Origin of the sequence: Nocardioides houyundeii (assembly GCF_002865585.1) — a bacterium.
In the GTDB taxonomy this organism is placed as follows: Bacteria; Actinomycetota; Actinomycetes; order Propionibacteriales; family Nocardioidaceae; genus Nocardioides; species Nocardioides houyundeii.
In genome coordinates, this window is the sequence record NZ_CP025581.1 from 55448 (window position 1) to 113118 (window position 57671).

Consider the following 57671-nt stretch of genomic DNA (forward strand, 5'->3'; position numbering starts at 1 on the left):
CGGCGGTGTCGGAGGCGGTCTTGGACAGCACCGGCACCACCGAGTACGCCGCGGTGCCGTCGTCGGCGACCATCAGCGGGCCCTGGGAGCCGCCCATCCCCTCCGGCGGGCCCTGCTCGCCACCGGAGTCGGGACCGGGCCTGCCGCCTGAGGGGGGACCTGACTCACCACCGGGCTGTCCGCCCTCGGCGTACTCGGCGAGCAGCTCGCCGGCCTGCTTGCCGATCGCGCCCAGCTGCGCCTCGGTGAGCTTCCCCTCCTCGGCGGTCCAGAGCACGATCGCCACGGAGGAGTCCTCCTCCGGCAGCTGCGACTGCAGGGCCACGGCGCTGGTGCTGTCGAAGTCGTCGGGCAGCGAGTCGGTCGAGGAGGCGTTGCGCTCGCCCTCAGGCACGAAGCCGAGCAGCATGCCGGCCAGGAGGATCGGTACGAGTGCCACCAGCCAGGCCGTACGGCGGGCGCTGATGAACTGGGCCACGCGGCTGGCGCCGGGCACCTTCGTCGTACTCATGGGCTTCTCCGAGGCTCGAGAGGTAGAATAGGTTGTGATCTTAATTACTAAGCAACTTAAGCATATAGTGGGAGTCAACAGCTCCGCGGTGCCGGCAGGGAGAGGTGGGGGTCATGGCAGAGGGTGCTGAGGAGTCATTCGACGCCGCACGTGCTCCCGGATGGGACCAGACCGGCAGCCTTCTCGCCCTGCGTCAGGTGCTGGCCGAGTCGGCCCGGATGGGCAACGTCGTCGCGCGGCGGGCAGGCCTGAGCCACCGGGAGCTCACGGCGCTGGAGCACCTGAGCCGCGAGCCGCTGGGGCCGGCCGAGCTGGCGCGCCGCCTGGACGTCACCACGGCCGCGGCCACCGGGATCGTGGACCGGCTAGCCGAGCGGGGGCACGTGGAGCGCCACGCCCACGCCGAGGACCGCAGGCGCACCGAGGTGCGCGTCACCGACTCGGGCCGGGGCGAGGCCGTGGGCCACCTGATGCCGATGTTCGTCGCGCTGGACCGGCTGGACCGGAGCTTCAGCGCCGACGAGCGCGCGGTCGTGGAGCGCTACCTGCGCGGCGTGCTCGAGGCCTTCGACGCCGTGATCACGGCCGACCGGCCCGGCTCGCCACCAGGGCCGCCCCGATGATGCCGGCCTTGTTGCGCAGCGCCGCCGGCACGATCTCGGTCTCGATCTCGATCAGCGGCAGGAAGTGCTCCGCGGACTTGCTGACCCCGCCCCCGACGACGATGAGCTCGGGGGAGAAGAGCCGCTCCAGCGTCCGGTAGTAGGTGGTGAGTCGCTGGGCCCAGTCGGCCCAGGAGAGCTCCTCGCGCTCGCGGACGCTGTTGGCGGCGTGCCGCTCGGCCACCTTGCCGGCGATCTCGAGGTGGCCCAGCTCGGAGTTGGGCACCAGCACCCCGTCATGCACCAGCGCCGAGCCGATCCCGGTGCCCAGGGTGGTGACGATGACCAGCCCGCGCCGGCCCTTCGCCGCGCCGTACTCGACCTCGGCGAGGCCGGCCGCGTCGGCGTCGTTGACCACGTGCACCTCGCGCTGCAGGGCCTCGGTGAAGACCTCGTCGGCGTCCGTGCCGATCCAGGAGGAGTCGATGTTGGCCGCCGACCAGACCACGCCGTGCTTGACCACGCCCGGGACGGTGACCCCGACCGCGGCGGTGGAGCTCGGGAAGCCGGAGACCAGCTGGCGGAAGACCGCCGAGACCGTCTCCGGGTTCGCCGGGCGGGGGTGTCGATCTTCGCCTTCGGCCCGGCGAAGGTGCCGGTAGCCAGGTCGACGGGCGCGCCCTTGATGCCGGTGCCGCCGAAGTCGATGCCGAAGGGATGCTCCATGAGCGCCATGAGACCACATCCAGCGCGCTGGTGACCTACTGCTGGCGCCCGCGCGAGCCCCTAGGGTCGATCCATGGGCTCGCAGAAGGTCGCATGGGGCACGGCTCCCGGGCGTGGCGTGATCGCCGCGGCAACGCTCGGGTCCGGGATGATCCTGCTGGACGGCTCGGTGGTCAACGTGGCGCTGCCCCGCCTGGGCCGGGACCTCGGGGCGAGCCTGGCGCAGCTGCAGTGGATCACCAACGGCTACCTGCTCTCCCTCGCCGGGCTGATCCTGATCGGCGGCTCCCTCGGCGACCGGTTCGGGCGCCGCCGGGTCTTCGTCGTCGGCACCGTCTGGTTCGCGCTGGCCTCGCTGCTGTGCGGGCTGGCGCCCAACGCGGAGGTGCTGATCGCGGCCCGGGTGCTGCAGGGGGTGGGCGGGGCGCTGCTCACCCCGGGCAGCCTGGCAATGATCCAGGGCGCCTTCGTCCCCGAGGACCGGGCGCGCGCGATCGGCGCCTGGTCCGGGCTGGGCGGGGTGGCGAGCGCGGCCGGCCCGCTGGTCGGCGGGTTGCTGATCGACCACGTGTCCTGGCGCTGGATCTTCCTGGTCAACCTGCCGCTGGCCGTGGTCACGGTGCTGCTGGCGCAGCGCTGGGTCCCCGAGACCCGGGACCCGCGCGCCGTCGGCCGGTTCGACGTACCGGGGGCGGTGCTGGCCTCGCTCGCGCTGGCCGGGGTGACCTACGCGCTGATCGAGTGGGGCAGCACGGAGGCGGCGTGGGCGGGCGTCGTGGGAGCGGTGGCGGTGGTGGCCTTCCTGGCACGGGAGCACCGCACCGCGGAGCCGATGGTGCCGCTGGGGCTCTTCGGGGACCGGACGTTCTCCGCGGCCAACGCGATGACCTTCCTGGTCTACGCGGCGCTCGGTGCGGTGCTCTTCTTCCTGGTCATCCAGCTCCAGACCGTGTCGGGGTACGGCGCCCTCCAGGCCGGGCTCGCCACCTTGCCGATCACCGTCTGCATGCTCTTCCTGGCCGCCCGCGGGGGCGCGCTGGGGGCTCGGATCGGGCCCCGCATCCCGATGACCGTCGGCCCGCTGGTGATGGCCGGCGGGTCGCTGCTGCTGCTCGGCGCGGGGGAGGACCTCAACTACTGGACCCAGGTGCTGCCCGGGTTGGTCGTCTTCGGCCTCGGGCTGTCGCTGATGGTGGCTCCGCTGACCGCCACGGTGCTGGCCGCCGCACCGGACGACAGCGCCGGGGTGGCCAGCGGGATCAACAACGCGGTGGCCCGTGCCGGCACGCTGCTCGCGGTGGCGGCGCTGCCGATGGCGGTCGGCCTGACCGGCGACCAGTACGCCGACCCGGTCGCCTTCGACGCGGCGTACGGCGAGGCGGTGGTCGTCTGCGCGGTCCTGCTCGCCCTGGGCGGCGTCGTCTCCTGGCTCACCATTCCGCGCCAGCCCGGTCGAATGTGACCCTTGCCACATGGCTTTACAAACCCTATGGTTTTGTAAACCACCTCGGCTGCGCACAGGAGATCTGATGACCCCGGACCGGATCCCGAACAGCACCGTGACCCCGGACTCCACCACGGGGTGGCAGGACCGCAAGCGTCGGCTGTGGCTGATCGGTCTGGTGGTGCCGTCCCTGGCCTTCGTCGGCTACGCCATGTACGCCCTGACCCACTGGGGGATCTGGCTGTGGCTGGGGCCCATCGTGATCCTGGTGATCGTGCCCGCCATCGACCTGATGGCCGGGCTCGACCGCTCCAACCCGCCCGACGACGTGATCGAGGCGCTGGAGGCCGACCGCTACTACCGGTGGATCACCTACCTCTTCCTGCCCCTGCAGTACGTCGGCTTCATCAGCGCGATGTACATGCTGATGCGCGGCGACCCGCTCGGCTGGGCGCCCGAGCTGGGGCCGGTCGACAAGATCGCGCTGGCCATCTCCATCGGGTGCATCGGCGGGATCGGCATCAACACCGCCCACGAGCTGGGCCACAAGAAGGAGTCGCACGAGCGCTGGCTCTCCAAGATCGCGCTGGCCCAGGTCGCCTACGGCCACTTCTACATCGAGCACAACCGCGGGCACCACGTCCGGGTGGCGACGCCTGCGGACCCGGCGAGCAGCCGGCTGGGGGAGAGCTTCTACGAGTTCTGGCCGCGCACGGTGCTGGGTTCGCTGCGCTCGGCGTGGCGGCTGGAGAAGCGGCGCTACGCGCGTCGCAGCCAGAGCCCCTGGCGGATCGGCAACGACGTGCTGAACGCCTGGCTGATGACCGCGGTGCTGTGGGCAGGGCTGATGCTGTGGCTCGGGGTCGGCCTGCTGCCCTACCTGGTGCTCCAGGCCCTGGTGGGGCTGAGCCTCCTGGAGGTCGTCAACTACATGGAGCACTACGGGATGCTGCGGCAGAAGGTCGGCGTGGGGGAGCGGGAGCGTTACGAGCGCGTCGACCCCAGCCACAGCTGGAACTCCAACAACATCGCCACCAACGTGCTGCTCTACCACCTGCAGCGGCACAGCGACCACCACGCCAACCCGACCCGGCGCTACCAGGCGCTGCGGGACTTCGAGGAGTCCCCGGTGCTGCCCACCGGGTACGCCGGGATGATCCTGCTGGCGGCGTTCCCGCCCGTGTGGCGCCGGGTGATGGACCCCCGGGTGCTGGCCCACTTCCACGGTGACGTGACCCGGGCCAACGTGAGCCCGCGGCACCGCGAGGCCTACCTGCGCCGATACGCCGTACCGGCAGATGGTCCGGCCTGCGGGGATCTGGGGCGCACGGACCTCGCGGGGAGCGGCGACGGCGAGCACACCGCAGAGGTGCTCGCCGCTCGCTGCCCCGGGTGCGGCTACACCTACGAGGTGGCGGCCGGCGACGAGCACGAGGGGTTCGCGGCCGGTACGGCCTGGGCCGACGTGCCCGAGACCTGGAGCTGCCCGGACTGCGGGGTCCGGGACAAGGTCGACTTCGTGCCGGTGGACCCGGCGGAGCCGGTGTCGAGCAGCGTGCCGGTCCCCAGGCGTTTTCCCCGCGGTTCCTAGACTCACCCGGGTGACCTCCCCGGCGGCAGCTCCGACGCTCCAGCAGCGCCTGGTGGCGACCGCCGTCGACCTGACCACCGCCCACGGCTGGTCGCACGTGACCATGGCCCGGCTCGCCCGCGAGGTCGGGGTGAGCCGCCAGACGGTCTATGACCAGATCGGGACCAAGCAGGAGCTGGCCGAGGCGGTGATCGCCACCGAGCTGGCCCGCTTCCTGGACGCCGTCACCCGCGCCTTCGACCGCTCGCCCGGCGACCTGGTCGCCGCCGTCGAGGGCGCCTGCCACGACGTGCTGGTGCTGGCCCAGGACAACGCCCTGCTACGGGCCATCGCCTCGGCCACCCACGGCACCGACACCGAGCTGCTGCCGCTGCTCACCACGCACTCCGCGACGCTGCTGCAGACCGCCCAGGCAGTGGTGGCCGAACGCGTCGCCGAGTACGACGTCCCGCTCGACCCGGCGCGCCTCGCGGCGGGCATCGAGGTGATCGTGCGCGTGGTGCTCAGCCACGTGATGCAGCCCTCCGGCACGCCGGCGCAGACCGCGGCCGACCTGAGCTGGATCGCCGGCCGGGTGCTGGCCACCGGTGAGGGCCCCCGGTCCTGAGCCGCGGGCTGCCCTGGCCTGGCCGCGGCTCAGAGGTCGCGGTGCAGCTCATCGAGGCGAGGCACGTCCGGGCTTCGCGTGAGGCGCACGATCGCCACCGCCAGCCCGCCCCACAGGATCACCATCGCCAGCACCATCAGCACGATCGCCTCGACGTTCATGCCTGGACCTCCTCGTCGTCGGTGACATCCATGGGTGTGTCCTTGCGCCAGGGCAGCCGGGCCGCGACGAAGCCGAAGACGATCACCAACCCGGCGGCGCCCCACCCGAAGACTCCGAGCATCCAGCCCGGGTAGTCCTCGTACCTCGTCCTGACGTCGTTCCACAGCCCGTCGAGCAGCACGTAGGTCAGCGCCAGCGGCGCGACCACCGAGACCAGGATCCGCCACAGGGCGCCCAGCCGGAAGGAGCCGTTGCGGTTGAGGTGGTTCTGCAGCAGCGGCAGCACCTTGAGCACCCAGGCGAGCACCACCATCGAGACCACCGCGACCAGCAGGATGCCGAACTGGTTGATGAAGTGGTCGAGGATGTCCAGCACGTGCAGCCCGCTGGTGCTGGAGAAGAGCAGCACGCTCAGGACGGCCGCCGGGATGCTGACCAGCGCGGCCGCCTGGGCGCGGCCCAGCTCGAACTTGTCGCGCACCGCCGAGATGACCACCTCGATCACCGAGACCAGCGACGTCAGCCCGGCGATGACCAGCGAGGCGAAGAAGCAGACGCCGATGAAGGCTCCCCAGGGCGCCTCACTGATGATCGCCGGGAACCCGATGAAGGCCAGCCCCACGCCGCTCTGGGCGACCTCGTCCACCGCGACGCCCTCGGCCTGCGCCATGAAGCCCAGGGCGGCGAAGACGCCGATGCCGGCGAGCAGCTCGAAGCCGGAGTTGGCGAAGCCCACCACCAGACCGGATCCGGTCATGTCGGTGTCGCGGTGCACGTAGGAGGAGTAGGTGATCATGATGCCGAAGCCGATGGAGAGGGAGAAGAAGATCTGGCCGAAGGCTGCTCCCCACACCCCCGGCTCGGCCAGGGCGCCCCAGTCGGGGGTGAACAGTGCGTCCAGGCCGTCGGCGGCACCGGGCAGGAAGAGCGACCGGACCACCAGCGCCCCGAAGGTGATGACGAGCAGCGGGATGAAGACCACCGAGACGGCCCCGATCCCCTTCTGCACGCCGGCGACCATGACCACGACGACCGCGGCCCACACGATGAGCAGCGGGACCAGCACGCCGGGAACGATCTCGGCGGTCACACCGGGGTCGCTGACCTGCAGGAACTCGCCGGTGAAGAAGCCCGCGGCGTCGTCCCCCCAGGCCTCGGTGACCGAGAAGAGGGTGTAGCGCAGCGCCCAGGCGATGACCGCGGCGTAGTAGATGGCGATCATGAAGCAGATGCCGACCTGCCACCAGCCCAGTCCCTCGGTGCCGCGCCGCAGCCGCGCGAACGACAGCGGCGCCGATCCGCGGAAGCGGTGACCCAGCGCGTAGTCGAGGAAGAGGAACGGGATTCCCGCGGTGAGCAGCGCGATCAGGTAGGGGATCATGAAGGCGCCGCCGCCGTTGTCGTAGGCGACGTAGGGGAAGCGCCAGATGTTGCCCAGTCCGACGGCCGAGCCGATCGCCGCGAGGATGAAGACCCTGCGGGACGAGAACGACCCTCGGCGCTCGGCCTCCTGGGCGTGCGTCTCCTGCTGAGTCATGGCGCCTCCCGAAGATGTGACGTGGACGACTCGTCGGATGCTAGCGCTCCGCCGGGACGGTGTCCTGCTCAGACGGGCTCCGGCTCACGCCACAGCTGCTCGCGCAGCCGCCACGGCTGGGCCTCACCGGCGTCCAGGATCATCCGGGCGAACGGGGTCATGGTGGCCAGGACCGTTGCCTGCTCCGCCTCGCTGAGCACGCGCAGCGGCGCCGCGGCCAGCCGGTCCGTGGTCCGCTCCAGCGACGACTTGAGCTCGGTGCCCTGCGCGGTCGCGTGGTCCTCGTCGACGACCAGGCCGCGCGCGACCAGCCGGTCGACCGCGGCCTGCCAGGCGGCGTCGTCCCACCCGGTGTGCCGGTGCAGCATCTCCGCCGGCATGTAGCCGTCGGCACAGGCCAGCACGTGGCACTCGACGGGGTCGATGCCCATGGCCGTGGTGGTCGCCCAGTGCGCGTCGCCGCGGTGCTCGCGCAGCACCGTGCAGGCCAACCAGAGCTGCAGGTGCGGCGCGTCGGGCCACTCCACGGCCAGGTGGGCGGCGGCCATCGGGTGCCCGCCGAGGTCGCACGCCTCCGCCGCCCGCCTGACCAGCCCCGCCACCTCGGCGGTCTCGGCCAGGTGGTCCCCCAGCACCCGGCGCAGCGTGGCGTCGGCTGCCTCGAGCCGCGCGGCGAGGATGTCCTCAGGCTCCGCGCGCTGCCAGACCTCCGGGACCGCCCTGGCGACGTACGCCGGGGCGAAGCCGAAGGTCAGGGCGGCCGCGACCTCGGCCGACACCGGTCCCAGGGCGCACAGCCGGGCGCCGAAGTACTGCAGCTCGGGCCGGTCGAGGCCGAGAGCGCTCATCCGCTCCACGCCCTCCGCGGAGCGGTAGGAGAGCTGGTGGTACGGCTCCATCATCCGCCACAGCTGGCGGGGGTGGGTGCTCACGGCGGGCTTCAGGAGAGCTCGGCGAGCAGGACGGACATCTTCGCGGTGTCCTTGTAGAAGACGTCGATCTCGCTGATCCGGCCGTCCCTGACGGAGTAGAGCTCCACCATGGGCATCCGCACCGTGCGGCCCGACCGCTTGGAGGTGAAGACCCCGGTCATCGTCACCAGCACCCGGTCGCCGGCCTGCACCGCGTCCCAGTCCTCGATCCCCAGCTCCGCGAGCTCGCCGATCTTCGCCTTGATCGCGTGGAACCCGGCGACACCGCGGTAGGTCCCCGGGTAGGGCAGGTTCTCCGGCTCGTGGATCGCCAGCTCGGGGTGGAAGACCTGCTCGATGCGAGGCTGGTCGTCCGCGTGGACCGCGGCGAGCAGCTCGTCGACGACGTCCTTGGGGTTCTGCGACACGGGAATCTGGGACACGGGGTGCCTCGCTCTTCGTCGGTGACCCGACACGGCGTCGGGTCCGTCACCGTATGAGGCAGGTCACACACTGTCAACCATCCGTTTGCTTGATAAGCGGCACGTGGATGCCCTGCCAGATGGCCCGGGGGGAGTGTGCCCGCGGCTCCTAGGCTGTTGCTGGGAGGTCACTATGGACCGCAGTGCCGGGGCAGCCATCGCGCTGGTGCTGGCGTGCGCGGCCTCCGGCTGTCGCGGGGGTACGACGGCCGGTCCAGTCGCCCCCTCGGTCGCCTCTCCCACGGCCTCCCCCTCCAGCACGCCGTCCGGCACCGGCTCGAGCACGCCGTCCGGCACCGGGTCCGCCGCCCTGGACGTCCGCGACCCCGAGCACGCGGTGGCCCCGCCCGGCCCGCTGACCGGCGACCTGCTCCCCGCCGACCTGCTGGTCCACAGCCTCGAACCGCTGGACGCGGACCTGGTGGCGGCTGTGGGCAAGCTCGAGGGCGTGGCCCACGTGGAGCCCATCGCGCTGGCCCAAGTGGGCATCCAGGACCGGGTGGTCAACGTTGCCGCGGTGGACGCGGCGGCGTACCGGCGGTTCACCACCCCCGGCAGCGCCGGCCTTCAGGAGGCCTGGGACCGGGTGGCCGGCGGCGAGGTGGCGGTCGTCCCCGCCCTCGGACGTCGGCTGCGCGACGAGGAGGGCTACCTGCGGCTGGGCAACGACCGGGACGCCGCCCGGGTGCACGTGGGGGCGCTCACCGCCCAGGTGCCGCAGGTCGACGCGGTGGTGAACACCGCCTGGGGCACCGAGCTCGGGATGCGGCCCGGCAACGCGCTGCTGATCTCGGTGGACCGGCTGGTGGCCCCGCAGCGGGTCAGACCCGCGATCACCCGCCTGGTCGGCCGCGACGTGTCGGTGCAGGTCCTCGGCCCGGACCTCGACGTGTCCGCGGTGCAGACGGCGGTGCTGACCGGCGGCTCGGTGGCCCAGGCGGTGGGCTCGTTCTCCTACCGGGTCGGCACCGCGGGACGGATCGTGCCGCAGCAGGAGTGGGTGGCCGGGCATATTCGCACCGAGGCCGTGCCGATCCTGGGGGCGGTCACCTGCCACGCGGTGATGCTCCCGCAGCTCAGGGCCGCGCTGGCGGAGGTGGCGGCCTCGGGACTGTCGCAGGAGATCGACCCCGACCAGTATGCCGGCTGCTACCACCCGCGGTTCATCGCCGGCTCCACCCAGCTCTCCCTGCACGCCTTCGGCATCGCGGTCGACCTCAACGTCCCCGGCAACCAGCGCGGCACCGTGGGCGAGATGGACCCCCGGGTGGTCGCCATCTTCGAGAGGTGGGGGTTCGCCTGGGGCGGACGCTGGTCGTGGACCGACCCGATGCACTTCGAGATGGACCGGCTCGTCGAGGTCAGGTGAGCGGATCGGGCGCGCCGCACATGATGGCTGTGCGCTGCGACAGTCACCGTCGGGGGACGCCTCCGCCTAAGGTGACGCCCATGCGCGCAGTCCAGGTCGTCAGCCCCACGGGTCCCTCCGGCGTCGAGCTCCGTGAGGTGCCCGAGCCCACCGCCGGCCCGGGGAGGTGCTCGTCGAGGTGCACAGCGTCGGGATCTCGTTCCCCGACCTGCTGCTCGCCAAGGGGAGTACCAGCTCAAGCCCGAGGTGCCGTTCACCCTCGGGGTCGACTTCGCCGGCAGCGTCGCCGCCCTCGGTGAGGGCGTCGAGGGGTTCGCCGTCGGTCAGCGGGTCGCCGGCGTGCTGCCGCACGGTGGTGCCGCCGAGCTGGTGGCGGTGCCGGCGGCGTTCACCTTCGCGCTGCCCGAGGGCACGACGTACGACGAGGGCGCGGCGTTGCCGATGAACTACCTCACCGCCCAGTTCGCCCTGGACGAGCGGGGTGGCCTCAAGCCCGGCGAGACCGTGCTGGTGCACGGCGCCGCGGGCGGCGTCGGCACCGCCACCATCCAGGTCGCCAAGGGGATGGGGGCGCGGGTGATCGCCGTGGTCTCCACCGAGGAGAAGGCGAAGGTCGCCCGGGACGCCGGCGCCGACGAGGCGGTGCTGCTGGCCGAGTTCAAGGACGAGGTGAAGCGGCTCACCGACGGCCGCGGGGTCGACGTGGTCCTCGACGTGGTGGGCGGCGACGCGTTCACCGACTCGCTGCGGCTGCTCGCCCCCAGGGCCGGCTGCTGGTGGTCGGCTTCGCGTCCGGCCAGGGCATTCCCGAGGTCAAGGTCAACCGGCTGCTGCTCAACAACGTCGACGTCCGCGGCGTCGGCTGGGGCGCCTACGCGATGGTGCGTCCGGACTTCATACAGCAGCAGTGGCGGGCGCTGGTGCCGATGCTGGAGTCGGGGGTGGTGCGGCCGCCGATCGGGACGACGTACGACGTGGGCTCCTTCGCGCAGGCGCTGACCGACATGGACGAGCGCCGCACCCTGGGCAAGTCGGTCGTCCGGCTGCGCTGACGCGTCGTACCTCACGCTCCCGACGCCGCCGTTCAGCCGTGCCGCGGCCCGCGGCACGCCTAGGGTCTGACCATGCTGGAACTGCGCCGGGTGCTGAGCGCCGCCCTCGTCTCGGCGGTGGTACTGGCGAGCACCTCGTGCATGTCCGAGCCGGAGAACCCCAGCACCTCCTGGGGGCGAAGCCGGTGCGGATCGGCGGCCTCAGCGTGCTCGCGGAGTCCGACCGCGACGGCTTCCGGCTGCACACCTCCTCGGGGGACAAGGGCTTCCTGCCCGGCGTCAACCTGGGCTCCACGCTGCCGACGCTGCAGCCGGGCGAGGTGGGGCAGATCCCGGCCGAGCACTACCGCAGGTGGATCTCCCAGATGGGCGACCTGGGCATCCGGGTGGTCCGGGTCTACACCCTGCTGCCGCCCGGGTTCTACGCCGAGCTCGCGGCCTACAACGAGGAGCACCCGGTCTCCCCGATCTACCTGGTGCAGGGCGCCTACCTGCCCAACGAGGAGTACGTCGACCCCGGACGCAGCCTCTACGACGCCGAGATCGACGACTCGTTCTCCGCCGAGATCCGTGACCTGTCCGCCGCCGTGCACGGCGACCTGGTCCGCGAGGAGGCCCCCGGTCGGGCCTGGGGCACCTACGACGTGGACGTGTCGGCGTGGGTGGCGTCGTGGATCATCGGGGTGGAGTGGGACGGCGCCGCGGTGCAGCGCACCAACCGCCGCTCGGCGGACGCGCCGTACTCCCCGGGGAAGTTCTTCGCCGCCACCGACGCCGCGACGCCGACCGAGCGGTGGATCGCCAAGCACATGGACGAGATCGCCACGCTGGAGGCGGAGCGCGGCGTCTCGGTCCCGGTCGCGATGGCCAACTGGCCGACCGCCGACCCGCTCGAGCACCCCTCGGAGCCGCTGCACCGCGAGGACCTGCCCGGGGTCGACGCCAACCACGTCCTGCCCACCGCGGCGTGGCCCGGCGGCACCTTCGCCAGCTTCCACGCCTACCCCTACTACCCGGACTTCCAGCGCTACCAGGACGGTCTCGACGAGACGCTCTGGGCGGGCGAGCCGGACCGCTACGCGGGGTACCTGAAGAGCCTGAAGGAGCACTTCGCCGACACCATGCCGCTGCTGGTCACCGAGTACGGCGTCCCGGCGTCGCTGGGCAGTGCGCACATCGGCACCAACGGTCGCGACCAGGGCGGGCACTCCGAGCCCGAGGCGATGGAGATGAACGCCGAGATGATGCGGATGATGGAGGACCTCGGGCTCGGCGGGGCGTTCGTCTTCGTGTGGGCCGACGAGTGGTTCAAGCGGACCTGGAACACCATGGAGCACCAGGTCGGGGAGCGGCGCCAGCTCTGGCACGACCCGCTGACCAACGAGCAGTGGTTCGGGCTGGTGGCCACGGACCCGGCCCCGCTGGTGGACGCCGCCGTGGAGGAGCTGCCCGAGGACCTCCCCGCCGACGGCGCCTACGAGTACCTCTACACCTGGGCGGACGCGTCCTGGGTGCACCTCGACATCAAGTTCCGCGACGAGCTGCCCGAGCGGCTGGTCCTCGACGCCGACGTGGTGCCCGGCGCCAAGCGTGCCGACTACCGGGTGAGCGTGGACCGGGTCGCCGGCGCGGCGCGCCTGGAGGTACGCCGCGCGCTGGACCCGATCCGGCTGGACACCCCGATGCGGCCCTACGTCGAGGACATGGACGCCCCGTGGCACCTCTACCGGCTGATCACCAACCAGTCGTACGAGAAGCCGGCGCCGCACCCGGCGGAGTACCAGGACGTGGGCGAGCTGGTGGAGGGCATCTGGGACCCGAAGAGTCCCGACTACGTCTCGACCTCGACCTGGCAGGTCAACCAGGAGCACCGCACCATCTCGCTGCGCATCCCGTGGTCGATGCTCGGTTTCGCGGACCCGTCCTCGCGCATCGCGCTCGGCGAGGGCGAGCCGGCCGAGCTGGTGGAGGTCGACGGCATCACCTTCCGCTTCGACGCCGACGGTGGGAGGCACGAGCAGGCCTTCACCTGGCCCAGCTGGAACCGCGCCGACTACACCGAGCGGCCCAAGCAGGGCATCGAGGTGCTGGAGCAGGCGTTCCGCGAGCTCGCGCCGTAGGTCAGCCCGTGGCGGGAAGCACGTTCACCCTGCCGCACTGACGGTGCCACCGCCTAGGGTGGACGGCGTGACGATTCTCGATGACGCCCGCGAGGGCATGGACCCCGACACCCGGCCGCAGGACGACCTCTTCGGCTACGTCAACGGCACCTGGCTGGAGGTCACGGAGATCCCCAGTGACCGCAGCAGCTGGGGACCCTTCGTGTCCCTGGCCGACACGGCCGAGCAGCAGGTGCACGCGATCATCGAGGAGCTGGCCGCTGGCAGCGCCCTCGACGAAGCCGCCGACGCCGAGGACGCCCGCAAGATCGCGGCGCTCTACTCCTCCTTCATGGACACCGACGCCATCGCCGCCCGCGGTACCGCCCGATCGAGCCGCTGCTGGCCGAGATCGAGGCGGTGAGCGACGTGCGCGAGCTGTCGGCCTTCCTGGGCGGCTTCGAGCGCCAGGGCGGCAGCGGCGCGTTCGGATCCTACGTCGACACCGACGCCAAGAAGTCCGACCGCTACCTCCTCAACATCACCCAGGGCGGCCTGGGCCTGCCCGACGAGAGCTACTACCGCGAGGAGAAGTTCGCCGACATCCGGTCGGCGTACCTGGCCTACCTGACCCGGCTCTTCGAGCTCGCCGGTCGCAGTGACGCCGCCGACTCCGCCGCCGCCGTGCTGGCACTGGAGACCCGGCTCGCCGCGGGTCACTGGGAGCGCGCCGAGACCCGCGACGTGCAGAAGACCTACAACCTGGTGAGCCGCTCCGAGCTCGAGGCCCTGGCCCCGGCCTTCGACTTCGACGCCTGGATCACCGCGCTCGGCGGCAGCGACGAGACGATCGCCGAGGCCTGCGTCCGCCAGCCGTCGTACCTGGAGCACCTCTCGGGCCTGCTGACGGAGATCCCGGCCGAGCAGTGGCGCCCCTGGCTGCTGGCCAAGGTGCTGCGCAGCTCCGCGGCGTACCTCACCGACGACTTCGTCGAGACCAACTTCGACTTCTACGGCCGCACCCTCAACGGCACGCCCGAGCTGCGCGAGCGGTGGAAGCGCGGCGTCGCGTTCGTCGAGGGCGCGATCGGGGAGGCCGTGGGCCGGGAGTACGTCGCCCGGCACTTCCCGCCGCGGTCCAAGGAGCTGATGGACGACCTGGTGGCCAACCTGCTCGAGGCCTACCGCCAGTCCATCGCCGAGCTCGACTGGATGACCGAGGAGACCAAGCAGCGGGCCTACGACAAGCTCGCCACCTTCCGGCCCAAGATCGGCTACCCGGAGAAGTTCCGCGACTACTCCGCGCTGCACGTCGACGCCGGCGACCTGATGGGCAACGTGCGCGCCTCGGCCGCCTACGAGACCGACCGCGAGCTGAACAAGATCGGCAGTCCGGTGGACCGCGACGAGTGGTTCATGCTGCCCCAGACCGTCAACGCCTACTACAACCCCGGCACCAACGAGATCTGCTTCCCCGCCGGCATCCTGCAGAAGCCGTTCTTCTCCCCCGACGCCGACCCGGCGGAGAACTACGGCGGCATCGGCGCGGTGATCGGCCACGAGATCGGTCACGGCTTCGACGACCAGGGCGCCCAGTACGACGGGGAGGGCAACCTCAACGACTGGTGGACCGCCGACGACAAGGCCGCCTTCGAGGTCAAGTCCAAGGCCCTGATCCAGCAGTACGACGGGTTCTCCCCGCGCGCCCTGCCCGGGGAGTTCGTCAACGGCTCCCTCACCGTCGGTGAGAACATCGGCGACCTCGGCGGGCTGACCATCGGGCACAAGGCCTTCCTGATCGCCACGCACGGCCAGGCCACGCCCGAGCAGCGCAAGAAGGTCTTCCTCAACTGGGCCTACTGCTGGCGCACCAAGCGGCGCAAGGAGCAGGAGCAGCAGTACCTCACGATCGACCCGCACTCCCCGCCGGAGTTCCGGGCCAACATCGTGCGCAACCTCGACGAGTTCCACGAGGTCTTCGGCACCACCGAGGGCGACGGCCTGTGGCTCGAACCGGAGGACCGCGTCCGGATCTGGTGACTAGGGTGCGCGTGTGACGGTCCCTGCGCGCGACGCCCCCGCCGACCCCCCTCCCGACGCCGCCTTCGACGCCGACGTCGTCGTGGTGGGCAGCGGCTTCGGCGGGGCGGTCAGCGCGCTGCGGCTCACCGAGGCCGGGCACCGGGTGGTGCTCCTGGAGAAGGGGGCGCGGCAGGACGACGCCGACCTGCTCCGCGCCCGCCGGGACCCGCGCGCCTACCTGTCGCTGCCCGGCCTGGGCCTGCACGGCTTCTTCTGGCAGCGGATCTTCCGGCACGTCGCGGTGATCGGCGGCACCGGCGTCGGCGGCGGGTCCATCGTGTGGGCGGGGGTGCTGCTGGAGCCGGGCGAGGACTTCTACGCCGCCGAGGGGCTGGCGCGGCTCGGGCCCGACTGGCGTGCGGAGCTGGCGCCGTACCTGCAGCGGGCCGCCGGGATGCTGGGCCGGGTGGTCAGCCCGCACCGCGGGCCGATGGACGAGCACCTGCTCTCCGCGGCCCGGGCGGTCGGTGCGGAGTCGACGTACGGTCCGGTGCCGCTGGCCATCCACTTCGGCCGGGAGGGCGTCACCGAGCCCGACCCGTTCTTCGGCGGTGAGGGCCCCGAGCGCACCGGCTGCCGGCTGTGCGGGGAGTGCCTGCTGGGCTGCCCGTACGGCGCCAAGAACCAGCTCACCCGCAACTACCTGCACCTCGCGGAGCGGTACGGCGCCGAGATCCGTCCCGAGCACGAGGTGACCGAGATCCGGCCGCTGCCCGGCGGTGGTTACCAGGTGCGCACCCGGCATCCGCGCGGCCGGGGACCCGGCCAGGTGGTGCGCGCGCAGCGGGTGGTGCTGGCCGCCGGAGTGCTCGGCACCCTGGACCTGCTCTTCCGCTGCCGCGACGAGCTGGGCTCGCTGCCGCAGGTCTCCAGCCAGCTCGGCGCGCACGTGCGCACCAACAGCGAGGCGCTGACCGCGGTGCTCCAGCCGCCCGGCCAGGACCTCTCCCGCGGGCCGACCATCACCAGCGACTTCCATCCCGACGCTCATACCCACGTGACGCAGAACCGGTACGTCGGCGGCTGGCACATGCGGCTCCAGCTCGGGCCGATGGTGGACGGGCTGCGACCCGGCCGCCGCGCGCTGCGCACCCTGGCCCGGCTCGCGTCCGGGCCGCTGGCCCAGCTGCGGGTCTCGCTGGCGCGGGGCTTCGAGCGCCGGTTGACCGTGCTCACCACCATGCAGCACGTCGACAACGAGCTCGCCCTCGAGCTGCGCCGATCGCCGCTTCGCCCCTGGCGCCGGGTGCTGAGGTCGCGGGTCACCCGCGGGGACCGGGCGCCCAGCCACCTGCCGGTGGCCAACCGGGTGACCGCGGCGTTCGCGGAGGCCTCCGGGGGTCGCCCGCTCAACCTGCTCGGGGAGACCCTGGGCGGGCTCTCGGTGACCGCGCACGTGCTGGGTGGTGCGGTGATGGGCCGCACCGCCGCCGAGGGGGTGGTGGACGCCGACCACGAGGTCTTCGGTCACCCCGGGCTCTACGTCGCGGACGCCAGCGTGATCCCGGCCAACCTGGGCGTGAACCCGTCGCTGACCATCACCGCGCTGGCCGAGCGGTTCGCAGCCCGGTTCCCGGCCCCGGTCGACGTATCGTCGGGTTCCGCCCGGACCGTGCGCGAGCCGATCACGGCCCGCCCCGTGGCAACCTCGTCGATGGAGACCCTGTGAGCCCCAACATCGTGTCCCTGCGCCGCGAGTGGTCCACCCTGATGGCGCCCGCTCCGACCGACCTGGTCGGCGACCTGCAGGCTTCGTTCGTGGCGCCGCTCAAGCACGTCGCGCCGGCCGGGCTGGGCCTGATCGGCCTGCCGCGCTGGCACGGCAAGAGGTTCCACCTCGAGGGCGAGCGCCTGGTCGGGGTGAACCTGCTGCGGGCCGAGCGCCCCGGCGAGCTGCGCGAGACTCTGCCGATGACGGCGATGCTGTCCGCGTCCTGGGCCGACGGGCTGCCGGCCGTTGCCGTCTCCTACGCCGCTGACGCGCCGCGCCCCTGGCGCTGGGTCCGCGACGAGCTGCGGGTCCGCCCGGACGGCTCCTACCTCGGGATGACCTTCGTCGGGCTGCCGGGGCTGAAGGCCCTCGGCGGTACGCCGTTCCTGCTGCGCCGCGGGTGAGCGACCGCTCCCGGCGCCCCGATCCGCCGGAGTCGGCGGTGGTTGATAGACAGGGGTCATGACTTCCCCCGCCAGCAGCACCGCGAGCTCCGCGACCGACGACGTACGCCGGGAGCAGCGGGCCGCCGCCGAGGCGCACCTGCGCTCCCTGGTCGGCAGCGACGACGCGGTCCTGCGCGAGGACCAGTGGTCGGCGATCGAGGCGCTGGCGGTCGACCGGCGCCGTGCGCTGGTGGTGCAGCGGACCGGCTGGGGCAAGTCGGCGGTCTACTTCGTCGCCACCCTGCTGCTCCGGGCCCAGGGGGCCGGGCCGACGGTGATCGTCTCCCCGCTGCTCGCTCTGATGCGCAACCAGATCGCCGCCGCCCAGCGCGCCGGGATCCGGGCGGTCACCATCAACTCCACCAACATCGACCAGTGGCAGCCGATCCACGACGCCATCCACGCCGGCGAGGTCGACGTGCTGCTGGTGAGCCCCGAGCGGCTCAACAACCCCGGCTTCCGCGACGAGGTGCTGCCCCGGCTGGCTGCCAGCGCCGGCCTGCTGGTGATCGACGAGGCGCACTGCATCTCCGACTGGGGGCACGACTTCCGCCCGGACTACCGCCGGATCCGGACCCTGCTCGGGGAGCTGCCCGACGGGATCCCGGTGCTGGCCACCACCGCGACCGCCAACGCCCGGGTCACCTCCGACGTCGCCGAGCAGATGGGCACCGACGTGCTGGTGCTGCGCGGCACCCTGGACCGCGAGTCGTTGCGGCTGGGCGTGGTGCGGCTCAAGACCGCCGAGCAGCGCCTGGCCTGGCTCGCCGACCACCTCGCCGAGCAGCCGGGCTCGGGCATCGTCTACTGCCTCACCGTCGCCGCCACCCAGGAGATCGCGGACTACCTGCGCTCCCGGGGCCACCAGGTCGCGGCGTACTCGGGGCAGACCGAGGCCGGGGAGCGGCAAGCGCTGGAGGAGGACCTGGTCAACGGCCGGGTCAAGGCGCTGATCGCCACCAGCGCCCTCGGGATGGGCTTCGACGCCCGGCTCGGGTTCGTGGTCAACATGGGGGCGCCCGCCTCCCCGGTGGCCTACTACCAGCAGGTGGGCCGTGCCGGGCGTGGCACCGACGAGGCGACTGTGGTGCTCCTGCCCGCCATCGAGGACCGCGACATCTGGGCCTACTTCTCCTCCCTCGCCTTCCCCCGCCAGGAGCTGGTCCAGCAGACCCTCGACGTGCTGGCCGGCTCGCCGAAGCCGATGAGCACCGCGTCCCTGGAGACCTACGTCGAGCTCAACCGGACCCGCCTGGAGCAGATGCTCAAGGTGCTCGACGTCGACGGCGCGGTACGCCGGGTCCAGGGCGGGTGGACCTCGACGGGCCAGCCCTGGGACTACGACGCCGAGCGCTACGCCCGGGTCGCAGCCGCCCGGGAGCGCGAGCAGCAGGCGATGCTGGACTACATCACCACGGAGAAGTGCCGGATGTGGTTCCTGCGCGACCAGCTCGACGACCCGGACAACACCGAGCACTGCGGGCGCTGCGACAACTGCGGCGGGCTCACCCTGTCCACCCAGCTCTCCGAGCAGTCCGTCGAGGCCGCCCACGAGCGGCTGGCGCGGCCGGGCGTGGTCATCGAGCCGCGCAAGATGTGGCCCAGCGGGCTGTCCAACCTCGGCGTCGACCTCAAGGGCAAGATCAGCGAGCCGGCCAGCGAGGGACGGGCCGTCAACCGGCTCACCGACCTCGGCTACGGCCAGCAGCTGCGCGAGCTCTTCCGGGCCACCACCGAGCCGGACGGCACCCAGACGGTGGTGGACGGCCCGGTCCCCGTCCCGCTGGTCCAGGCCGTGGTGGAGGTGCTCAACGACTGGAAGCCCCGGGTCGCCGGCATCGTGTACGTCGAGTCGGCGCGGCGTCCCACTCTGACCCGGGACCTGGCCGACGGCCTCTCCCGCTACCTCAAGGTGCCGGTGGTGGGATCGTTCGCCATCGTCGACCCCGACGTGCCGCCCGGCAAGGGAGCCATGAACTCCGCCCAGCGGGTGGCCGCGGTCGGCCGGCGCAGCGCTCTGACCGGCGAGATGCCTGAGGGCCCGGTGCTGCTGGTCGACGACCTGGTGGTCACCGGCTGGACCCTGACCCTGGCCGCCCGGGCGATCCGGGCGGCCGGGGCGAGCGACGTGCTGCCGCTGACGCTGGCGCTCAACGCCTGAGCGCACCGCCGGCCCGGATCACCGGGCCGGCGGTGGTCGGTCAGCTGGCGGCCGCGCAGACCAGGTTCACGACCAGACGATCGGTCGCCTCGGGGGTGGTCCCGCGCGCGACCACCGAGGCGTTGTCCTTGAACTCGACCTGGGACGGCCCGCCCCACGAGACCTCCCAGTAGCTGGTGGCCCCCATGACCTTCTTGCCAGCCGGGCAGGACACCGTCAGCTCGGCCTTGTTGTCGGTCGCACCCTTGCTCAGCTTCACCAGCTCGTAGCCCGACACGCCGGGCGCACCCGGCGCACCGGCCGAGCCCCGGACACCGGCCGGTCCGGCGGGGCCAGCCGGACCGGGGGTGGTGCCCAGCTTGGCGATCGCGCCCTTGGCCAGGTCCTTCTTCTTCAGCGACCCGTCCTTGATGTCGGCCGAGGTCACGGAGTTGTTCTTGATGTCCTTGCCGGTGATGACCAGGGCGGCGGTTGCGCCACTGGTCGCCGTGGCGACCAGCAGCCCGCCGGCAATCAGCACCGTGGGAACGCTGCGACGGGGGGAGAAGGAGGAGCGAGACATCGGCGAGTCCTTTGCGGTTGAAGAAAGTTCCGCCATTGAAGCGTCTGGCTCAGCCGTTCAGCGACCGTCTCAGATTTTGCTTTCGCCCCTCAGGAGAGGATCACCACATGAGCGCACCCTTCGACGACACCAACCCCGACCTGCAGGTGGCGGCGCAGGTCAACGCAGCCCTGTTCCCCGTGACTCGGTTCCGCGTGGGTTACGACATGCAGGAGGTCGACCGGTTCCTTGCGCGCATCGGCGAAGACCTGACCTCCGGCGATCCCCGGATCCAGGCCCAGGAAGTGGCGGACAAGAGGTTCAAGCCCGTTCGGATGCGGGACGGGTACGGCGTGAACGAAGTCGACGACCTGCTCGACCAGGTGGCGAACCACCTGCGCTTCATGGGTCGAGCCGAGGCGGCCGTCGCGGCCCGCGCGACGGCCGAGGTCGCGCACCCCGCCGGTGCCCACCCCGCCGAGTGGGACCGTCCATCACTCTTGACCGTCGATCCGCAGACGGGGGTGACGGCGCAGATGTCGTGGCCCAGGCGCGCGCTCCTGCTCGTCATCGCCCTCGGCGTCGTCTTCGCAACCGTCTACGGCGTCACCTCAGGCCTCGGTGGCTAGCCGGCCGCCGCAGGCCTGGCGGCTACCGGCCCCCGCGAGCCTCGCCTCAGACGGGGCTCAGTGACCCATCATCGCGGTCGGGTCGACCGGCTCCTCGGGGGGCTTGCGCGGCAGGAAGAACGCCGGGATCAGCACGCAGCCGACCAGGATCGTGCCGACCACGAAGACCGTGGCGAAGCTGTCGGCCAGGTCCGGCAGGGCCACCGGGGCGATGGCGTCCAGCTGCGCCTTGAGCTCGGCTGCCTTGTCTCCGGTGGCCTGGGAGAGCATCCCCTTCAGGCCCAGGTAGGCGCCGGCGGAGTCGCTGGACTTGATCTGGTTGGTGAGCACCACCGAGAAGAGCGCCGTGCCCATCGAGGCGGCGACCTGCTGGGTGATGTTCATCAGGGTCGAGCCGCGGGCGATGTTGTGGTCGCTGAGCGTCTGCAGCGCCGAGCTCATGATCGGCATCATCGTGGCGCCCATGCCCAGGCCCATCACGAAGAGCGAGCCGAGCAGGAAGGCGTAGGAGGTGTCCGCCTCGAGCTGGGTGAACATCGCCATCCCGATGGTGATCAGCGTGATGCCGACCATCACGATCTTGCCGGGCCCGCGCTTGTCGGCCATCAGGCCGGCGATGGGCATGGTGATCATCGCGCCGATGCCCTGAGGGGCGAGCAGCAGACCGGCGTGGAGGGCGTCCTCGCCTCGGACCTGCTGGAAGTAGAGCGGGAAGAGCAGCGAGGCACCGAAGAAGGCCATGGCGAAGAGCGCCATCGCGATCACGGCCACGGTCATCTTGCGGTTGGCGAACAGGCGCAGCTCGACCAGCGGGTGGGCGTTGCGTCGGTTCAGCGCCCACGGCACGAAGGCGGCCACGAGCAGGATCCCGACGATGGTGGGGATGGCGACCTCGCGGGCGAAGAAGGTGCCGTGCTCGGGGATCGAGGAGACGCCGTACAGGAAGGCGGCCAGGCCGGGGGAGAGCAGCAGCATCCCGAGCCAGTCGAAGGTCTCCGAGGGCTCGACGTTGTCCTTGGGCAGCACCACGAGGGCGTAGATGAAGGCGATGGCGCCGATCGGCAGGTTGATCAGGAAGATCCAGTGCCAGGAGGCGGCCTCGATCAGGTAGCCGCCGACGATGGGACCGAAGATCGGACCCAGCAGCATCGGGATGCCCAGCACGGCCATCACCCGGCCGATGCGGTGCGGCCCGGCGGCGCGGGTCAGGATCGTCATGCCCAGCGGCATCAGCATGCCGCCGCCGAGGCCCTGGAGCACCCGGAAGATGACCAGCGTCTGCAGCGAGTCAGCCAGTGCGCAGAGCACCGAGCCGAGGGTGAAGAGCCCCACGGCGAGCAGGTAGAGGCGTTTGGTGCCGAAGCGGTCCGCGGCCCAGCCGGTCAGTGGGATCACCGAGGCCAGGGCCAGGGTGTAGCCGGTCATCGTCCAGGCGACCTCGGCAGAGGTGGCCTCGAACTCGTTCTGGAAGGTCTCCAGCGCCACCGAGACGACGGTGATGTCGAGGATCGACATGATGGCGCCTAGGACGACGACGCCGGCGACGAGCAGGACGCTCTTGTCGAGCTTGTCGTCACCGGGCGGGGTGGGGGGAAGGCCAGGGCTCGCTGACTCGGTCTTGATGCTCACCGGTGCAGGCTAGAGGTTGCCGGCGACAACCACACAATGGTTATGCAGAGCTCAGGGAGTGTTCCCGATCACGCTCTCGACCGCCGCGACCAGGGCCGGGTCGTCGGGCTCGGTCGTCGGGCTGAACCGGGCCACCGGTCGCCCCTGGGCGTCGAGGAGGAACTTCTCGAAGTTCCACTGCACGTCGCCGGTGTGCCCCTTCTCGTCGGAGAGCTCCACGAGCTCGGCGAGCACCGAGTGCCGGCCGTCCCCGTTGACCTCGATCTTCTCCGACATCGGGAACGTCACGCCGTACGTCGCGGAGCAGAACTCCGCGATCTCGTCGGCGCTGCCGGGCTCCTGGCCCATGAACTGGTTGCAGGGCAGGCCCACGACGGTGAACCCGCGGTCGGCGTACTCCTCGTGGAGCGCCTCGAGCTTGGCGTACTGCGGGGTGAGGCCGCACTTGCTGGCCACGTTGACCAGCAGGGCACCGCGGCCGCCGGTGAGGTCGCGCAAGGTGCCGGGGGTGCCGTCCAGGCGGGCCAGGGACGCGTCGAGGATGCTCATGGCCTCATTGTGGCGGTCGGCACAAGCGCTGAGGCCCCAGTCGCGGTGTTGCCAGCGGTGTCGGGTGCAGCGGCTAGCGTCGAGGGGTGAGCTTCATACCGACCACCGGCCCCGCCGTCTTCCACGCGGCGGAGCCACCCCGGCAGGGCGTGGTGGAGTTCACCGGGGCACGGAGCGTGCGGCTGCCGATCACCGCGGCGCTCCCGGTCCTGGCCAAGGCCCACAAGGACCAGGCGGTCCATCCCAGCGTCGCGCTGCTCGCCGGGGCGGCCCACCTCGGCCTGCGGCTGGTCGCCGACGGCCGCTTCGAGCCGCACCCCACCCAGCCCTGGTGGCAGGTCGCCCCCCTCGGTGACGCCGACCGGGACCGGGTCGAGCAGCTCGCCCGCGCCCGGGCGTACGGCGACCTCGACCCGGCGGGCGCCGAGGGCGTGGTGCGCAAGGTGCTCGAGGCCGTCGTCGACGCCATGCCGCGGCGGCCCCCCACCCGGCCGGTGGCGGTGCCCGACTACACCGACCGGCTCTCGGACCGGATCCAGCGGCTCAAGCAGGTGGCCGCCGGCGACGACCAGCCCCAGCTGGTGAGCCTCTCGCTGCGCGTGGAGGCCGACGAGGACGAGCTGTACGCCGGCGAGCTGCGGGTCGTCCCGCAGGTGCACGCGGAGAGCAACGCCACCCACGTGGCCGACGCCGCCGAGCTCTGGCTGGAGTCGGGGGTGGGCGCGGGCCACGGGTTCGGCGACCGGGCGCGGACCCACGCCACGCTGGCGCTGCGGCAGGCTGCCGACGCCTGGCCGGTGCTCGACCGCCTGCTGGAGCTGCGGGTCCCGGACCGGATCACCCTGGGCAGCGACGAGGTGACCGACCTCCTCGAGCACGGCCTGGCCGACCTGCACGCCGTCGGGGTCGACGTGCACTGGCCACGTGAGCTGGGCCGCGACCTCACCAGCCGGGCCGTCCTGGACCGCTCGCGCAAGAAGGGTCCCTCGCCCGACGCGCCCCTGCAGAGCGGGATGCTCGGGGCGGCCGACCTCTTCGCGTTCCGCTGGCAGGTCTCGCTGCACGGTGACCCGCTCACCGAGGAGGAGATGGCACGGCTGGCCGCGGCGGCGAGCCCGGTGGTGCGCCTGCGGGACAGCTGGGTGGTCGTCGACCCGGAGGTCGCCAAGCGGGCGCGCAAACGACTGATCCGCACGGTCAAGCCCGCGCAGGCGGTGGCCGCCGCGCTGACCGGGGTGGTCGAGGTCGAGGAGACCCCGGACGTCGAGGTCGTGGTGGGGGCCTCGCTGCTGAAGGTGCGCGACCAGCTCAGGGCTGCCGCCACCCGGGAACCGGTCCCGGTGCCGGCCGGGCTGGCCGCCACCCTGCGCGACTACCAGCGCCAGGGCCTGACCTGGCTGGCCGAGCTGACCGGGCTGGGGCTCGGCGCGTGCCTGGCCGACGACATGGGCCTGGGCAAGACGGTCACCCTGATCGCGCTGCACCTGCACCGGGCCGAGGAGCGCCGCGCGGCCGGCGAGGCGTGCGGGGCGACGCTGGTCGTCTGCCCCGCGTCGCTGCTGGGCAACTGGGAGGCCGAGATCCACCGCTTCGCCCCCGGCGTCCCGGTACGGCGCTTCCACGGCGGCACCCGCTCGCTCCAGGGCCTGGCCCGCGCACCCCAGGAGCCGGGTCAGGAGCCGGATCACGAGGCTGAGCCGGCGCTGCTGGACGACGCGGCGCTCACCGACCCGGTCACCGAGGGCGGCTTCGTGCTCACCACCTACGGGACGCTGCGCAACGACGCCGAGACGCTGGCAGGCGTCGACTGGGACCTGGTGGTCGCCGACGAGGCCCAGCACGTCAAGAACGCCCGCTCCTCCACCGCCAAGGCGCTGCGCAGCGTGGGGAGCCGGGCGCGGGTGGCGCTCACCGGCACCCCGGTGGAGAACGACCTCACCGAGCTCTGGGCGATCCTGGACTGGGTGATCCCGGGGCTGCTGGGCAGTCGGCTGGCCTTCCGCCGAGCCTGGGCGGCCCCGATCGAGGCCGGGGTGGACCCCGAGATCACCCAGCGCTTCGCCGACCTGATCAGCCCCTTCCTGATGCGTCGGCGCAAGTCCGACCCCGGCATCGCCCCGGAGCTGCCGCCCAAGACCGAGACCGACCACCTGCTCGGTCTCACCCGCGAGCAGGCGGTGCTCTACGAGAGCTTCGTGCGGGACCGGATGGAGCGCATCGAGCGCTCCGAGCCCGAGGCCCGCCGCGGGCTGGTGCTGGCGATGCTCACCGGCCTGAAGCAGATCTGCAACCACCCGGCCCACTTCCTCAAGCAGACCAACCCCACCCTGGTGGGGCGCTCGGAGAAGATCGACCTGCTCGACGAGCTGCTGGGCACGGTGCTGGCCGAGGACGGAGCGGCGCTGATCTTCACCCAGTACGTCGCGATGGCGCGGCTGCTGGAGCTGCACCTGACCCGGGCCGGGCTTCCGCACCAGTTTCTGCACGGCGGTACGCCGGTGGCTGAGCGCGAGGCCATGGTCCGCCGCTTCCAGGCCGGTCCGGAGGACCCTGACAGCGTCCCGGTCTTCCTGCTCTCCCTCAAGGCCGGTGGCACCGGGCTCAACCTCACCCGGGCCGACCACGTCATCCACCTCGACCGCTGGTGGAACCCGGCGGTGGAGGAGCAGGCCACCGACCGGGCCTACCGGATCGGGCAGACCCGGCCCGTGCAGGTGCACCGGATGATCACCGAGGGCACGGTCGAGCAGCGGATCGCCGCCCTGCTGGAGCGCAAGCGCGGCCTGGCCGACTCGGTGCTGGCCGGCGGCGAGGCCGCCCTCACCGAGCTCAGCAACGACGAGCTGCGCGACCTCGTGACGCTGCGATGAACGTCAGCTATCCGCAGCTGGAGCCGCGCCGTGGCTCGGGCGGCAGCACCTGGTGGGGCAAGGCCTGGACCCGCAGCCTGGAGGAGGCGGCGTACGGCGAGGAGGAGCTCAAGCAAGGTCGGCGACTGGCCCGCAACGGCGCCGTGGGGGCGATCACCGTCTCCTCGGGCGGCTACCTGGCGGCGGTCCAGGACCGCGGGGACGCCTGGACGGTGACCGGCACGGTCGAGCCGCTGGACGAGACCAGCCGGCACCTCTTCGCCGAGGTCGTTGCCGGGAGCTCGGGGCGGGTGGCGTCGCTGCTGCGCGGGGACCTCCCGCTCCCGCTGGTGGAGGACTGCGAGGAGGTGGGCGTCGAGCTGGTCCCGTACGCCGGCGAGCTGGGCTGGACGTGCACCTGCGCGCACTGGGTGGACCCCTGTCCGCACGGGGTGGCGGTGGCGGTCCAGGTGGGGTGGCTGCTCCAGGCCGACGCCCTGGTGCTGCTGCACCTGCGGGGGGTGGCGCGCGAGGAGCTGCTGGCCGCCGTGCACGCGCTGGCCACCAGCGGCCCCGACGTGCAGACCGACGCGGACGCGGACGTGGATACCGACGTGGAGACGGACGTGGAGACGGACGTGGAGACCGGGGTCGACGCGGCGCTGCGGGCCGGTGCCCTGCTCGACCAGTGGAAGCAGCCGCTCGACCAGTGGGCGCAGCCGCCCAGCGCGTGACCGGCGTACGCCCGGCTGCGTGGCCGCACGCCGCTAATCTGTGGACGTGACCCGCCGCGAGCAGATCCTGGAGACCGCCGCGGACCTCTTCGCCGCCCGCGGCTTCCACGGCGTCTCGGTGGCCGAGCTGGGCGCGGCCTGCGGCATCAGCGGTCCCGCCCTCTACAAGCACTTCCCGTCCAAGGACGCGATGCTCGCCGAGATGCTGGTGCGGATCAGCGAGGAGCTGCTGGCGGTGGGCCGTGAGCGGGTGGCCAGCGCCGACACGCCCGAGGCCGCGCTGACCGCGCTGGTCGGATGGCACACCGACTTCGCGCTGCGTCACCGCTCGCTCATCGTGGTCCAGGACCGGGACTGGGAGTCGCTCCCGGCGGCGGCGCGCGAGCAGGTGCGTGCCCTCCAGCGCGAGTACGTCGGCCTGTGGGCCGCGCAGCTGCGGCGGGCCTACCCCGACCTCTCACCCGAGCGGGCTCGCGCCGCGGCGCACGCCGCGTTCGGGCTGCTCAACTCCACCCCGCACAGCGCGCTGCTGCCGGACGAGGGGATGCGCGAGCTGTTGAGCTCGATGGCGCTCGCCGCGCTCGGGATCTCGCCCTCGCCTGACGGTGTGACGTAGTCGAGGCTGACGTCTAGGCTCACGTCTCGGCTCCGGCCGTGCCAGAACTTCCGCTACCCAGAACGGTGCACCTCGTGACGCAGCTCCGCGTGGCCCTCGTCGGATCCGGTTCGATGGGCCTCAACCATGCCCGCACGATCGCCGCCGGGCCGGACACCGAGCTCGCCTTCGTCGTCGACCCCTCGGAGGAGAACGGCCTGCCCGTCGCCCAGGAGTACGGCGCGCGCTGGGTCTCCGGTCTGGACCAGATCGGGGACGTCGACGCCGCGGTGATCGCGGCCTCCACCGAGCACCACTACGACCTGGCGCTGCCGATCATCAAGGCGCGGCTGCCGTTGCTCATCGAGAAGCCGGTCTGTCCCTCCCTGGCGCAGTCCGACGAGGTGGTGACCGCCTCCCGGGAGGCCGGCACGGTGCTGATGTGCGGCCTGCTGGAGCGCTTCAACCCGGCCGTCGTGGTGGCGATGAAGATGATGGAGCAGCCGCTCTACATCCGCGCCGAGCGGCACTCGCCGTACGCCGCCCGGATCCGCACCGGCGTCGCCTGGGACCTGCTGGTCCACGACGTCGACCTGGTGGTGCGCGCCTTCGGCGGCGACCACCCCGAGCGGGCCGAGATGCAGGTGGGCCACTTCCACCCCGACTCCGTCACGGGCGCCGAGGACGTGGTCGAGGCGTCGCTGCGCTTCGCCTCCGGCGGGATTGCTTCGGTCTCGGCGAGCCGGCTCGGGCAGCGCAAGGTCCGCTCCATGGTGATCCAGGAGATCGACCGGCTGATCGAGGTCGACCTGCTGCGCCGCGGCGTCACCTCCTACCGGCACTCCTCGGTGGCCGGCGACCCCGGGCGCGACGGCTTCCGGCAGATGACCGAGATGGAGGTGCCGGAGGTGATCGGCGCCGAGCCGCTGGCCAGCCAGCTGGCGCACTTCGTCGGCCTGGTCCGCGGCGAGCACGACCCCGACCTCGAGCGCGACTCGATCCTCCCGGCACACCGGGTCGTCGACCAGGTGCTGGCGACCCGTGGCTGAGGCGCGCCGCTCGCGCCGCGGCCCGCTGGGCTGGGCCACCGAGCTGATCGCCGCGGCCCTGCTGGTGCTGATGGCGGTCTCGCTGTCCACCATCGCCCTGGACGGACGCCCGCTGTCGGCCGTCGACGAGCCCACGCACTTCGACAACGTGATCCAGCTCCAGCACGACACCTACCCGCACCGCGGTTCCCTCTACACCCAGCGCACCGTCAACGAGTGGGCCTGCGGCGTGGGCCACGAGGTCGGCCCGCTCGGCAAGGAGTGCGGGGACCCGAAGCTGGGTCCCGAGCTGCTGCCGATGACCAAGTACACGACCGGCTACATCCACTACCCGACGTACTTCGTGGCGCTGATGGCCGGCACCAAGGTGGTGCACGCGGTCGATCCGAAGGTGCCGCTGATCGGGGCGCTGCGCCTCTCCTCGACGGTGATCCTGCTCGCCGGCGTGGTCGCCTGCTGGCTGCTGGCCACCTCGCTGGGCATGGGAGGCGCCCGCAAGCTCGCGGTCACCTTCGCCCCGGTGGCCGCGCCCGGGATCCTGACCTACGGTCCGATGGTCAACCCGGGGTCGGCCGCCACGCTGTGCGGGGCGCTGGTCGCGCTCGGCGGGTTCGCCTGGATGCGCTCGCGCCGGTGGTTCTGGGGCTACCTCGCGGCCGCCCTGCTGGCCAGCTGCGTCGCTGCGACCGCCTCGCTGACGGTCGGGGTGTTCGCGATCGTCTCCGGGGTGACCTGGATCGCCGGGTTGCTGGGGGTCCGCACGATGCGGGACTGGCAGGTCCGGTGGTGGCACCTGCTGCTCCAGGCGGTGGTCTTCCTGGGCCCCGTCCTGGTCTGGGAGCAGGTCATCAGCGCGCGGGCGACCGTCCCGGACTCGGTGGTCTACGCCGTGGTCGCGGTGGCCTCCACCACCGCGCTGATCAGCGGAGCGCTGGCCGAGCTGACCACCCTGCACAGCCCCTGGACCGACGTGGGGGCCCTGGGGGAGACCGACGGGGACCTTCTCGGCACCTACGTCCGCGCGCTCGGCTACGGGCTCCCGTCGCTGATCACGGTGCTGGTCTTCGGCACCCTCGCCCTGGCGGCCCTCGGCGCCTTCGGCCGGGTACGCCGTCACCTGGCCGACACGCCCGCTCCCGACGCGCCCGCTCCCGACGCGCCGGCCGATGCGCCGGCTCCCGACGGAGCCCGGGCCCGCCTGGCCCGGCATTGGCCGACCTGGCTCACCGGCGACCGGCTGGTGGTCGTCGCCCTGCTCTTCGTGGTGTTCGTGTTCCCGCCCGCGCTGCGGCTCTCGAACGCGGCCAACTTCGGGCTGGACTACGCCATCGTGCCCCGCTACCTGATCTCCCTGGCGCCCATCGCGGTGCTGCTGGCCGTGCGCCAGGTCCGGGGCTCAGGGGTGCCGCGGGTGCTGGCACTGATCTCCATGACCACCATCGTCGGGGTCTGCCTGACCGCCTGGTGAGGCCCCGTCGGGCTAGGGCTGGTCCCCGGGGCCGGTGACGAACCTGGGGGCCGCCCCGTCGGCCAGCTCCACAAGCCCGATGACCCGGGCGGGCACGCCGCCGACGATCGTGCGGGGCGGCACGTCGCCGGTCACCACCGCGCCGGCCGCGACCACCGCCTCGTCACCGATGGTGACGCCCATGTTGATGATGGCGCCGGCGCCCACGAAGACCCGGTCCCCGATGGTCACGGGAGCTCGCTCGACCTCGGCGAACGATCGGCCGCTGACGCAGCGCTTCGCCGAGGAGTGGGTGTAGATCTGCGCGCCGGAGGAGATGTCGCACCCGGCGCCGATCCGCAGCCCCCCGGAGCCGTCGATCACGGTGAAGGCGCCGATCCAGGTGCCCTCTCCGACGACCGGCTCGCCGACCACCCACGCGTGCGCGTTCCACGGGTTGGGGGGCAGCGAGCCCGGCCCCGCCTGGCCCGACGCCTGGCCGGACATGGCTCAGCCGGCCGAGCGGATCAGGTCGATCATGCCCTGGCGCACCTCGATCGTCGGCTCGAAGCCGAGGACCTCACGGCCGCGGGTGGTGTCCGCGGCGCGACGCGAGGCGATCACGTCGCGCTCGTTGAAGATCGGCTTCACGTCGGCGTTCACGGCCTCGATGAGGATGTCCGCGAGCTCCGCGATCGTGGTGTCGATGCCGGTGCCGATGTTGACCGGCACGTTGTCGGTCTCGCAGTCCAGGGCCAGCACCACCGAGCGGGCGATGTCGTGGACGTGGATGAAGTCCATCGACTGCTCGCCCTTGCCGTCGATGACCGGCGGCTCGCCGTTGCGGATCCGGTTGACGAAGTGGTTGATCACCGAGGTGTAGTAGGCGGTGGTCTTCTGCCCGGGGCCGTAGACGTTGAAGAAGCGCAGCGCGATCCAGGACAGGTCGGCGCGGCGCTGGTAGAAGCCGAGCAGGTCCTCCCCGGCGCGCTTGGAGATGCAGTACGGCGTCTGCGGGGAGAGCCGGTCGTCCTCGTGCATCGGCAGCCGCTCCGGGTCGCCGTACACCGAGGCGGACGAGCAGTAGACGAGCCGGTCCACGCCGTGGTCCGCCGCGGCCGCGAAGACGTTGTGGTTGCCGATCATGTTGATGTCCATCGACTCGTACGGGTCGGACTGGCTCTTGTTGATCGAGACCGCGGCGGCGTGGATGACCTTGGAGCAGCCCTTCATCGCCTGGTGCACGGCGCCGCCGTAGCGCACGTCCTGGTCGATCAGCTCGACGTCGCTGCCGAAGCCGGCCACGGCCTCACGGTCACCGCGGAACATGTTGTCGAAGATCCGGACCTTGTAGTCCTTCTCCAGCAGCATGGGGACGACGTGCAGGCCGATGAAGCCGGCGCCGCCGGTGAAGAAGACGGTTTCCTTGGACATCGAAGATGTTCCTTTCCAGAGGTGGAGCAGAGCGGGGCGAGGTCAGCGACGCACGGCGGCCGAGGAGACGACCTCACGCAGTGTTGCAGCCACGTGGGACACGTCGTCCTGGTCGAGGTTGGCGTGCATGGGGATGGCGAGGTGCCGCTCGAACAGGTCGGCCGAGACGGGGCACTCCTCGCGCGAGCCGTAGACGGGCTGCACGTGGGAGGCGTAGGTGCCGAAGTTGCAGCCCACGCCGCGCTCGCGCAGCGCCAGCGCCACCGCGCCCCGGTCCAGGGCCGGGTCGATCGCGATGACGTAGGACTGCCAGGTGTGGGTGCGGTCGGGCAGGGCCACCGGCAGCGCCACCTGCTGGAGGTCGCCGAGCTGGTCGGCGTACCAGCCGGCGGCGCGGGAGCGGGCGGCCAGCAGGTCCGGGAGCCGGCGCAGCTGGACCCGCATGATGGCCGCGGAGACGTCGGAGAGCCGGTAGTTGTAGCCGGCGACGTCGAAGCTGGGGACCGGCAAGGTGGCCGCTCCCTCGCGGGTGATCGCCGGGGCGATGCCGTAGGTGTGCAGCTTGCGTGCGGTGTCCATCCGGGCCGCGTCGCTCCCGACCAGCGCGCCGCCCTCACCGGCGGTGATGCCCTTGCGGCCGTGGAAGCTGAAGGCGGCGAGGTCGGCCAGGCTGCCCGCGGGGCGGCCCTGGTAGGTCGCGCCCGTGGCGCAGGCTGCGTCCTCCATCAGCCACAGCCCGTGCCGGTCGGCGATGGCGCGCAGCTCGGCGTAGTCGGCCGGCTGCCCGAACGGGTCCACGGCCAGGATGCCGACGGTGCGCTCGGTGATCCGGGCCTCCACGCTGGCCGGGTCGGCCGACCAGATGTCGGGGCGGACGTCGGCGAAGACGGGGGTGGCGCCGGTCCACAGCACCGCGTGCCCGGTGGCCGGGAAGGTGTAGTCGGCGACCACCACCTCGTCGCCGGGGCTTGTGCCGAGCACCTGCAGGCCCAGGTGCAGCGCCGATCCGCAGTTGCTGGTGGCCAGGGCGTGGGAGGTGCCCACGGCGACGGCCAGCTCGGACTCCAGCGCCAGGCACGACGGCCCGGCTCCCGAGAGCCAGCCGGAGGCGAACACCTCGGCGACGGCGGCGAGCTCCGGCTCGCCGACCGTGGGCTCGCCCAGGGCTACGGTGCGCAGCGGGGCGCTGGTCGCGTCGGTCATGCGGAGGGTCCTTCCTCGCTCTCGGTGATCCCGGCCAGGTCAGCCAGCGTCTCCAGGTGCTGGTCCAGGACCCGCTCCAGGGTGAAGTGCCGGTCGAAGACCTCGCGACCGCGGGCGCCGACCAGGCGTGCCGCGTCCGGGTCGTCGAGCACCCGCAGCAGCCGCTCCGACAGTCCGACGACGTCGTGGCGCTCGCACAGGTGGATGTCGTGCCCGTCCTTCAGTGCCACCCCGGGGAAGTTGTCCTCCCGGCCCCAGCCGACCACCGGCACGCCGGCGGCCATCGCCTCCAGCGTGGCGGTGCCGAGGCCGTCGCCCTGCTCGTGGGCCTCCACGTCGGCGGCGGCGAGCAGGTGCGGGATCGTCGACTTCTCCATGGCGCCCAGCGAGCGGACCGCGTGGCTGATGCCGAGCTCCTCGGCCTTGGCCAGGAACAGGTCGTAGTAGACGCGCCCGACCACGGCGAGCACGGCGTCGGGGTGGCGGGCCAGCACGGCCGGCATCGCCTCCACCAGGCCGATCCGGTCCCGCAGTGGGATCACGTGCCCCACCGAGAGGATCAGCGGTACGTCGTCGGCGAGCCCGAGCATGGCGCGGCCGGTATCCCGGGAGCCGCCGCGGACCCACTCGCCGTTGACCCCGACCGGGATCGGGACCAAGTCGCGGAAGCCGTGCGGGTAGCGATGGCGGATGTAGTCGTCCATGTAGCGGTCCATCACCACGATGCGGGGCTGGTAGCGCCGCAGTCGGGGGTTGACCAGCGTGGCGTCCAGGCCCCGGAAGGCGCGGCGGTAGTGCGCGGAGGGGTTCTCCAGCCGGGTGTGGATGCTGAGCAGGGTGGGCACCCCGCGGCGCCGGGCGTAGGCGCCGGTGGCCCAGGTGAGGTCCATCATCTGGCCGTGCTGGTGGATGGCGTCGGGCGCGAAGTCGTCCAGCAGCGCCGCCAGCCGGCGGCGCAGGGAGGGCCGGGTGGCGAAGGAGAGGTCGAAGCTGACCGCCAGCTTGCTCTCGGGGAGCATCACCGCCGGCAGCCGCACGATCCGCAGGCCGTCGCGCTCCTCGTACGCCGGGGCGTCGGCGTAGGCGGCGGTCACCACGAGCACGTCGTGGCCGCGTGCGGCGTACCCCTTGGCGAGGGCTTCGGAGAGGTGCGAGCTGCCACCGACCCGGGGTGGGAAGAAGTTGTTGACGACAGCGATGCGCACCGGCCGGAATCTACCTGCTCGGCGCCACGGCGGGCACATCGTCCGGGATCGGCGTGGCGCTGCGGCGCAGCGCGAGGAGGTGCCCCGCCCAGGCGGCGGCCAGCAGTGCGGCCAGCACGGCGGTCAGCAGCTCGCCGGGGAGTGGCGGGTCCCAGGGCCCGTCGAACAGGGAGTCGCCCTCGGTGCCGGAGACGTTGCGGCGCAGCAGGTGCAGGAACGCCCGCAGCTGGCCGACCGCCAGGATCGCGATGGCCACCGACCAGGCGATCCCGAGGCGCCGGCGCAGCCAGGCCCGGTCGCCGTCGAGCCGCTCGGAGGCCAGGAACAGCGCGAACACGGGCACCATCACCGTCACCGGCAGGGTGTAGCGGCCCTGCCACACGCCGCCCGTGGTGTTCCACTGGTAGGCCTGCAGCAGGATCGGCGCCGCGTAGGTCGCCAGCCCCAGGGCCACCACCACCAGCACCTCGCGGCGGGTCAGCAGCACCAGCGCGGTGGACAGCACGAAGATCGTGGTCCACGCGATCACCGTGAACTGCTCCGGCGGCAGGGTCAGCTCCAGCCAGCCGAAGCTGCCCACCTGCTGCACCAGCGTGGTGCTGTCGATCCACTGCTTGGCCTCCATCAGCCGCTGCGGCCAGGACAGGTCGAACTTGTCCTCGGCCTGGATGGAGAGCAGCTCGGCGTGGTTGGTCCACCACAGGTCGAAGACCGCGCCGGCCGCCGGCAGGAAGGCCCACGGCAGGTTCCGCCGGGTCAGCACCGCCCGCCAGGTGCGCCGCCGGGCCAGCGCCACGAACGCCGCCGCCCAGATCAGCACCCAGAACGGGGCGAGCATCCGGATCGTGACCATCACGGTGGCCGCGAGCATGGCGCGGCGGAACATCGCGGCGCCCAGCCAGCTGTCGGGGTCCCGCCAGAAGGCCAGGCCGCAGGCGGCCAGGGCGATGCCGGCGGTGATCTCGGTGATGTTGGGGTTCACCGCCCCGCCCAGGTACATCACCATCGGCGTCAGGGTCAGTCCCACGCCGGTCAGCGCGACCCCGGGGCGCCGCATGGTCAGCGCGGCGCTGATCGCGAAGGCGACGAAGAGCGCGGCCAGGGCGGCGGCGGCCACGCGCTCGGCGTAGACGGCGTACTGCTGGGGGACCAGGTTCGAGGGCCACCCGGTCGCGAGGTAGTAGGTGGGCATGTTGCGCCCCGCCGGGTTGGTGAACTCCACCAGCGTCTCGGAGTCGGTCGGGAACGTCATGCACGAGGCGGGCACCTCGGGCTGGAACACCATGCAGCTGAAGCTCGAGGCGCTCTGCACCAGGCCCTCGGGGACGTCCATCACCGCGTTGGAGGTGACGCCCGAGGCGAAGACGTCGGTGAGCTCGGGCTCGAGGTTGCCGTGGCCCACGTGCCAGGCCATCAGGTCGTGCGCCGGCGCGTCCGGGGTGCTCCACAGCGGCGTGGCCACCGACCACGCCATGAAGCAGCCGAAGACCCAGACCCAGGCGACCAGCGTGGTGACCAGCAGCCGGGTGCGGGTCCAGGGGTGACGCGGCCGGTCGGCCTCAGGCACCGGCCCGGACCACCGCGTTGACGCCGGTCACGATGCGCTCAAGGTCGCCGTCGGTGAGCGAGGGGTGCACGGGGAGGCTGATCACCTCGGCCGCGGCCCGCTCGGTCTCCGGCAGGTGCAGGTCGCCGGCGTGCGGGGCGAGCGAGGCCAGCCGGTGGTTGGGGATCGGGTAGTAGACCCCGGAGCCGACCTGGTGCTCCTCGCGCAGCGCCGCGACGATCCGGTCGCGCTCGCTCGCGCCGCCGGCGACCCGGATCGTGTACTGGTGGTAGACGTGCGTGGCGTGCTCGTGCACGGTCGGCACCTGCACGCCCGTCAGGTGCTCGTCGAGGTACGCCGCGTTGGCCCGGCGCTGCTCGGTCCAGCCCTCGACCTTCCTCAGCTGGACCCGACCGATGGCGGCGTGGATGTCGGTCATCCGGGCGTTGAAGCCGACCACCTCGTTGGCGTACTGCCGCTCCATGCCCTGGTTGCGCAGCAGGCGCAGGGCCCGGGCGATCTCGTCGGTGGCACACGAGACCATCCCGCCCTCGCCCGAGGTCATGTTCTTGGTGGGGTAGAGGCTGAACATCGCGAAGTCGCCGAAGGTGCCCACCGGCGCCCCGCGCCAGGTGGCCGCGTGCGCCTGCGCGGCGTCCTCGAAGATCGCGATCCCGGTCTCCCGGGCCAGGGCGGCGAAGGCGTCCATGTCGGCCGGGTGGCCGTAGAGGTGCACCGGCATGACGCCCTTGGTGCGCTCGGTGACCGCGGCCTTGACGCTCTCGGGGTCCAGGCAGAAGGTGACCGGGTCGATGTCGGCGAACACCGGGGTGGCGCCGGTGAGGGCGACGGAGTTGCCGGTGGCGGCGAAGGTGAACGACGGCACGATGACCTCGTCGCCGGGGCCGATGCCTGCGGCCAGCAGGCCCAGGTGCAGCCCGGAGGTGCCGGAGTTGACGGCCACGCAGGTGCGCCCGGCGGTGAGCCGGGTGGCGAACTCGTCCTCGAAGGCGGCGACCTCGGGGCCCTGGGCGATCATGCCGGAGCGCATCACGCGGTCCACGGCTTCACGCTCGTCGTCGCCGATGATCGGCTTGGCCGCGGGGATGAATGCAGTCATGGGGGGGTCCTGGCTCGTCTGCCCAGGCGTGTCACTTTGTGGTGCTCGGTGTCACTCGCTGGGACGGTTGTCGTCCGCCCGAGGGCGGGAGGCCCGAGGCACCTTACCGGCAGTCGTCACCGCCCGCTCCCGGTGACAGCCGATCCCGAAGGCCAGCCAGGCGACCACCAGCAGCAGCACCAGCGTCAGGACCAGGGCCTCGGCCGGCACCACGGGGCTCCATCGCTCCTCGGCGGAGGCCCGCCCGTCGAGGCCCTCGATGTTGCGGCGCAGCTGGAGTCGCAGGGCGGACACGTGGACCCAGGCGACGATGACCATCGCCAGCGGCAGCACCGTGCTGAAGCGCCGCGCCAGGTCCGCCACCCGGGGTGCCTGCAGCCGGTCGGCGGCCAGCACCAGGGTGATGATCGGGATCATCACGCTCAGCGGCAGCGTGTAGCGCCCCTGCCAGACGCCGCCGTTGGTGTTCCACTGTGCTGCCTGCAGCACGATCGGCACCAGGTAGGCCGCGACGAGCAGCCAGGCGGTGACCAGCGCCTCGCGTCCCGGCAGGAACACCCAGGCGACCGCCACCAGGAAGACGACGGTCAGGGCGTAGTAGTAGTAGGTGGAGCCGGGAAGCACGGTGTCGAGCCAGCCGAAGACGCCGACCTGCGTGGACACCGATCCGACCCGGTCGATGTTCTCCTTGCTGGCCCAGAACGCCTGGGCGAGACTCAAGGAGTGCTTCGGCTCGTCCTGGTAGTCGGTGAGGGCCGCGGTGTAGGTCCAGACCACGTTGAAGACCGCCCCCAGGAACGGGACGGCCGCCCACGCGAGGCCGCGGCGGGTCAGGACCTTGCGCCACGCGCGCCGGTCCGCCACCAGGGCGAAGGCCACCACCCAGACGAGCACCCACACGGGGGCCAGCAGCCGGATCGTGACCATCACGCCCGCCGCGATCATGGCGCGGCGGTACATCACCGCCCCCAGCCAGGTGTTGGGCTCTCGCAGGAAGACCACCGAGGTGGCGGCCAGCGCCATCGCCGCGGTGATCTCGAGCGAGTTGGGGTTGATCGCGCCGCCCAGGTACATCGCCATCGGGGTCAGTGCCACCGCCACCCCGGCCAGGGCCGTCATCGGCCGGGCGCGGGTCCAGGCCGCCGACGCGGCCCACGCCACGAAGAGCGCGGCGATCGCTGCCGCTGCCACCCGCATCGCGTACAGGGCGGCCACGCCGTCGACCAGGGTGGAGGGCCACCCCGTGGCCAGGTAGTACGTCGGGAAGTTCCGCCCCGCCGGGTTGACGAAGTCCACCAGGTCCGCGTCGTCCCCGGGGCTGACCATGCACCCGGCCGCCGTGCGGCGCTCCTGGGCGTAGCAGCCGACGGTCTCCGCGCTGCGCACCAGACCCTCCGGGGCGGGGGTGACGGCGTTGGAGGTGACCCCGGAGTTGAGGACCTCCGTCGGATCGGGCAGCAGGTGCCCGTGGCCCACGTGCCAGGCCATCAGGTCGTGCGCCGGAGCGTCGGGGGAGGACCAGAACGGGGTGGCCAGCGACCAGGTCAGGAAGCAGGCGAAGACCCACACCCAGACGACGAGCGTGCGCAGCAGGAGCGTGCGGCGCTGCGGCGCGGGACTCTCGGGGTCCGCAGGTCCCCACCTGGCGATCGACAGCACCTGCGGAGGTTAGTGAGTCGCTGGTGGTCGCGTCGGCGTTCGTCCAAAAGGGAGCGGGGCGTCACTCCGCCCGGGCCGGGGCTGCGCCGTCGCGGCGCTCCACCCACTGCGCGAGCGCGCTCCGCACGTCGTCGGGGACCCGGTCCAGGTCGCGGTCCCCGCCCAGGGCCACCGCGGCGATGGCGTCGTGGTCGGCCGCGGCTACGCCGAGGAGGTCCAGGCGGTAGGTGTTGAGCCGGGTGGGCCGCGCGGGCACCCCCAGGCTGACGGCGTACGGCGGGAGGTCGGCGCGGACGGCCGACTGCATGCCGACCATCGCCCCGGCCCCGATCCAGGCCCGCTGGTGCACCACGGTGCCCAGGCCCAGGTTGGCGCCGTCGCCGACGGTGACGTGGCCGGCGAGCACCGCGGTGTGGGCCAGGGTGACGCCGTTGCCGAGGGTGCAGTCGTGGCTCACGTGCGCCTTGCCCATCAGGAACGCGTCGTCGCCGACCCGGGTCTCGTGCGCCCAGCCCTGGGTGACGGAACTGAACTCCTTGAACACGTTGCGCGACCCGATCACCACGCCGGTGTCCCGGGTGGGCTCCTCCCAGCCGGGGTCCAGGTGGTGGCCGCGCACGTCGGCGGCGGCCCCGATCGAGACGTGCGGGGAGAAGAAGTTGTCGTCCCCGATCCGCACCGGGCCCGAGATCACGACGTACGGGCCGATGGTGTTGCCCTGGCCGAGCTCGACCTCGGGGCCGAGGATCGCGGTGGGGTGGATGCGGTTCGCGGTGCCGGCTGCCATGGGCCGAAGCCTGCCACGCGGCTCGGTCCCCGGGGTTCGGTCGACGCGCTGGTTAATGATCGCTAACCTAGTCCCATGACCCTGCACGACCTGACCGCGGAGCTGCGCGAGCGCCTGACCCTGGTCCGCCAGGGCGGCTCGGCCAGCGCCCGCACCAAGCACACCGACCGCGGCAAGCTGCTGGTCCGCGACCGGGTCGACCGTCTCCTCGACCCCGGCAGCCCGTTCCTGGAGCTGGCGCCGCTGGCCGCCTGGGGGATGTACGGCCGAGACGGCGAGCAGAACGCGGTCCCGTCGGCCGGCGTGGTCACCGGCATCGGCCGGGTGAGCGGCCGCGAGGTGATGGTGGTCGCCAACGACGCCACCGTGAAGGGCGGCACCTACTACCCGCTGACGGTCAAGAAGCACCTGCGCGCCCAGGCCGTGGCGCTGGAGAACAACCTGCCCTGTCTCTACCTCGTCGACTCCGGCGGCGCCTTCCTGCCCATGCAGGACGAGGTCTTCCCCGACCGCGAGCACTTCGGCCGGATCTTCTTCAACCAGGCCCAGATGTCGGCCCGCGGCATCCCGCAGATCGCCAGTGTGATGGGCTCCTGCACCGCCGGCGGTGCCTACGTCCCGGCAATGTCGGACGAGACGGTGATCGTCCGCGAGCAGGGCACGATCTTCCTGGGCGGTCCGCCCCTGGTGAAGGCCGCCACCGGCGAGATCGTGACCGCCGAGGAGCTGGGGGGCGGCGACGTGCACGCCCGCACCTCCGGGGTGGTCGACCACCTCGCCGAGGACGACGCCCACGCGCTGGCGATCGTCCGCTCCATCGTCGACACCCTGCCGACCACCGTCGGGTACGGCGCCGCGGGCGGCGCGCCCGGGCGACCGGCGTACGACCTGCGCGAGCCGGAGGAGCCGCTGGAGGACCCCGGCACCCTGGCCGACGTGGTCCCCGCCGACACCCGCACCCCGTACGACGTGCGCGAGGTGATCCGCCGGATCGTCGACGGCAGCCGGATGCACGAGTTCAAGAAGCTCTACGGCGAGACCCTGGTCTGCGGCTTCGCCCACATCCAGGGACACCCGGTCGGGATCATCGCCAACAACGGGATCCTGTTCAGCGAGTCCGCGCTCAAGGGCGCCCACTTCATCGAGCTGTGCAACGCCCGCGGCATCCCCCTGGTCTTCCTGCAGAACATCACCGGCTTCATGGTCGGCCGGGAGTACGAGAACCGCGGCATCGCCCGCGACGGCGCCAAGCTGGTCACCGCGGTCGCCACCAGCGTGGTGCCCAAGTTCACCGTGGTGATCGGCGGCTCCTTCGGCGCCGGCAACTACGGCATGTGCGGCCGGGCCTACGACCCGCGCTTCCTGTGGATGTGGCCCAACGCCCGGATCTCGGTGATGGGCGGCGAGCAGGCGGCCTCCGTGCTGGCCACCGTCCGCCGCGACGGCCTGGAGGCGCGGGGCGAGCAGTGGAGCGCCGAGGACGAGGAGTCCTTCAAGGCCCCGCTGCGCGACCAGTACGAGACCCAGGGGTCGCCGTACTACTCCACCGCGCGCCTGTGGGACGACGGCATCATCGACCCCGCCGACACCCGCCGGGTGCTGGCCATGGGCCTGGCGGTGGCCGCGCACGCACCCACGCCGGCCCCCAACTACGGCATCTTCCGGATGTGATGGGCATGAGAACCCTCCTGATCGCCAACCGCGGCGAGATCGCGCTGCGGGTGATCCGCACCTGCCGCGACCTCGGCATCCGCAGCGTCGCCATCCACACCGACCTCGACCGCTCCGCGCTGCACGTGCGCGAGGCGGACGCGGCGCTCCCGGTCTCCAGCTATCTCGACATCCCCGCCGTCGTCGAGGCCGCCGTACGGTCCGGGGCCGACGCGGTGCACCCCGGCTACGGCTTCCTCTCCGAGCGCGCCGAGCTCGCCCGCGCCCTGGCCGACGCCGGGATCACCCTGGTCGGGCCCACCGCCGAGGTGATGGACCAGATGGGGCGCAAGGACCGGGCCCGCGACCTGGCGGTGGCCGCCGGCGTCCCGGTGGTCCCGTCGTACGCCGTGGACGACGACCCCGCCTCGTTCGCCTACCCGGTGCTGGTCAAGGCGGCCGCCGGCGGCGGCGGCAAGGGCATGCGCGTGGTCCGCAGCGCCGAGGAGTACGACGCCGCGCTGGCCGCCGCGGCCCGTGAGGCAGCCTCCTCGTTCGGCGACGACACCCTGCTGGTGGAGAAGTACGTCGAGTCCGGGCGTCACGTCGAGGTGCAGGTGCTCGGCGACTCCCACGGCCACGTGGTGCACCTCTTCGAGCGCGACTGCTCCACCCAGCGCCGCCACCAGAAGGTGCTGGAGGAGGCCCCGGCGCCCACCATCAGCGCCGAGACCCGTGAGCGCATCACCTCCGCCGCGGTGGCGCTGGCGGCGCACGTCGGCTACACCGGCGCCGGGACGGTGGAGTTCCTGCTCGACAACGACTCCGGCCAGGCCTACTTCCTGGAGATGAACACCCGCCTCCAGGTCGAGCACCCGGTCACCGAGCTGGTGGTCCGCGCCGGCGGTGCGCCGGTCGACCTGGTGCGCCTGCAGCTGGAGGTGGCCGCCGGCGGCGTGCTGCCGTTCGCCCAGGACGACCTGACGCTGTCCGGCCACGCGATCGAGGCCCGGGTCTACGCCGAGGACTCCTTCGGCGGGTTCCTGCCGCAGGCGGGCACCGCCTCCATCGTGCGCTGGCCGTCCGGCAACCACGTCCGGGTCGACCACTCGTTGGAGAGTGGCAGCGTGGTCAGCACCTCCTACGACCCGATGCTCGGCAAGGTGATCGCGCACGGGCCCGACCGGGAGTCGGCCCGCCGTGCCCTGGTCGACGCGCTGGACCGGACCGCTGTGCTCGGCCTGACCACCAACACCGGCTTCCTGCGCACCCTGGTGGCCCGCGAGGAGTTCGCGGAGGCCCGGATCGACACCGCGTGGCTGGACCGGGTCGCCATCCCCGGTCCCGAGGTCCCGGCGCCGGCCGACGACGTCGCCCGGGTGATCGCGGCGTGGACCGACGTGGCCGTGACCCGGCTGACCGCCGGCGCGCCGCACCCGTTCGCCCCGGACAGCTGGCGGCTCGCCGCCGGTCCGGCACCGGTCCTCGTCGAGCTGGACCGCCCGGTCGCGGTGGAGCGCGCCGCAGGCCTGGTCGACGGCGTCCACCGGGTCGCCGAGCTCCGGATGGCCGACCACGAGGTGGTGCTCGACATCGACGACGTCCGGCACCGCGCGGTCGTCAACGCCGACCGGCACCGGGTCGAGGTGGTCCACCAGGGTCAGCGCCACGTCTTCGAGCGGCCCGACGTGTTCGCCGACCAGGCGGTCGCCGCAGGTGACGGCACGATCCTGGCCCCGATGCCCGGCACCGTGCTGGAGGTCAAGGTGGTCGCCGGCCAGCAGGTGGTCGCCGGCGAGGCGCTGGGCATGATGGAGGCCATGAAGATGGAGCTGGCCCTGAAAGCGCCCTTCGACGGCGTGGTCGCCGAGGTGCTCGCCGTCGCCGGAGCCCAGGTGGCCCTGGGTGCGCGACTGTTCGTGGTGGAGGCGGCGGCATGAGCGCCGAACGGGTCACCATCTACGAGGTCGGCCCCCGCGACGGCCTGCAGAACGAGAAGACCGTGGTCCCGACCGCGGTGAAGGCCGAGTTCGTCACCCGCCTGCTCGCCGCCGGCCTGCCGGTCGTCGAGGCGACCAGCTTCGTGCACCCCAGGTGGGTCCCGCAGCTCGCCGACGCCGCCGACCTGATGGGGCTGCTCGGTGACCAGCTGGGGGAGTCGGCCCGGGACCTGCCGGTGCTGGTGCCCAACGAGCGCGGCCTGGACCGGGCGCTCGAGCTGGGGCTCAAGCACATCGCGGTCTTCGGCTCCGCCACCGAGACCTTCGCCCGCAAGAACCTCAACCGCGGCCTGGAGGACCAGTTCGCGATGTTCGAGCCGACCGTGCGCCGGGCCCGCGACGCCGGCCTGGACGTGCGGGCCTACGTCTCGATGTGCTTCGGGGACCCGTGGGAGGGCTCGGTCCCGGTCGACCAGGTCGTCTCGGTGGGCAAGCGCCTGTTCGACCTCGGCGCCAGCCAGCTGAGCCTGGGCGACACCATCGGGGTCGGCACCGCCGGCCACGTCAAGGAGCTGGTCGCGGCGTTCGTGGCGGCCGGGATGTCGGTGGACCAGCTCGCCATGCACTTCCACGACACCTACGGCCAGGCGCTGGCCAACGCCTTCTCGGCGCTCCAGGAGGGGATCACCACCTTCGACGCCAGCGCCGGCGGCCTGGGCGGCTGTCCCTACGCCAAGAGCGCCACCGGCAACCTGGCCACCGAGGACCTGGTCTGGATGCTGCACGGCCTCGGCATCGAGACCGGGGTCGACCTGAACGCGGTGGTGGCGACCAGCGTGTGGATGGCCGAGCACCTGGGGCGCCCCAGCCCGTCCGCGGTGGTGCGGGCACTGGCACACTCACAGGAATGAGACCCAGCGCCATGAGACTGGCACAATCCCCGGCATGAGTCGGGTCGTCTACCTGCACATCGGTGCCCCCAAGACGGGCACCACCTACCTGCAGGACAGGTTGGCCCGCAACGTCTCGACGCTGGCCGAGCACGGGGTCACCATCCCCACCAAGAACCGGTTCGTCCCCGCGGACCTGTTCCACTTCCGTGCCGCGCTCGACCTGCTCGAGCAGGACTGGGGCGGGGCTCCCGGGCACGCCAACGGCGCCTGGGACGCCATGGTCCGCCGGGTACGCCGCGCCTCGGGCCCCGTGGTGATCAGCCACGAGATCCTCGCGCCCGCGCCGGCGGACAAGATCGCCAAGGTGATGAACGACCTGGCCGGCTGCGAGGTGCACATCGTGTACTCCGCGCGCGACCTGGGACGCCAGCTGCCCGCCGCCTGGCAGGAGAGCATCAAGCAGGGCCGCAAGTGGAGCTTCAAGCGCTTCCTGACCAAGGTGGAGCGCGGCGAGACCTGGTTCCGCAAGGCGTTGGACCTGCCCCAGGTGCTCAACAACTGGGCCGCCAAGCTGCCGCCGGAGCAGGTGCACGTCGTCACCGTCCCGCACGACCGCGCCGGCAACCTGCTCTGGCAGCGCTTCTCCACCGCGTTCGGCATCGACCCGTCCTGGGCGCCGCTGGACAGCGAGCGGTCCAACCCCTCGCTGGGCGTCGCCGAGACCATGCTGATCCGCAAGCTCAACCGTCGCCTGGAGCTGGGCGTGCGCCGGGAGGCGACGTACGACGCCCTAATCCGGGAGATGCTCGCCGAGGGCGAGCTCGTCAACCGGCCCTCGGTGCCGGTGACGCTGCCTCCCGAGCACTACGACTGGGCGGAGGACCAGGCCGAGCTGTGGATCGACTGGATCCAGGGCAGCGGCGTGAACGTGGTCGGCGACGTCGCCGACCTGCGCCCCCGGCGCCCGGCCCCGGACACCCCCTGGACCGACCCGGACAAGGTGCGGGCCCGGCCCCAGCTCTCCGCGGCGATGGACGCGCTCGCCGCGATGACCCGCGAGGCCGCCTCCCGCGCCGAGCCCGGCGGCCTGACCCGCGTGGTCCGCGACAGGGCCCAGCAGCTCCGCAGCCGATGAGCAGCCTCGGCGCCGACAGCGCTCCCCAGGACCCCTGGGCCGGTGCGGTGACCGGTCTCGACCGGGCCTGGGGCTGGGTGCGGCACCTGCTGGACGGCGGCAGCACCGAGTGGGCGCAGTGGACCCGGCCCGGGGCCCCGCTGGGCCGGGTGGTGCCCGGCGCCCAGCAGCTGGAGCTGCTGCGCCGCCTCAACGAGACCAGCGCCGGCCTCGCCCCCGGCCACACCGTGCCGGCCACCCTGGCCCGCCGGGTGCTGGAGGCCAGCGCGCCGGGCCGCGGCCGACCCGACCTCGAGCTCGTCGGCGCCGCCCGCGACTCCCGCTTCGGAGCGCGACCGGTGGACCCCTCGACCCTGGACGAGGAGGAGCTGCTCCGCGTCGCCGGCTACCTGCTGGCCCAGGACCTGGTCGCCCTCGGCCCGGTGCCGCGGCGGCCCGACGCGTTGCCCCGGCCCTGGCGGCGCCGCTACCGGCTGGTCGGCGATCCCCTGATCAGCGACCCCCTGCGCCGCGAGCTGGTGGCCCGGGGCCGCGGTCCCCGGCCCGGCGGACTGATCGTCATCGTCGGCACCGACCTGGACCGGATGCTCGCCGACGCCTGGACCGCCCGCTGCTTCGACCACGCGATCGGGTCGTGGCCGGAGTGGGTGGAGACCTGGCACCAGCGCGGCCAGGTCCCGCCGCGGGTCGACCTGCCGCGGATCGCCCGCACCTGGACCGAACGCCGCGGCCCCGGCCCCGTGCACGTGGTGACCGACCCCGCGCTGCTGCCGGACCTGCTCGGCGTACGACGGCTCCAGGTGCCGCCGCGGCCCGGCCTGGCCGCCGCCGAGCTGGCCCGCCGGCTGGCCGCGGTGCTCGGGCTGATGGTCACCCCGGCCCGGCGCACCGAGCTGCTGGTCGACGGCCTGCTGCCGCGACTGCCGCAGTGGACCCTGGACGCGGGCCTGCCCGCGGTCCCCGACGAGCGCCGCGACTGGGTGGAGCGCCGCGCCCGTCGGATGGCGCGGCAGCTGGCGCGCGCCGGCCACCCGGTGCTGCCCGCTGCGGCGCTCGTCACGGGACCCGTCACGGGACCCGTCACGGGACCCGTCACGGGGCCGGACGCCGGAGACGGCGTACTCTCCCTGGCGATGCAGATGCTGCTGGGCGGCTGGAGGGAACAGCGGTGACAGGCTCGACCGGGGCGGGCCCGACAGGTCCGGGTGCGCGCAAGCGGATCCTGGTGCACGTCGGAACCCCCAAGACCGGCACCTCGCACCTGCAGGACGTGCTCTTCCGCAACCGGCAGCGGCTCGCCGAGCACCACATCTCCTACCCGGCGGACCGGTTCGACGCCCACTTCCTGGCGGCGCTGGACCTGATGAAGCTCAACTGGGGCGGTCTCGAGCTCGAGGCCGTGGGCGCCTGGGACCGGCTCGCGGAGCAGGTGCGCGCCTGGCCGGGCACCTCGATCATCAGCCACGAGATCCTCGCCACCGCCTCCCGGATGCAGGTCGACCGGGCGCTCACCTCGCTGACCGGCGCCGGGCCCGACGGGCTCGCGGGCAGCGACGTCGAGGTGCACCTGGTGCTCTCGGTCCGGGACCTGGTGCGGCAGATCCCCGCCGAGTGGCAGGAGAACGTCAAGCACCGCAGCGTGATCAGCTACGAGAAGTTCCTCCAGCAGATCAGCGACCCGGAGCGCGACAGCCGGATCGGCACCTGGTTCTGGGGGGTGCAGGAGATCCCCGACATCATCAACCGGTGGGGCGCCGACATCCCGCCCGAGCGCATCCACCTGGTCACGGTGCCGGCACCGGGTGCCCCCCGGGACGAGCTGTGGCAGCGGTTCAGCCGGGCCTTCGGCCTCGACGGGCTCGACCTGGACCTGACCGCCGAGCGGGCCAACCCGTCGCTGGGGGTGCCCGAGACGGCCCTGGTGCGGCGGATCAACCGGCGCGTGGTGAAGGAGGTCGAGCCGGCGGACTACCGTCCGCTGGTCCGCGAGCTGCTGGCCCACCAGACGCTCTCGCGGCGCCGGCGCTCGGACCGGCTCCGCCTGCCCCCGACGCTGCACGCCTGGGCCCAGGAGGTCTCCGCGACCTGGATCGCCGAGATCGAGGACCGGGGGTACGACGTGGTGGGCGACCTCGCCGACCTGGTCGGCGCGCCCGCCTCAGACAGCTGGTCGGACCCGGATCGGCCGGAGGAGGCCGAGGTGGCCGACGCCGCGGTCGACGCCATCGGCGCCCTGCTGCTGGAGGCCGCGCGGCTGCGGGCCGCCGAGGCGCACCTGGCCTCCGAGCTCGACCACACCCGCGCCGCGCTGGAGCGCTCCTACCTGCGACCGACGTACCGGCTGCGGGAGAAGCTGGTGCACGGCCTGGAGCACACCGGGTCGGGCCGGGCGGCGCTGACGGTCTATCGCCGGCTGCGCGGCAGGAGCTCGCGGTCGGCGTAGCGCCCCGCCCGCCAGGTGGAGTAGCCGTCGGCGCCGGCACCCACCACGCCACCGACGACGGGGATCCGGCGTCCGACCATGGTGGCGAGCCGCTTGCCGGCGACCTTGGAGATCAGGAACGTCGCGACCTCACCGGCCAGCACGACTGCCAGCGTCTCGTCGAGGACCGGGGCGGTGGCCATCGCCATCGGGGTGCCGGGCAGCTTCTTGTTCTTGATCAGGCCGTTGACCTGCTCCTCGCCCAGCATGGTGGCCAGCACCGCGTTGCGCACCCGCGGGTTGTCGAGGTCGTGGCCCTTGAGATGGGCGATCCCGGCGATCATCCGGCACTGGATCAGCGCCAGACCCGTGATGTTGGCCGGGAGGGCCACCGCGAGGGTGACCAGGCCGCCGAGGTTGGTGGCGAACCCCTGGCCACCGGCCAGCCGGACGTTGTTCTCGATCACCTCGTGGATGGCGCGCTCGACGTTGCCCTTCTGCTCGGCCAGCTGCTTCTCCGCGGCCGCGGCGGCGGCCGGCAGCGGGCCGATGCCGTCGACCGCGCGGTTGAACGCCTCCAGCACCGCTCGCGAGGTGACGTTGGGTGCGAGCTGGCCGATCTTGGGGGCGAGCTGGCGCCCGAAGGACGAAGTGAGACCCATGCGGCCAGCCTAGGGGGCGGGTGGGAAGGGGGGATACCGTGACGGAGTGCCCGTGGAACCTCCAGCCTCGTCGTGGGGCTTCGACGACCTGGCTGACCTGGACCCCGCCGACGATCTGGTGGCGATCGGTGCCGACCTGCGACCCGGCACGCTGCTGGCCGCCTACCGACGCGGGCTGTTCCCGATGCCCTCCGGCGACGCGCACACCCCGCCGTACTGGTTCTTCCCGGTCCGCCGGGCCGTCCTCCCGCTGGAGGCGATGGTGGTCTCCCGATCGTTGCGGCGCTCCGCGCGCACCATGGAGATCCGGGTGGACACCGCCTTCGACGAGGTGATCGCGGCCTGCGGCGACCCCCGCCGCCCGGACGGCTGGATCGACGAGGGCGTCGTCGCGGGCTACCAGCAGCTGCACGAGCTCGGCTGGGCGCACTCCGTCGAGGCGTGGCGGGACGGGGAGCTGGTAGGCGGGCTGTACGGCGTCGCGATCGGCGGCCTCTTCGCCGGCGAGTCGATGTTCCACCGGGCCACCGACGCCTCGAAGGTGGCGCTGCTGGGCCTGGTCTCGCTGCTGCGGGACGAGCACGCGGACTGTCGGCTGCTCGACGTGCAGTGGCGCACCGACCACCTGGCCTCGCTCGGGGTGGTCGAGCTGACGCGCCGCGAGTACGCCGCCCGGCTCACCGAGGCGCTCGCGGTGCCCCTGCCCCGCGCCTTCGACGGCGACGCAGGCCCGCTCATGGGCCGCTCGGCGGGACCGGGAGAGTGAGAGCTGTCCCATTTCCGGGGGGTGGCGCTGCGGAGGTCGACCCCGATGGGGCACTCTTTGCTCCATGAGGTATGTCGCGGGGGCGGTGGGTCTGCTGCTGGTCGGCGGGCTGGCCCTGGGGTGCGGGGAGTCCGAGGACGACACGCCGGAGCCGACGACCAAGGAGCGCCACTGCTCGGCGTACCAGTCGTTCTTCTCCGAGCGCGCCAGTCACGGCTCGGACGCCTCCGACGCCGAGGTGGTCGCCACCCTGAAGGGCTGGGGCGAGGACCTGGAGGAGATCGGCGCTCCCGAGGACATGACCGAGGACGCGAAGGCGGGCCACGACATCTGGGTCGACCTGATCGGCCAGGTGCGCGACGACGCCAACCAGTCCGAGGTGGTGGCCCTGGAGGCCGGCCTGTCGGGCAAGCAGGTGGCCGAGGTGGAGGAGTTCTTCGCCTACAACGACTCCGAGTGCCTCTCGGCCTCCTCCGGTCCCACGGACCAGCCCAGCGATCCGACAGACTGAGCCCTCACTTCAGCAGCTTGGACATCCGGCGGTCGGCCAACGGCTTGCCGCCGGTCTGACAGGTCGCGCAGTACTGCAGGCTGGAGTCGGCGAAGCTCACCTCGCGCACCGTGTCGCCGCAGACGGGGCACGGCTGCCCGGTCCGGCCGTGCACCGCGAGGTGCGACTTCTTCTCGCCCTTCAGCTCGGCGGCCGCGAGCCCGCTGCTGCGGGTCACCGCGTCACCGAGGGTGATCCGGATGGCGTCGTGCAGCACCATCAGCTCGTCGTCGTCCAGGCTGCTGGCGGGCTTGAAGGGGGACATTCGGGCGGCGTGCAGGATCTCGTCGGAGTAGGCGTTGCCGATCCCGGCGATGGTCCCCTGGTGGCGCATCACGCCCTTGAGCTGGGCGCGCCCGGCGGCGGTGAGGATCTCGCGCAGCCGCTCGGGCGTGAAGTCGTCGGCGAGCGGATCGGGTCCGAGCCGGGCGATGCCCTCGACGTCGGCAGGATCCCGCACGACGTAGACCGCCAGGCTCTTCTTGGTGCCCGCCTCGGTGACGTCCAGGCCGGCGGTGTGACCGGCCTCGTCCTCGTCGAGGTGGATGCGCAGCGCGAGGGGGTTCTTGGCATTGGGCTTGGCCGGCAGCGCGGGCACCTCCTCGCGCCACCGGATCCAGCCGGCGCGAGCCAGGTGGATCACCAGGTGCAGGCCGGAGGCCTCGATGTCGAGGAACTTGCCGTGCCGTCCCACCCGCTCCACCAGGGTGCCGTGCAGGGCCGTCAGCGGCGGGTCGAAGGTCTTCAGGGCGTTGAACGCCGTGAGGTCGACGCGGGTGATCGGCCGGTCTCGGAGTCGGCGGTCGAGGTCCTGGGCGAGAGCCTCGACCTCGGGCAGCTCGGGCATGTGGTGAGTGTAGGACCGGGGTGGGGCGGCTAGCCGCTCTCCTGGGAGGAGGTCCCGCTCTCCAAGATGCTCACGATCGAGTAGAGCGAGAAGCAGATGGCGCCCAGGCCGGCCAGCACGTGCGCGGCGATGAACACGTTGCTGTCGCTGATCGCGGCCTGGAAGACGAACGAGGAGAGGAACAGGCAGGACAGTGCGGTGAGCACCGGGATCAGCGGCACCCGGTTGGCCAAGGCGAAGGTACGGCGCCACACCAGCGCGAGCAGTCCGATCTTGCTGAGGATGCTGAAGCAGACGAGTCCCAGGCCGATCATCACGAAGCCGGGGGTCTGGTAGTAGGGCTGGCGGTCCAGGACGAGCAGCACGATCCCCCAGACCATGCTGATGGTGCCCATCGCGATCGTCAGCCAGGGCCAGATCATCCGGTCCCGAGCGGTGTAGGCGTTCTGCACCTGCCGCAGGATGCTGAGCACCAGACCGATCAGGCAGGTGCAGATCATCGCCACCCCGGCCACCACGTGCGCCACGGTGAAGCGTCCCGGGGTCGTGGCCTGCACCAGGTTCACGATCACCACGACCCAGGCCGCCGCCGCGAGCAGCACCGGGATGGCGCTGAGCACCAGCACCGCGGACCGCCCGAAGGCGCCGTCAGGCGGCTGGTGGTCCCCCTCCGGCCTCGCCGAGTTCGCCGGGATCAGCGAGAACTTCGTCGACGCCGTGGCGACGGTGGCCACGCACCCGCTGATCAGGCCCAGGCTGAACACCACGTGCCCGGCGACGTACTCCTCGTTGAGCCCGGCGCTCGGGGCGCCCGCGAAGAGCCAGACGCCGTACGCCGCGGTGCCGATGGCGGTGAGGTAGCCCAGCGTGGGGTAGAGCACCCGGTCGAGGGCGTTGAAGCGCTTGATCAGCTGCCTGATGATGGTGGCCGCCGTGCAGAACAGGCACAGGCAGATGGCGCCCAGGAAGGTGACCACGCGGCCTGCCACGAAGTTGCCCGGGGTGTCCTCGGCGTTCCAGACGTAGAGCCCGAGCCCGACGCAGACGCCCATCATGGCGAGCGGGATCGCGCGGAAGAGAAGACTGATCCAGTAGTTCACGTTCACGACCCCGCTAGTGCCGGCGTCCGGGCGAGGAGGTCACCGGACAGTTCAGTAGAGCATGGGAGGGATCGGGCGACCAGGGTTCGAGGACTCGCTTGCCCAATCTAGGCATCGGGCTAGATTGCCGGATACCTTCTCATCGTGGACCCCATTCGCAACCCTTACGCCCCCGGCGCCGGTCAGCGCCCTCCCGAGCTCGCGGGCCGCGACGAGCAGCTGCGGGCCTTCGACGTGGTGCTCGAGCGGGTGGCGGCGGGACGGCCCGAGCGCTCCCTGGTGCTCACCGGGCTGCGGGGGGTGGGCAAGACCGTGCTGCTCAACGCGCTGCGCTCGGCCGCGGTCCGCAAGCACTGGGGCACCGGCAAGCTCGAGGCCCGGCCCGACCAGGGGCTGCGCCGGCCGCTGTCCAGCGCCCTGCACCAGGCGGTGCGGGAGCTGAGCCACCCCCGCCCCGAGGACGCCGACCACGTGCTGGGCGTGGTCCGTGCCTTCGCCCAGCGCGACGCCGGGGTCAACGCCAAGCTCAAGGACCAGTGGAACCCGGGCATCGACGCCCCGGCCGTCCGGGGTCGGGCGGACTCCGGCGACATCGAGATCGACCTGGTCGAGCTCTTCACCGATCTCGGCGGCCTGGCCGCGGATGTCGGCAAGGGCGTGGCGATCTTCATCGACGAGATGCAGGACCTGGGGCCCGACGACGTCTCAGCCCTGTGCGCGGCGTGCCACGAGATGAGCCAGAGCGGGCTGCCGGTGATCGTGGTCGGGGCAGGGCTGCCCCACCTGCCCGCGGTGCTCTCGGCCAGCAAGTCCTACTCCGAGCGGCTCTTCCGCTACCAGCGGATCGACCGGCTGGCCCGGGAGGCGGCCGACCGCGCGCTGAGCAACCCGGCCGAGGACGAGGACGCGTGCTTCACCGTGGCCGCGCTGGAGCAGATGTACGTCGCGACCGGTGGCTACCCCTACTTCATCCAGGCCTACGGCAAGGCGGTGTGGGACCTGGCGCCCACCTCGCCGATCACCGAGCACGACGTGGCGGTGGCCGCCCCCGAGGCCGAGGCGGAGCTGGCGGTCGGGTTCTTCGGGTCCCGGTACGAGCGCGCCACGCCGGGCGAGCGCGAGTACCTGCGCGCGATGGCGGACTGCGCGGTGGCGATCGCCGAACGCGTGGCGGCCGAGCGTGCCGCGGGTCAGGAGCCGAGCGAGACCCTCGACGACGTGGGGTCGGTGCCGACCGCCGAGGTGGCCGCCGAGCTGGGCAAGAAGCCGCAGTCCCTCTCCCCGGCACGCGACGCGCTGCTCAAGAAGGGCCTGATCTACTCCGGCGAGCGCGGGCGGATCGCCTTCACGGTGCCGCACTTCGGGCGCTACCTGCGCGAGCACGCCTGATCCGACCTGCACGGTCGATCGGGACAGCCGCACCGAAACCGCCTAGGTTGTGCTGAGCCGGGCTGGCGAACGCCCTCCGGCGCACGGGGGAGGAGAGCGGAATGAGCGCATCTGGGGAGTCGGCGGTGCCCGTGGACTACACACCGCTGGGGCGCAGGCCGACCGTCGAGGAGGTCGAGCTCCTGCGCCAGGAGGTGGCCCGCGGTGACCACGGGAAGGACGCCCACACCGCGACCTCCCCGGCCAGGCTGGGCGCGTTCGTCGGCGGCCTGGTCGGGGGATTGCTGGTCTTCGTCAGCGGGGCGGTGATGCTGACCGACCGGTCGGATCTCGGCGTCGGTCTGGCTGCCCTCGGGGTGAGTGCCGGGATCGGCCTGGTGGTCGGGTTGCTCGTCGCCGCGGCCACGCATCGGTCCTGGCGCAACACCGTACGACTGGCCTCGTTCGCCCGAGCCAACGGCTTCGAGTTCCGCGTGCGGGCCAAGGCAGCCCGGCTCCCCGGGCTGCTCCGGTCCGGGTCCCACGCCAGCACGTCGGACCGGGTGTCGTGGGATGCCGGCGGCTGCCCGGCCCAGATGGGCATCTACTCGCGCGCCAGTGGCGGGAGCCGGCCCAACACGACCACGACTCGCTACCTCGCGGTGCACCTTGGCCTCGACCTTCCCGCGATGACGTTCCTCTCCGGGCGCCGCGTGGCGTTGCGTGGGGTCCGGCGGCGCGGACCGGACGCCTTCGAGGGCCGGCCGCACTCGCTGCGCATGGGCGGCTCGCGCACCGACGAGCGTGCCACCGCCCTCTTCGACGAGTCGGTGGTCGCGCTGCTCACCGACGCCGACATCTCCTGCAACGCCGAGTACGTCGACGGCTGGTTCCTCGTCTACTACCCCCACCGCCGCAGGGACGAGGAGACCCTGTGGGGGCACGCGTTCGCGCTGGCGGACGCGGTGGTCGCCGCCCGTCGGGGCCCGCTCTCCGGAGCGGCTGGTCGTTAGGTAAAGGTCCGCGCATTCTGGGTGGGAGCACCGCCTGGCGCGCGTAGCCTCCCGTCCATGCGTACCTCCGACTTGGTCTCCTCCGGGCCCTACTGGCAGATGGCGCAGCCGGTGATGGCCGCCGCGGAGTCGCCGATCCACATGGCCCACCTGCGCTGCGTGCAGGGCACCCAGGACTTCACCGGGACCCTGTTCGTCACCTCCCACCAGGTGATCTGGCGTGCCGTGGACCCCCGCGTCCCCGAGGGGATGGAGTTCGCCCTCGCGCTCACCGACCTCGCCGCGGTCGAGCAGCCGAGCCGGGTGGCGGTGTTCCACGCGTTCCGGGTGGTGACCGAGGACCAGGGGCGTCCGGTGGACACCTACTTCTTCCCCCAGAGTCGCACCGACACCGACCGGCTGCTGTGCGACCTGATGTTCGACCAGGTGCTGGCAGCCTGGAACCGGGTCCAGTCGGGGACCCCGGAGCACCTCGGCTTGAGCTTCACGGCCTGAGCTTCACACCCCCGAGCAGCTCGCTGCGGGCCTCAGCCCTCCAGGGTGCCGCGCGCCAGGCTCTCTCCGGAGTGCACCGGGTCGCCATCGTCGGGCTCGGCGGAGATGTCGACGATGCGGTAGCCCTCGTCCAGCAGCTCCTCGGGGAACTCGAAGTCCCCCGCCTCGCCGCGTGCCAGGAGCCCGAGCGAGACCATCCGGCTGCCGTCGAGGTTTATCAACCAGACCTCGCGGATGCCGTCGGGGTCACCGAGCTCCTGCGCCTCCACGTGCAGCACCACGCGGTCGTCGTGCCGGCGTACCTGGGCCTGGCCGCGGGCAGCTGCCCCGTCGTCCAGGGAGGCCAGCTCGGCGGTGCCGACCACGGACGCCGCCGGGGGCGTCTCGTCGTCCGAGCCGTTCGCCAGGATCATCCCGCCGCCCAGCCCGACCGTCAGGGTCACCACGGCAGCGGTGGCGGCGAGCCAGGCGGGCACCGAGCGCCGGCGCCGGTCCAGGCTGACGACCTCGCTGGCCGGAGTGCCAGTGGTGCCGGTCGTGCCGGTGGCGGGCCTGGGTGAGTCGGCAGAGGGTGCCTCGGACTGGGGGGCCTCGGGCGTCGCGGTGAGCAGCTGGGCCGAGCCCTCAGGGACCTCGGTCTCCCGGGCGATCTCGGCGGAGATCGCGGCCCAGACGTGTTCGGGAGGAGCGACCCCGACGTCGTCCGCGGAGGCGCGGACGAGGTCGAAGGTCTCGCGCAGCTGCGCCAGGGAGTCGCGGCACGCCTCGCAGGTCAGCAGGTGGACCTGGGCCGCCTCGACCTCGGCGGGCGGCAGGTCGTCGGCGTCACCGAGGGCGAGCGCGGCGATGACCTGGTCGTCAACGTGTGGCACCGCGCACCTCCTCCAGGGTCTTCGACAGCTGTTGCAGGCCACGACGTACGTGGCTCTTGACCGTGCCCAGCGGGAGGCCGAGACGCTGGGCGATCTGGTCGTGAGTCAGGTCCTCGTGGAACGCCAGTCTCAGAATCGTACGACGTGGGTCCGGCAGGTCGTTGAGCTTCTGTCCCACCACCAGCCGCTCGATGACGTGGTCGTCGGACGCCTGGCCGGCGTCGCGGCCGGGGGACTCGGACGCGGCGACCGCAGCGGCACGTCTGGCGTCCTTCGCCCGTTCGGCCAGCCGGTCGGAGATGCGGTGCCGGGTGATGCCCACGAGCCAGGCCGGGAAGGCATGGTGGCTCGGGGTCAACGTGTGTCGACCACGCCAGGCCGAGACGAACACCTGCTGGGTGATGTCCTCGGCCTCGTGGTGGTTGCCCAGGGAGCGTGCGGAGATGGAGTGCACCAGGGTGGACCAGCGGCGGAAGATCTCGGCCAGGGCGTCCTGGTCGCCGTCGCGGAGCCGTGCTGAGAGCACGAGCACCGAGGACTCGTTGCCATCGGTGGGGATCACGGCGCCACGTTACAGGCGACGTGCGGCCTGACGGGCGAGTTGCGGGTCGGGTCGGACCAGGTGGTGGTGGGCCGCGGGGGGCCGTCGGCCCACCACCGTCGTCCGCCGAGCCTCAGCGCGTGAGAGCTAGCGGACGAGACTGGTCGATCTCACTCTGCTCAGCGTGTCTCAGAGGTTGATCGGACGGAGCACCCGGTCGATGCCGTGGGCGATCTGCTTGTTGCCCTTGTTGATGTCCAGGGCGCCGAGGATCGCCTTCGGGTCCTTGGCGTCACGGTCCTTGTCGACCAGCCGGACGACGGGGCCCTCGTGGTTCTTGCCGATCTTGACCTTGACCTTGCCGCCCTGGGCGGTGGTCAGCCGGGCGTTGTTGGACTTCAGCACCTTCTTGCTGTTCAGGGTCGAGCCCGGGACCACGTGGTAGAGCAGCACGGTCTCGATGGTGTCCACACCGGCGAGGTCGACGAGCGCGGTGAAGAGCTTCTCCTCGTTGCGGATCGTCTTGCCGGTCAGGTCCTTGGCGAGCAGGCGGAAGGCCTGGTCGGTCGGGGCGAAGGCGGTCAGCTTGACGCTGCCGTCGGCGAGCAGCGCGACGGGGGAGTCGGGCTTGGCGGCCACGATGGCCAGCGCAGCCTCGGTGAGGATGTCGAAGTCGGCCTTGTTCTTGTCGAACCTGTTGCCGTCGGAGGTGAGCACCTGGACGAGGCTCTTCTCCTTCTCCTTCGGCGCCTGTGCCTGTGACTGGGCCTGCGCCGGAAGGGCGCCGCCGATGACCGTCGCGGACGTGGCCAGGGCCACCAGGCTCATGGTGAGTCGCTTCATGGGTGTTCCTCTCAAGAATGGTCAGCACCTTGGTGTGCTTGTCTCCCCCTTCTCCGTGCGGAGGGGCCGGCTGGATGCACCGGGGAGGAAAAAGATTCGAGGTGGGGCAGACTAGGTGCGGTGAGACCCCAGGTCGTTGCCCACCGGGGCGCCAGTCACGAGCAGGCCGAGCACACGTTGGGCGCCTACACGGCCGCCCTGGACGCGGGCGCCGAGGCCCTGGAGTGCGACGTCCGGCTGACTGCGGACGGGCACCTCGTCTGCGTGCACGACCGGGACCTGCGGCGCACCGCGTCCACCCGCGGGATCGTCTCCACGATGAACCTGGCCGATCTCGACGACCTCGACTTCGCCTCCTGGAAGAACCCGTGGGCGGACCTGGACGACGAGGCGCCCGAGGTGGACGCGTCCCTGGGCAAGGTGCTCACCCTGCGCTCCCTGCTGGAGACCGTGCGCGACTACGACCACCGGGTGGAGCTGGCGATCGAGACCAAGCACCCCGTGCGGTACGGCGGTCTGGTGGAGCGGCGGCTCGTGGAGACGCTGGCGGACTTCGGCTGGGCCGGGGCGGACTCGCCGGCCCGGGTGATGAGCTTCTCCTGGAGCGCGCTGCAGCGGGTCGAGCGGCTGGCCCCGGAGCTGGACGTGGTGATGCTGATCGAGAAGGCCCACCACTGGCCGATGCTGCGCCGGGTGATCGGCGAGGACTGGAAGGTCGGGCCCGGGGTCGAGGAGCTGCGCGAGCATCCGGGCCTGGCCCGGCGCCTGGTGGCGAGCAAGCGCGACCTCCACGTGTGGACGGTCAACAACGCCGCCGACCTGGAGCTGTGCCTGGAGCTGGGTGCCAGCGCGGTCATCAGCGACCGTCCGGCGTACATGCTGGAGCTGCTCGGGGGTTCGGAGGACACCGCGACCGGCGTATAGGTTCCACACCATGGCTAAGAAGTCCCGAACCAAGACCCCGTCCGCAGCTCCCCAGGAGGGTGAGGTCGGCCCCCGGCAGCCCTGCCCCTGCGGGTCCGGCAAGCGCTACAAGGCCTGCCACGGCGCGTCCTGGGGTGCGACGACTCCCTACGTGGCCCGTCCCTTCGAGGGCATGCCCAGCGAGTGCGACGTCATCGCGATGCGTGAGCTGGTCCCGGCCGCCACCGCGCCGGTGACGCTGGCGGACTCGGACCGCGTCGTCAGGCTCTGCTCCCTGCTCCCGATGGCAGCCCCCGCGATGGTCCGGGACTCCGGGGAGATCTGGCTGGGCCTGCAGGTGCAGCACAACTACGGCGACCCGGCCCGCGACCTGGGCGCGGTGCTGGAGGCGGCTCTGGCGCAGGCCGACGAGGGCCGCTCGGGCATCGTGGGGCTGCAGACCGACCCCGGGCCGGGCGCGCGGCTGCAGGACCTGATCCCCGACGAGTCCCTGGAGATCACCGTCCACGACGGCTTCGGCTACTGGCTCGACGACGTGGCCGAGCGGGACGCCGCGATGGAGGCCGCTCTGGAGCAGGCCAACGGTGCCGCCAACCCCACGGTCCGCCTCGAGGGCGTGACCGCGGCGTACTGGACGAACGTCGGCACCAAGGAGCACCTGCGCTGGGTGATGCCGCACGAGGAGGAGCGGCTGCTCACCGCGCTGGCCCGGCTGCACGCGGCCGGCAAGGACTCGATCGCCGAGGGCTCGCGGCTGGTCGGGATGTTCCGCGCGCACGGTCGGCTGGCGCCGGTCTGGGACCTGCCGATCGGGACCGGCGCCGAGGTGCTGGAGGGCCCGGTGACGCAGTTCGCCGCCGACCTCGAGCAGGCGCTGGAGGACTCCAGCGACCTCACCTCGGAGCAGCGTTCCGCGCGTGCCGGACTGGCCAATCGCCAGGTCACCATTCGCTGAGCGGACGCGCGTCCCCGGCGAGGCAGAGATATCACTCACTTTCGGGGGAAACGAGCGCCACGATGTTGTTTGTTCAGCCTTCCCTGGCGTAGGTTGTGACAGCCCGGTCGTTGTTGTATCCCCCGTCAACAACGGCCGGGCTTCTACATTTTCTGCCCCACCTTCACGCGTCCGGCGAGTCGCCCGCGGAAGCCGTCGGGCCTCGGGTTCGGCGGGTCGTCCGTCA

At 72.2% G+C, this 57671-nt stretch carries 51 protein-coding genes and 2 pseudogenes (1 of these 53 cut by a window edge); 30 read left to right on the forward strand and 23 right to left on the reverse strand.

Going from position 1 to position 57671, the window contains the following annotated elements; genetic code table 11:
- Positions 1-511 carry the beginning of an MMPL family transporter gene (locus C0R66_RS00300; protein WP_101522993.1) on the reverse strand. 1649 nt of this gene lie to the left of the window's left edge, so the window shows 511 of its 2160 coding nt (coding positions 1-511); its start codon is at positions 509-511; its stop codon lies off the left edge, out of view.
- Between the two features lie 113 nt (positions 512-624).
- Here C0R66_RS00300 and C0R66_RS00305 point away from each other — a divergent pair, with 113 nt between their 5' ends.
- Positions 625-1134, forward strand: a complete 510-nt coding sequence (locus tag C0R66_RS00305) for a MarR family winged helix-turn-helix transcriptional regulator (RefSeq protein WP_101522994.1) — start codon at positions 625-627, stop codon at positions 1132-1134.
- On the opposite strand, the gene ppgK is transcribed toward C0R66_RS00305, so the two are convergent.
- Complete coding sequence (gene ppgK / locus C0R66_RS00310) at positions 1091-1858, reverse strand: polyphosphate--glucose phosphotransferase (protein WP_338418205.1); 768 nt, start codon at positions 1856-1858, stop codon at positions 1091-1093. The genes C0R66_RS00305 and ppgK overlap by 44 nt on opposite strands.
- 54 nt (positions 1859-1912) lie before the next feature.
- Here ppgK and C0R66_RS00315 point away from each other — a divergent pair, with 54 nt between their 5' ends.
- From C0R66_RS00315 to C0R66_RS00325, 3 genes are all read left to right on the forward strand, one after another.
- Entirely contained in the window at positions 1913-3301 is a 1389-nt protein-coding gene (locus tag C0R66_RS00315) for an MFS transporter (protein ID WP_101522995.1), read from the forward strand.
- 67 nt (positions 3302-3368) lie between these two features.
- Entirely contained in the window at positions 3369-4874 is a 1506-nt protein-coding gene (locus C0R66_RS19780) for a fatty acid desaturase (protein WP_101522996.1), read from the forward strand.
- A 10-nt stretch (positions 4875-4884) separates the two neighbouring features.
- Complete coding sequence (locus tag C0R66_RS00325; protein WP_101522997.1) at positions 4885-5481, forward strand: TetR/AcrR family transcriptional regulator; 597 nt, start codon at positions 4885-4887, stop codon at positions 5479-5481.
- Positions 5482-5510: 29 nt separating this feature from the next.
- Here C0R66_RS00325 and C0R66_RS00330 read toward each other — a convergent pair whose 3' ends face one another.
- The 4 genes from C0R66_RS00330 to C0R66_RS00345 form a co-directional block, all read right to left on the reverse strand.
- Positions 5511-5642 (reverse strand): methionine/alanine import family NSS transporter small subunit, encoded by a 132-nt coding sequence (locus C0R66_RS00330; RefSeq protein ID WP_101522998.1) that lies wholly within the window; start codon positions 5640-5642, stop codon positions 5511-5513.
- On the reverse strand, positions 5639-7180 hold the full coding sequence (locus C0R66_RS00335; RefSeq protein WP_101522999.1) for a sodium-dependent transporter: 1542 nt from the start codon (positions 7178-7180) through the stop codon (positions 5639-5641). The genes C0R66_RS00330 and C0R66_RS00335 overlap by 4 nt, the downstream gene beginning before the upstream one ends.
- Positions 7181-7248: 68 nt before the next feature.
- Positions 7249-8112 carry an SCO6745 family protein gene (locus C0R66_RS00340; protein ID WP_101523000.1) on the reverse strand — a complete coding sequence of 288 codons (864 nt, stop codon included), beginning with the start codon at positions 8110-8112 and terminating at the stop codon, positions 7249-7251.
- A gap of 8 nt (positions 8113-8120) precedes the next feature.
- Positions 8121-8534: a nuclear transport factor 2 family protein gene (locus C0R66_RS00345; RefSeq protein ID WP_158647800.1), complete on the reverse strand. Its 414-nt coding sequence runs from the start codon at positions 8532-8534 to the stop codon at positions 8121-8123.
- A gap of 172 nt (positions 8535-8706) precedes the next feature.
- Here C0R66_RS00345 and C0R66_RS19785 point away from each other — a divergent pair, with 172 nt between their 5' ends.
- The 7 genes and pseudogenes from C0R66_RS19785 (at position 8707) to C0R66_RS00385 (ending at position 19493) form a co-directional block, all read left to right on the forward strand.
- A complete protein-coding gene (locus tag C0R66_RS19785) occupies positions 8707-9942 on the forward strand; it encodes a M15 family metallopeptidase (protein ID WP_101523002.1) in 1236 nt (411 codons plus the stop codon).
- Between the two features lie 246 nt (positions 9943-10188).
- A pseudogene (locus tag C0R66_RS00355) lies at positions 10189-10994 on the forward strand (NADPH:quinone oxidoreductase family protein).
- 137 nt (positions 10995-11131) lie between these two features.
- Positions 11132-13114 (forward strand): hypothetical protein, encoded by a 1983-nt coding sequence (locus tag C0R66_RS00365; protein ID WP_158647801.1) that lies wholly within the window; start codon positions 11132-11134, stop codon positions 13112-13114.
- 97 nt (positions 13115-13211) lie between these two features.
- Positions 13212-15133, forward strand: a pseudogene (locus C0R66_RS00370) (M13 family metallopeptidase).
- 13 nt (positions 15134-15146) lie between these two features.
- A complete protein-coding gene (locus tag C0R66_RS00375; RefSeq protein ID WP_101523005.1) occupies positions 15147-16844 on the forward strand; it encodes a GMC oxidoreductase in 1698 nt (565 codons plus the stop codon).
- On the forward strand, positions 16841-17290 hold the full coding sequence (locus C0R66_RS00380) for a hypothetical protein (protein WP_101523006.1): 450 nt from the start codon (positions 16841-16843) through the stop codon (positions 17288-17290). Before C0R66_RS00375 ends, C0R66_RS00380 begins: the two co-directional genes overlap by 4 nt.
- Before the next feature lie 58 nt (positions 17291-17348).
- Positions 17349-19493, forward strand: coding sequence for a RecQ family ATP-dependent DNA helicase (locus C0R66_RS00385; RefSeq protein WP_101523007.1), 2145 nt, complete (start codon positions 17349-17351; stop codon positions 19491-19493).
- Between the two features lie 40 nt (positions 19494-19533).
- On the opposite strand, the gene C0R66_RS00390 is transcribed toward C0R66_RS00385, so the two are convergent.
- The gene (locus C0R66_RS00390; protein ID WP_101523008.1) at positions 19534-20055 is read right to left on the reverse strand and encodes a hypothetical protein; all 522 of its coding nucleotides are present in this window, start codon (positions 20053-20055) and stop codon (positions 19534-19536) included.
- A 107-nt stretch (positions 20056-20162) separates the two neighbouring features.
- Here C0R66_RS00390 and C0R66_RS00395 point away from each other — a divergent pair, with 107 nt between their 5' ends.
- On the forward strand, positions 20163-20663 hold the full coding sequence (locus tag C0R66_RS00395; protein WP_101523009.1) for a DivIVA domain-containing protein: 501 nt from the start codon (positions 20163-20165) through the stop codon (positions 20661-20663).
- A 57-nt stretch (positions 20664-20720) separates the two neighbouring features.
- On the opposite strand, the gene C0R66_RS00400 is transcribed toward C0R66_RS00395, so the two are convergent.
- Together C0R66_RS00400 and C0R66_RS00405 are read right to left on the reverse strand one after the other, a co-directional pair.
- Complete coding sequence (locus C0R66_RS00400; protein WP_101523010.1) at positions 20721-22292, reverse strand: DHA2 family efflux MFS transporter permease subunit; 1572 nt, start codon at positions 22290-22292, stop codon at positions 20721-20723.
- A gap of 51 nt (positions 22293-22343) precedes the next feature.
- The gene (locus C0R66_RS00405; RefSeq protein ID WP_101523011.1) at positions 22344-22841 is read right to left on the reverse strand and encodes a glutathione peroxidase; all 498 of its coding nucleotides are present in this window, start codon (positions 22839-22841) and stop codon (positions 22344-22346) included.
- Between the two features lie 86 nt (positions 22842-22927).
- Here C0R66_RS00405 and C0R66_RS00410 point away from each other — a divergent pair, with 86 nt between their 5' ends.
- From C0R66_RS00410 to C0R66_RS00430, 5 genes are all read left to right on the forward strand, one after another.
- Positions 22928-25711: a DEAD/DEAH box helicase gene (locus C0R66_RS00410; RefSeq protein ID WP_101523012.1), complete on the forward strand. Its 2784-nt coding sequence runs from the start codon at positions 22928-22930 to the stop codon at positions 25709-25711.
- Complete coding sequence (locus C0R66_RS00415) at positions 25708-26424, forward strand: SWIM zinc finger family protein (RefSeq protein ID WP_101523013.1); 717 nt, start codon at positions 25708-25710, stop codon at positions 26422-26424. Before C0R66_RS00410 ends, C0R66_RS00415 begins: the two co-directional genes overlap by 4 nt.
- Positions 26425-26470: 46 nt before the next feature.
- Entirely contained in the window at positions 26471-27040 is a 570-nt protein-coding gene (locus tag C0R66_RS00420) for an SACE_7040 family transcriptional regulator (RefSeq protein ID WP_101523014.1), read from the forward strand.
- 74 nt (positions 27041-27114) lie between these two features.
- On the forward strand, positions 27115-28068 hold the full coding sequence (locus tag C0R66_RS00425; RefSeq protein WP_101523015.1) for a Gfo/Idh/MocA family protein: 954 nt from the start codon (positions 27115-27117) through the stop codon (positions 28066-28068).
- Positions 28061-29536 carry a hypothetical protein gene (locus tag C0R66_RS00430; protein WP_101523016.1) on the forward strand — a complete coding sequence of 492 codons (1476 nt, stop codon included), beginning with the start codon at positions 28061-28063 and terminating at the stop codon, positions 29534-29536. The genes C0R66_RS00425 and C0R66_RS00430 overlap by 8 nt, the downstream gene beginning before the upstream one ends.
- Before the next feature lie 12 nt (positions 29537-29548).
- Here the strand turns inward: C0R66_RS00430 and C0R66_RS19790 are convergent, their stop codons facing one another.
- The 8 genes from C0R66_RS19790 to C0R66_RS00470 form a co-directional block, all read right to left on the reverse strand.
- Positions 29549-30022, reverse strand: a complete 474-nt coding sequence (locus C0R66_RS19790) for an acyltransferase (protein WP_101523017.1) — start codon at positions 30020-30022, stop codon at positions 29549-29551.
- Between the two features lie 3 nt (positions 30023-30025).
- A complete protein-coding gene (locus C0R66_RS00440; protein WP_101523018.1) occupies positions 30026-30949 on the reverse strand; it encodes an NAD-dependent epimerase/dehydratase family protein in 924 nt (307 codons plus the stop codon).
- 42 nt (positions 30950-30991) lie between these two features.
- Positions 30992-32152: a DegT/DnrJ/EryC1/StrS family aminotransferase gene (locus tag C0R66_RS00445; RefSeq protein ID WP_101523019.1), complete on the reverse strand. Its 1161-nt coding sequence runs from the start codon at positions 32150-32152 to the stop codon at positions 30992-30994.
- The gene (locus C0R66_RS00450) at positions 32149-33357 is read right to left on the reverse strand and encodes a glycosyltransferase family 4 protein (protein WP_158647802.1); all 1209 of its coding nucleotides are present in this window, start codon (positions 33355-33357) and stop codon (positions 32149-32151) included. The genes C0R66_RS00445 and C0R66_RS00450 overlap by 4 nt, the downstream gene beginning before the upstream one ends.
- Positions 33358-33367: 10 nt before the next feature.
- The gene (locus C0R66_RS00455; RefSeq protein WP_101523021.1) at positions 33368-34924 is read right to left on the reverse strand and encodes a DUF2142 domain-containing protein; all 1557 of its coding nucleotides are present in this window, start codon (positions 34922-34924) and stop codon (positions 33368-33370) included.
- Positions 34917-36023: a DegT/DnrJ/EryC1/StrS family aminotransferase gene (locus C0R66_RS00460; protein ID WP_101523022.1), complete on the reverse strand. Its 1107-nt coding sequence runs from the start codon at positions 36021-36023 to the stop codon at positions 34917-34919. Before C0R66_RS00460 ends, C0R66_RS00455 begins: the two co-directional genes overlap by 8 nt.
- Before the next feature lie 51 nt (positions 36024-36074).
- On the reverse strand, positions 36075-37682 hold the full coding sequence (locus C0R66_RS00465) for a DUF2142 domain-containing protein (protein ID WP_101523023.1): 1608 nt from the start codon (positions 37680-37682) through the stop codon (positions 36075-36077).
- Positions 37683-37743: 61 nt separating this feature from the next.
- The gene (locus tag C0R66_RS00470; protein ID WP_101523024.1) at positions 37744-38469 is read right to left on the reverse strand and encodes an LbetaH domain-containing protein; all 726 of its coding nucleotides are present in this window, start codon (positions 38467-38469) and stop codon (positions 37744-37746) included.
- Positions 38470-38544: 75 nt separating this feature from the next.
- Between C0R66_RS00470 and C0R66_RS00475 the strand changes: the two genes are divergently transcribed.
- From C0R66_RS00475 to C0R66_RS00500, 6 genes are read left to right on the forward strand one after another with little or no spacing between them, the layout of a single operon-like run.
- Positions 38545-40140, forward strand: coding sequence for a carboxyl transferase domain-containing protein (locus C0R66_RS00475; protein ID WP_101523025.1), 1596 nt, complete (start codon positions 38545-38547; stop codon positions 40138-40140).
- Between the two features lie 5 nt (positions 40141-40145).
- Positions 40146-42059, forward strand: a complete 1914-nt coding sequence (locus C0R66_RS00480; protein WP_241901521.1) for an acetyl/propionyl/methylcrotonyl-CoA carboxylase subunit alpha — start codon at positions 40146-40148, stop codon at positions 42057-42059.
- A complete protein-coding gene (locus tag C0R66_RS00485) occupies positions 42056-42970 on the forward strand; it encodes a hydroxymethylglutaryl-CoA lyase (protein ID WP_101523027.1) in 915 nt (304 codons plus the stop codon). The genes C0R66_RS00480 and C0R66_RS00485 overlap by 4 nt, the downstream gene beginning before the upstream one ends.
- A 34-nt stretch (positions 42971-43004) precedes the next feature.
- The gene (locus C0R66_RS00490; RefSeq protein WP_101523028.1) at positions 43005-44087 is read left to right on the forward strand and encodes a hypothetical protein; all 1083 of its coding nucleotides are present in this window, start codon (positions 43005-43007) and stop codon (positions 44085-44087) included.
- Positions 44084-45259 carry a hypothetical protein gene (locus C0R66_RS00495; protein ID WP_101523029.1) on the forward strand — a complete coding sequence of 392 codons (1176 nt, stop codon included), beginning with the start codon at positions 44084-44086 and terminating at the stop codon, positions 45257-45259. The genes C0R66_RS00490 and C0R66_RS00495 overlap by 4 nt, the downstream gene beginning before the upstream one ends.
- Positions 45256-46530, forward strand: a complete 1275-nt coding sequence (locus tag C0R66_RS00500; RefSeq protein WP_241901522.1) for a hypothetical protein — start codon at positions 45256-45258, stop codon at positions 46528-46530. The genes C0R66_RS00495 and C0R66_RS00500 overlap by 4 nt, the downstream gene beginning before the upstream one ends.
- Here the strand turns inward: C0R66_RS00500 and C0R66_RS00505 are convergent.
- The gene (locus tag C0R66_RS00505; protein ID WP_101523030.1) at positions 46491-47171 is read right to left on the reverse strand and encodes an EcsC family protein; all 681 of its coding nucleotides are present in this window, start codon (positions 47169-47171) and stop codon (positions 46491-46493) included. The genes C0R66_RS00500 and C0R66_RS00505 overlap by 40 nt on opposite strands.
- A gap of 52 nt (positions 47172-47223) precedes the next feature.
- Between C0R66_RS00505 and aat the strand changes: the two genes are divergently transcribed.
- A complete protein-coding gene (aat, locus tag C0R66_RS00510; RefSeq protein WP_241901523.1) occupies positions 47224-47937 on the forward strand; it encodes a leucyl/phenylalanyl-tRNA--protein transferase in 714 nt (237 codons plus the stop codon).
- Between the two features lie 64 nt (positions 47938-48001).
- Complete coding sequence (locus tag C0R66_RS00515; protein WP_158647803.1) at positions 48002-48448, forward strand: hypothetical protein; 447 nt, start codon at positions 48002-48004, stop codon at positions 48446-48448.
- A 4-nt stretch (positions 48449-48452) separates the two neighbouring features.
- Here the strand turns inward: C0R66_RS00515 and C0R66_RS00520 are convergent, their stop codons facing one another.
- Together C0R66_RS00520 and C0R66_RS00525 are read right to left on the reverse strand one after the other, a co-directional pair.
- A complete protein-coding gene (locus C0R66_RS00520; RefSeq protein ID WP_101523033.1) occupies positions 48453-49334 on the reverse strand; it encodes an Fpg/Nei family DNA glycosylase in 882 nt (293 codons plus the stop codon).
- 29 nt (positions 49335-49363) lie between these two features.
- Positions 49364-50440: a DUF2776 family protein gene (locus C0R66_RS00525; protein ID WP_199286748.1), complete on the reverse strand. Its 1077-nt coding sequence runs from the start codon at positions 50438-50440 to the stop codon at positions 49364-49366.
- A 138-nt stretch (positions 50441-50578) separates the two neighbouring features.
- On the opposite strand from C0R66_RS00525, the gene C0R66_RS00530 reads away from it, so the two are divergent.
- The 3 genes from C0R66_RS00530 (at position 50579) to C0R66_RS00540 (ending at position 53310) form a co-directional block, all read left to right on the forward strand.
- On the forward strand, positions 50579-51823 hold the full coding sequence (locus C0R66_RS00530; RefSeq protein ID WP_101523034.1) for an ATP-binding protein: 1245 nt from the start codon (positions 50579-50581) through the stop codon (positions 51821-51823).
- 101 nt (positions 51824-51924) lie between these two features.
- Entirely contained in the window at positions 51925-52815 is an 891-nt protein-coding gene (locus tag C0R66_RS00535; protein WP_158647804.1) for a hypothetical protein, read from the forward strand.
- Between the two features lie 57 nt (positions 52816-52872).
- Complete coding sequence (locus tag C0R66_RS00540; protein WP_101523036.1) at positions 52873-53310, forward strand: hypothetical protein; 438 nt, start codon at positions 52873-52875, stop codon at positions 53308-53310.
- Positions 53311-53342: 32 nt separating this feature from the next.
- Here C0R66_RS00540 and C0R66_RS00545 read toward each other — a convergent pair whose 3' ends face one another.
- The 3 genes from C0R66_RS00545 to C0R66_RS00555 all read right to left on the reverse strand — a co-directional run bounded on the left by C0R66_RS00545 (position 53343) and on the right by C0R66_RS00555 (position 55566).
- Positions 53343-54182, reverse strand: coding sequence for an anti-sigma factor (locus C0R66_RS00545; protein ID WP_158647805.1), 840 nt, complete (start codon positions 54180-54182; stop codon positions 53343-53345).
- Entirely contained in the window at positions 54169-54744 is a 576-nt protein-coding gene (locus C0R66_RS00550; RefSeq protein WP_199286749.1) for an RNA polymerase sigma factor, read from the reverse strand. Before C0R66_RS00550 ends, C0R66_RS00545 begins: the two co-directional genes overlap by 14 nt.
- 168 nt (positions 54745-54912) lie before the next feature.
- Positions 54913-55566 carry a fasciclin domain-containing protein gene (locus C0R66_RS00555; protein ID WP_101523038.1) on the reverse strand — a complete coding sequence of 218 codons (654 nt, stop codon included), beginning with the start codon at positions 55564-55566 and terminating at the stop codon, positions 54913-54915.
- Positions 55567-55686: 120 nt separating this feature from the next.
- On the opposite strand from C0R66_RS00555, the gene C0R66_RS00560 reads away from it, so the two are divergent.
- Together C0R66_RS00560 and C0R66_RS00565 are read left to right on the forward strand one after the other, a co-directional pair.
- Positions 55687-56490, forward strand: a complete 804-nt coding sequence (locus C0R66_RS00560) for a glycerophosphodiester phosphodiesterase family protein (RefSeq protein ID WP_101523039.1) — start codon at positions 55687-55689, stop codon at positions 56488-56490.
- A gap of 10 nt (positions 56491-56500) precedes the next feature.
- Entirely contained in the window at positions 56501-57445 is a 945-nt protein-coding gene (locus C0R66_RS00565) for a DUF5926 family protein (RefSeq protein WP_101523040.1), read from the forward strand.
- Positions 57446-57671 lie beyond the last annotated feature (226 nt).

Coding starts and splice junctions, on each gene's coding strand:
- C0R66_RS00305 (WP_101522994.1), top strand. CDS start 625: ATGGCAGAGGGTGCTGAGGAGTCATTCGACGCCGCACGTGCTCCCGGA.
- ppgK (WP_338418205.1), bottom strand. CDS start 1,858: ATGTGGTCTCATGGCGCTCATGGAGCATCCCTTCGGCATCGACTTCGG.
- C0R66_RS00315 (WP_101522995.1), top strand. CDS start 1,913: ATGGGCTCGCAGAAGGTCGCATGGGGCACGGCTCCCGGGCGTGGCGTG.
- C0R66_RS19780 (WP_101522996.1), top strand. CDS start 3,369: ATGACCCCGGACCGGATCCCGAACAGCACCGTGACCCCGGACTCCACC.
- C0R66_RS00330 (WP_101522998.1), bottom strand. CDS start 5,642: ATGAACGTCGAGGCGATCGTGCTGATGGTGCTGGCGATGGTGATCCTG.
- C0R66_RS00335 (WP_101522999.1), bottom strand. CDS start 7,180: ATGACTCAGCAGGAGACGCACGCCCAGGAGGCCGAGCGCCGAGGGTCG.
- C0R66_RS19785 (WP_101523002.1), top strand. CDS start 8,707: ATGGACCGCAGTGCCGGGGCAGCCATCGCGCTGGTGCTGGCGTGCGCG.
- C0R66_RS00385 (WP_101523007.1), top strand. CDS start 17,349: ATGACTTCCCCCGCCAGCAGCACCGCGAGCTCCGCGACCGACGACGTA.
- C0R66_RS00390 (WP_101523008.1), bottom strand. CDS start 20,055: ATGTCTCGCTCCTCCTTCTCCCCCCGTCGCAGCGTTCCCACGGTGCTG.
- C0R66_RS00395 (WP_101523009.1), top strand. CDS start 20,163: ATGAGCGCACCCTTCGACGACACCAACCCCGACCTGCAGGTGGCGGCG.
- C0R66_RS00405 (WP_101523011.1), bottom strand. CDS start 22,841: ATGAGCATCCTCGACGCGTCCCTGGCCCGCCTGGACGGCACCCCCGGC.
- C0R66_RS00415 (WP_101523013.1), top strand. CDS start 25,708: ATGAACGTCAGCTATCCGCAGCTGGAGCCGCGCCGTGGCTCGGGCGGC.
- C0R66_RS19790 (WP_101523017.1), bottom strand. CDS start 30,022: ATGTCCGGCCAGGCGTCGGGCCAGGCGGGGCCGGGCTCGCTGCCCCCC.
- C0R66_RS00440 (WP_101523018.1), bottom strand. CDS start 30,949: ATGTCCAAGGAAACCGTCTTCTTCACCGGCGGCGCCGGCTTCATCGGC.
- C0R66_RS00445 (WP_101523019.1), bottom strand. CDS start 32,152: ATGACCGACGCGACCAGCGCCCCGCTGCGCACCGTAGCCCTGGGCGAG.
- C0R66_RS00460 (WP_101523022.1), bottom strand. CDS start 36,023: ATGACTGCATTCATCCCCGCGGCCAAGCCGATCATCGGCGACGACGAG.
- C0R66_RS00470 (WP_101523024.1), bottom strand. CDS start 38,469: ATGGCAGCCGGCACCGCGAACCGCATCCACCCCACCGCGATCCTCGGC.
- C0R66_RS00475 (WP_101523025.1), top strand. CDS start 38,545: ATGACCCTGCACGACCTGACCGCGGAGCTGCGCGAGCGCCTGACCCTG.
- C0R66_RS00480 (WP_241901521.1), top strand. CDS start 40,146: ATGAGAACCCTCCTGATCGCCAACCGCGGCGAGATCGCGCTGCGGGTG.
- C0R66_RS00485 (WP_101523027.1), top strand. CDS start 42,056: ATGAGCGCCGAACGGGTCACCATCTACGAGGTCGGCCCCCGCGACGGC.
- C0R66_RS00490 (WP_101523028.1), top strand. CDS start 43,005: ATGAGTCGGGTCGTCTACCTGCACATCGGTGCCCCCAAGACGGGCACC.
- C0R66_RS00495 (WP_101523029.1), top strand. CDS start 44,084: ATGAGCAGCCTCGGCGCCGACAGCGCTCCCCAGGACCCCTGGGCCGGT.
- C0R66_RS00505 (WP_101523030.1), bottom strand. CDS start 47,171: ATGGGTCTCACTTCGTCCTTCGGGCGCCAGCTCGCCCCCAAGATCGGC.
- C0R66_RS00515 (WP_158647803.1), top strand. CDS start 48,002: ATGAGGTATGTCGCGGGGGCGGTGGGTCTGCTGCTGGTCGGCGGGCTG.
- C0R66_RS00520 (WP_101523033.1), bottom strand. CDS start 49,334: ATGCCCGAGCTGCCCGAGGTCGAGGCTCTCGCCCAGGACCTCGACCGC.
- C0R66_RS00535 (WP_158647804.1), top strand. CDS start 51,925: ATGAGCGCATCTGGGGAGTCGGCGGTGCCCGTGGACTACACACCGCTG.
- C0R66_RS00540 (WP_101523036.1), top strand. CDS start 52,873: ATGCGTACCTCCGACTTGGTCTCCTCCGGGCCCTACTGGCAGATGGCG.
- C0R66_RS00555 (WP_101523038.1), bottom strand. CDS start 55,566: ATGAAGCGACTCACCATGAGCCTGGTGGCCCTGGCCACGTCCGCGACG.
- C0R66_RS00565 (WP_101523040.1), top strand. CDS start 56,501: ATGGCTAAGAAGTCCCGAACCAAGACCCCGTCCGCAGCTCCCCAGGAG.